We start from the raw sequence: 57,671 nt of genomic DNA on the forward strand, positions 1-57,671 counted from the left end.
TGATTTTTTTCTTAACCAACAACCATAACCCCAACCCAATATCCAATGCGCCACCACCATAGACAGCGGCCTTGGCCACGGAGCCATAAATTTGTGCTTCTGCAAGAATATCAAAACCAATATGTGGCGCAAAAAACACTGAAGTTAAGCCAGTAAATATCCAGATAAAAGCGAGGCTAAAGCAGGCATAGTTATACAATGTGTTGTGCTGTAAAAACATCAGTTATACCACCGATAGTGGCTTAAAGACCATGAGCACTAATAACCCTAAAATAGCGATAAAAGCCGGGACCCCCAACAGGGTCCAACGTCGCATTAAGGCTTTAAATTCTGCAGTCACATGCCCTTTTTCGATAGACTCTTTGGCTAATCGACGTAATCGATATTGTATTTTCAATACTGGTAGCCAACAAAGACCTATAAAACCAAAAAGCCCGGCAACCGCGAAAAACCAAGGGGATTGAAAGGAATAGCCAAGCAAATGCATTAGATAGAGACCACTTACTATCTGTGTGACAACGGCCGGTGTAGTAAATAGCCAGTCTCCTAATACAACATGTTGCGTGGTCACATAAATTGCTTGAGGGTTATTAGAGCGGTTTGCCATGAACATAAAAAACGCGATACCTGCGCCCGTCCCCATCACCACAATCGCCGCTAAGATATGAATAAATTTGGCGATAAAATAAGGCTCCATCATTTCAATACCTGCTCTTTTTGATATATGCCAAACGCATTGAAGTGCGTATAAAATTCCGATAGTTTCAGCAGACTAACGCACGCGGTGGCTCCTCGGTGAGCGACGCTATCTGATAACAGTTTTTTAGCAAGAATTATCGCTGAAAAAGTGGGAATATAAGGCCCCTGACCATTAGGCGCATACAGTCGCCAAGTCAATGTCTGAGGCTGGGCGCTTAAATCTCGTCCCTTAATCGATACCTCCATTGCGCCAATATCGCTGCCAAATTTTAAAAAGCAGTTGCTCAAAACATCGAGCCGCTTGGCCAAAGGAGCCCAATTTTTGACTATTTTCCACTTTGCAATGGCGGCCATTGCGACCATTCCCCAGTGTAATAAAGGTAATTCCAACCCAGCTTGAAAACTAACTCGCTCGGAAACACCATACCGATCGGGAAATAAGGCCAGATCTGGCACATCTACATTGGCTAACAAACGGCGCTTTGCAATACCGCCAAAGTCATGGCTTTTAGCATCCATCCAACCATAGGCGGGTTGCCAGCGACCTTGTCTAAATACCGAAAAAGGATGCCCGGTGTAGGTTAGAATGGCCTCAATTGTTGCGGTGCCTCTTTGGGCTTTGTTACCGGGTGCGATGGCGATATCAATACTGTCTATATTTTCAAACAAAGGTAAAAAGTGCTCGATCACCGCCGAAGATAACCCCGGCACCGAACTGGCACCACTTACGACTAACACACCACTTTCCCGCGCCAATTTATCTAAACTGCCAATATTACATACAAACTGTCGGTCATCAGCCAAATCAATATAATGGGCACCTGCGTCAATGCAGGCCTTCGGTACTGCGTAGCTTTGGCCTTGATAAGGCCCCCCTGTGTGGATCACCATAAACGGCTTTTGTGCTTTTAATTGCTGTGAAAATGCGCTTGCATGCAAATCTATCTGCCAAGCTTCAAGTGTTGCTTTAGCGGATTGTTTCAGTAGCTCCACATAGTGTTCTGCTTTTGCTAGATTTCTTCCTGCTATTACCAAGGTAATATCGTGACTAGCTAAAGATTTAGCTATTCGCTGACCAAAATTACCATAGCCGCCTAATATGATTACCTTTTTTGACATTGCCTATCCTTACTTCTAACACCACAGCATCAAGATTGCAGGTTTTAAGCCCATAAAGGCAAAAGAATCTATTACAAATCAACAACCTTTACAGACCGCTATAATACCTAAAATCACAGACACAAAAAAGCGATGGGGTTGACGCGGTTTCAACTTTTTAAGATGAAGAAAAATCCATTCATTTCACATTGCAAAGTGTGCGATCACAACTAGACTTGCCTTGAATTCTATCAGGACAAGGAGTTATTTAATGACGCTTAAAACAACAGGAAAGGTGATAGCTGTCCTTTCTCTTGCCACACTTACCGCTTGTATGAGCACATCTCAATCACCTTATTTAAAAAGTTCTCTATCTCAGGGAGTTGGTCCATTAGAGGTTAGAGCCCCTTATGCAAACTACGTCAATTACTATGGCTATGTTGACGCTACGGTCAAACCAGAAGGCGTGTATAAAGGGAAAGATACATACTATTTGTACGCTTGGGTACCTGCCGCTGTTGACGAAATTGGTATCTCAATGCAATCGCCCGTTGAGTCAAAACCAACTGACAAAGACTTTGTGCACACAAACTTTGCTCCGGGAATGAAAAAAGACCAAGCTAAGTACTTTGATACTTACATCGTTTTTGATCGCATGAATATCATCGATAGCAAAAAAATAGCGCAAGGCGGTAAAGTATTGCAGCCATTGGGATACAACGATGACACACAAGAGCTACCAGCAAATCCCAGTGGCGCTTATTACAACTCGCTATTGAGACAAACAACCAATTTAAACAACCCGACCGAATCTTTAGTCAGAGGGGTTTATCGTATTTCATTCACTTCTTTCCGCTCTCAAGTAGAGGGCTCGTTTGAAGCCACCATTGGTACCAATGTACCCGGTGTGAAAATTGCGGCTTCATTGGAAGAACTTCATAAGCTGGTTAATGACGGTAAGTTATAAAAATACATCAAGGTGATGCAGTGCATCACCTTAACCCTCCCCACCAGTAACCAGCCTACAGGATCCTGCGACCAATAGCTTATTTTATAAGCTGCACACACTTGCACCAACTAGGGGTACAAACTAGGCTAATTAATAGGCCAAATTTGTATTTTCACACACATAGAAGAGGCCATTTAATAAGAATTTACAAGGAACTCGTTATGAAAAAGTACCAGTGCTTTTTATTTTTAGTTACATTGCTACATACCCCAATTGGCGCGGCACAATCAGATGATGAAACCGCAATCCGCGCTGCTATCAACAAATATTTCGCTGCCTTTTCTGAGGCCAAAGCACAAAACTTACAGGACGTATTTCTACCTGAGATGCAAATGATAGGTAATGTCAGAGGCAAACCTTGGATACTACAAGGTGACAAACTGGCAGAGGGATTAAAGACCCGTGCGCCGGAGACCTTAAAAACAAGAGTCTATTTTATCGACATCACCCATGATGCAGCGATGGCCAAGGTCAACAATGTCAATGTAGAAACGGGCACAGCCTATACCGATTACTTATTTTTCCTTAAAGTACAAAACGAGTGGAAAATAGCACACAAAGGTTATACCCGTTTCAAACAAACAGTCACACCTGAATTACCCTAAGCTCGAACAAGCGCGCTGACTCCATAAGCTCAGCGCACTGAAGGAAATTTAAAGCACAGCCGTTAAAATTGCATTTATGCTTGGATACCACATCATCATCCCAGCGGCAGAAACACCAATAAAAGTGATCAAAACACCAAAACAAGCTACCCCAGCTACACACCATTTAACACCCACATGTTGGTGGCGTTTACCCCATAAAATTATTTCATACATGGCCATTGGCAACAGATAACAGGCGAATGAAATAAATATATCAACAGGACCATCAAGTGTTAGCGTATTACCATTCATCCCTTGATTGACTAAATACCACCCCATCAGATACAGACGAAACGTCCAAACCCCATTTACCAATAAGAAACTATGTACCGCCATACGTTGATGTGCACCGAAACGCTTTTCGATGGCATAACGCCAAGCAAAGTAAATGGTAATAGGGATCAAAATCCCATTGAGCGTGACCCCCAATGACCCTATATCGCTTAGTCGGTGACCTGCACCCCATGTTAGATATAACCCGGTCAACGCTCCTGACAGGCCAAGTAAAAAGAATACGCGACCATTGTAGCGGTGAAAACGAGGGTAGCGCTTGCGCGCATTCGGGATCAGTTGAAATAAACCACTTAATGCCATTAAAGCTGCTGGTAATACATGCGCAAAAAATATCGCTGATTGAAAATTAATATTGCTATTGAGTCCTTGCGCTGGAGATATCGCTCCCGCTTTTTCAATACTCCCCATAACCAATGGCAGCGCATATAAACTCAAGATATAGATGGCAAATGCCCACTGGCCTGCCAATGCCACCACCATCCAGCTTTTAGCCGCACCGTAGAGCGTTTTTTCAGCCGTCAATGTGGGTATTTTGAATCGTGATAAAGTCGAAGAAATCATCTTAGCCCCTTTTTGTAATCTATTGATTTATTTACTAAGGTGGCAAAAATAAAGCGACTAGTCGCACCGAATTCGAAATTCGGCGCATGATTTTTTGCAATCTTTACTTACAAAAGCAAAATTGAGGTATGGAGGCCAGTTGAGTACGATTGACATGTTGACTTTTTACCTGCGCTCGAGCTTTAGGACCACAACATGACACAGCCACACATTCATGTCATTTTGCTAGCTGTTAGCCTTATATTGCTATTTGCTCAGCTCGGTGTGCGTAATAAAAAGACACTCCATATTTTATTTGCAATCTTCTGTGGCTCAGTTGCAATGACCGCAGCCAAACGTATTACTGGCGCAGACTTTGGTCCCTATCAATACCTTATCGGCATGCTTGCCTGTGCAACTTGTAATTGCTTTTGGTTGATCGCAAGAGCGCTCTTTCGAGAAAAAAATCCGATTGCATGGCAGCACATCGCCGTTGCAATTACGATTGCTGTACTGGTCGTGTTTCAGCAAGGTTACCTCTTTGTCACGGCACACTGGACCCTGCACTCCCGCTGGCTTAGCTTGTTGGTCAGCTCGTTGGGAGAGGTCACCCTTTTACTGTCGTCAGGCATATTGATGCTCTCTTGCTGGGAAGCCTGTAGAGGGTTTAATCGTGCATCTCGCAGGGATAAACAACAGCGCATTGTGTTTTTGAGCATTTTTGGTAGCGCTATTTTGATCAGTAAAACAGCGCAAAATGTGCTTAATGGTAACCCAGAGCAACTGGCTTTGATCACATCGCTGCTCACCATAGGTATCTTAATTTGCTTGCAAGCACTGCTTATTTGGCGCAGCACATTGCGTAAACAAGCACAAGAGGACACTACCGCGCCTCACCCACACGGCTTAAAACCACTGGCTCCCAGCGCTGAAGCGACTAACTCCCTTGCAAAGCAAATTCACAACCTTATCATCGAGCAACAAGGCTACCTGCAAACAAATTTAAAAGTGGCAGACATTGCAAGGAAACTCGATGTCTCTGAGTACAAGATCAGTAAAATATTACGAGAACATATGGGCGCCCGTAATTTTAACCACTATATCAATGAGCTACGTATTCAACATGCCATGCAGTTACTAAGCGATGCCGATAAACAACATTGGTCGGTACTTGTCGTTGGACTTGAAAGCGGTTTTGCCTCAGTCGGTCCATTTACTCGCGCCTTTAAAGCCTATACAGGCTCAACACCAAATCAATATCGACAAACGCTACCACCAGCGGCACTGGCATCTACCTGATCTTCTCCTGTCTTAAAAAACAAAATAAAAAATTCTAAACCGCAGACAAATCCCCCAAGCAAAAAATGAATAATTTCATATAAATTAATGAGGTAAGAGTATTACTTAACAAATCACAGACGATGCTTCCACTCAATATTTTTGTCATATTTTTGGAACCAACTTGCCACTTTTTCTTAGCTTATTTGTCTTTTTTGCTCTCTATAGTAGCGTCACTAAAACCGATATATGAGAAAGGATTATGAAAACAAAATTACTGCCATTGGCGCTGTTATGTAGCACAACCACCCTATTAACGGGTTGTTTTGATTCAGATGACAACGAAGTTAAAGCCAAAGTTCCAAATCAAGAAGTGGTGATTGGCACAGCCATCGAGTTGCGTCTGATGGAAACCACAGACCTACATGCCAATGTGCTTAATTTTAACTATTTTACAGATGCGCAAGACAACAAAGTCGGCCTAGTAAAAACCGCAGCCTTAATCCATAAAGCAAGAAACGAAGCGCAAAACTCTGTACTTGTAGACAATGGTGACCTTATCCAAGGTAGCCCCCTAGGTGATTACATTGCGAAAATAAAAAACCTGCAAGACGGTGAAATCCACCCTGTTTATAAAGCGATGAACACCTTGGACTATGACGTTGCCAATATTGGTAATCATGAATTCAATTTCGGTTTAGAGTTTTTACAAGAAGCCATAGATGACGCGAACTTCCCCTATATTTCTGCCAATGTTTTTAAAGACGATGGCGACGATGACGACAGCAATGACGAACCACTGTTCTCTCCATATCTGATTCAAGAAAAAGCATTTGTAGATACTGACGGCAACACCCACACCATCAAAGTCGGTTATATCGGATTTGTACCTCCGCAAATCATGCAGTGGGATAAGGCTAACCTTGAAGGTAAAGTTATTGCCAAAGACATCATCGCCATGGCAAACAAATACGTGCCACAAATGAAGTCAGAAGGCGCAGATATCATCATTGCCATTCCACATTCAGGGATCGATACCTCCGCACAAACTGAAAAACAAGAAAATGCCAGCTACCACCTGTCTAAGGTCGCAGGTATTGATGCCATCATGTTCGGCCATTCTCATACCAATTTTCCAGGTCCACGCTATGAAGGCATGGAAGACAAAGGCATCGACACCAAAAAAGGAACTGTTAATGGTGTTGCCGCCGTTATGCCAGGCTTTTGGGGCAACCACCTAGGTATCATCGACGTTACTCTCACCTATCAAGCCGAAGGCTGGGCAGTAACAGAATCGCAATCGACACTCATGCCGATATATGAACAAGATGCAGACAGAAACATCACTTCTTTGGCTGACAACGATGCCGACATTGAAGCTGCTGTGCATCATGACCACGAAGAAACTCGTACTTGGGTAAATGAACCTTTTGCAAAAATTACCAACCAAGTAAATAGCTTCTTTGCTCTAGTCAACGATGACCCTTCAATCCAAATCGTGACCGATGCACAGACCTGGTACGCGCAAGAGAAAATGCAAGGCACAGAGCATGATGGACTGCCAATCCTTTCGGCAGGCGCACCTTTTAGAGCTGGACGTGGTGGTGCCGACGACTATACCTATATCGCAGCAGGTGATATTGCCTACCGTAACGTGGCAGATCTCTACATCTATCCAAATACCTTAACAATCTTAAAGTTGACAGGTGCAGAGGTGCAAGAGTGGCTGGAAATGTCAGCTGGGCAATTTAACCAAATCGACCCAGAAGCAACGGAAATGCAATCCTTAATCAATGTTGATTTCCCATCTTATAACTACGACGTGATCGACGGAGTAACATACCAAATAGATATCACTCAGCCTGCGCGCTACAACAGTCAAGGCGAAAAAGTATCAGATGGGCAGCGTATCAAAGCACTATCATTTCAAGGAAAGCCCATTTCCGACAAACAGGTGTTTTTAGTCGTCACCAATAACTATCGCGCTTCAGGTGGTGGTAACTTCCCGGGCATCAGCGCTGATAAAATCATCCTCCCATCACCTGATGAGAACCGCCAAGTTGTTGCCAATTATATCACCCACCAAAGCGGTGCTAATGAAGGGAAAGGTTTAGATCCTTCTGCCGATTTGAATTGGTCATTTACTGCCATTGAAAACGCACAAATTCAGTTCACTACGTCAAACAGTGAGCACGCTAAAACATACAGTGAACAATTCAACCATATTCAGCCGCTTGATAAAACCAATGAAGCCGGCTTTGCACTGTATCAATTGAACTTATCTCAACTTAACAACCAATAACACCCAAATACCCATACGGGGTGCACAAAAGAGTGCACCTCACCTCCTTTGCAGCTATTTAGGAAGTTGGCTGTAACAATAAACCAAACCAACGGGAATTGAAAAATGACTGTAAATAAACTGACTTTATCAGTCTTGCTCAGTGCGGGTTTACTTGCCCATTCAACCTTTACAACCGCCGCAGCCTACGACTGGAATAACACAGCGCCAGTTAAAGTACCGAGTGCAGCAAATAATAATGGCAAGACCGTCTATTTTGACGTATCACACGGCGGTGTTGAAGGCAATGCTGACTGGGTCATTGACGGCGCTTTTTCGGACTTTGCAGACGCGCTTGTTCAACAAGGCTATACCGTCAAAGAATACCGCGGTGTTGACCTAAACAATGATGGTCGCATCCGCTTTTATGATGATCGTACTAATGGCGCACAAACAAATGAAGCAATCATTACCTTTGATGCAATCAAAGACGCCGATGTGTTTGTACTGGCGGAAACCAATAGACCATTCACATTGGCTGAGCAAGCTGCGCTTGAGCAATATGTCGCCAGTGGCAAAGGCATATTTTTTGTTGCCGATCACTATGATGCCGATCGCAATTTAAATACTTGGGATGCAACTGAAGTATTCAACGGCTACAACCGCTCAGATCTGAGTAAATATAACATGGGTGGCGCATATGGCGACTGGCGCAACCCCAAATCGGCTCATGCTGGATGGCTAGTTGAAAACTTTGGGATCCGCTTCCGTTTTAATGGTGTTGATTACAAACAAGGTGTGAGTGGTGTAGAACCTAGCACTCAAACTGAAGGGATCACACAAGGTGTTGACCCGATCTTGATGGCAGCTGGTGCAACCCTCGCAATTGTTGACCCACAAAAAGCCAAGGGACTGGTTTACTTCTCAGAGTCAGATACACCAGTCAAATGGCGACATGCCAAAGATGACGGATTATATTTTGGCGGAAAAGCTGAAGGCCCCTACGTTGCTATCGCCAAATCTGGTGCCGGTAAAGCCGCTTTCATCGGTGATTCATCTCCGATAGAAGATGCGACACCAAAATACCGTCGCCAAGACAACGGCAACACTAAAAAAACCTATCCTGGTTGGACAGATCCCGGTCATGCTTCTGTACTCGCTGTTAATATCATAAACTGGCTTGCATCCCCTGAAAGTTATCAATACTTCGATGGTCAAAATGGCCATGCCAGCGGGTTTGCTACACCGACCCCCATGGCATCTCAAGAAATGTCAGATCCCAACAATGGTCAACCGTGGGGCACGCCAGCTAGCGGTTTTAATCCATGGGACACAGATACCTACAAAAACAATTCGTTTAATGCTCCATATGGAGACGGTCAAACAAATCCTGATCCTGACCCGGATCCAAACCCTACACCGGGTAATGCTGTATCTGTCAGCGATGCGTTAGCGGCACAGCAGAATACACCTCTGGTCGTGATCGGTAAGGTTACTGCGGCGGTCAATGGTATTTACGGATTGCAACTAAGCGACCTCAACAATCCCGCAACACACATTTTTGTTAAGCTGGAAAGCAACCAAAGAGCCGACTTTAACCCACAGCTAAACCCTGCAATTTTAAATCAAAATATTATTGTGACAGGAAAGCGCAACAGCTATATGGGTGAACCAGGCATTCGCTATGTCACTGAATTGCAAATAGCGCCGTCATACATGTCAGTTGAACAAGCATTGGCCACTGCACAAGGTGAGTCTATCGAGTTAACTGGTCGAGTAAAGTCTGCTTTAAATAATATTTATGCATTGATTTTAGAAGACATTAATGATCCAAGCTTTACCATCAATATCAAATTAGAAAGCAGCCAGCGCGCGCAGTTTAGTCCTGTGTTGAACCCGGATGTGCTCAATGCAACTTTAGTGATCAAAGGGGTACGTGACAGCTATATGAGTCAGCCCGGGGTACGCCAAGTTTCGAGTATTACTCTGACTTCAGATGACAATAGCACTAACCCAGATCAAGGCAGCGATCTCAGTGTCTCTGATGTGTTAGCAATGAGCAATGGTCAACCTGTGGTTGTATCTGGCACTATCACAGCAGCAATTAATAATAAATATGCACTGGAACTGACAGACTCAAACAATACTGGTAATAAACTTTATATTAAGCTTGAGTCTTCACAGCGCGATACATACAGCCCTTTACTCAATCCTGAATTAATCGGTAAACGCTTGAGAGTCGAAGGCATTAAAAATGACTATATGAGCCACCCAGGTGTGCGCAGTGTGAGCAAGTTAACGCTGTTAAATTAATCATATCGTGACGAGGTTCGGGCAACATTGGCCCGAACCTTTTGTTTTACTGTCTTATTGCTTTAATAGGTGTCGATGAAAAGTTCACATATTGATTCAATACCGCCTGACCATCGCTATTTTGGGTGAAAGTGAGGTAGATATTACTGTCCTCAAAAAAGAAGCTATTTGGCGACATCGCATATAACTCTTGATACCCCCATCCCTGCTGTAGGAAATACAAGTCACCTTGATAATAAGCGACCGTATAGACAGCCCCATTTTGCAGGCGATAATCACCCGCAAACGCGCGAAGTTGTTCATCGGAGAGAGAAACTTCTTTAAAGCTCGGCATATTTATATCTAGCGCTTTTGCTGCCAAGCGCTGGCTAAGAACTGGTGGCGAAATATTGGTGTTGTTTGACAACACAGCAACATAAAGTGCCTCTTCAGGCACATATAGCGCATCAGAAACAAAGCCATTGATCCCGCCATTGTGCGTGATCACTTGGTAATCGCCCAAGGTGGCCACAGCAATGCCATATCCATAATTCGAAATGCGACCATCATTTAATGTTACCGGTGCCAGCATTTGCTGGTAGCTTTGCTCACTGATTAATTGTTCATTTGCAAGCGCATAAAACCAAGTATTTAAGTCAAACACATTGGAAGAAAGCGCACCTGCAGCATGAGGCCAACTCGTGTCAACATGGACGGGAGTAATATAACCATTTGATGTAGCATCATAGCCTGACACGTGATTTTTGATGACTTTGCGTCCAGCATAATGGCTATTTTTCATATCTAGTTTTTGAAAGATATGCTCATCTATAAACTCCGCATAGGACTGTCCGCTGGCCACCTCTATGATCTTGCCTAGCAATAGATAGCCTGTATTTGAATAAGCCATATCATCGCCGGGCTGGAATTTCATCGGGTGCTGAGCAATCCTTGTAAGTATCTCATCCAAGGTTGCTGGAGCTGTTGCTTCTTTTAGCATCAACTCTCTATCCTCGGTGTAATTGGCAATGCCTGACGTATGCGTTAATAAGTGCTCGATAGTGACCACATGCCCGTCAGTAGGAAAGTTGGGCACATATTTATGAATATCATCCGTTACAGACAACTTCCCACGCTCTTGCAAAATCATAATCGCCGCGGCGGTAAACTGCTTGGTGATTGAGCCAATTTTAAAAACACTTTTGGCTTTTAGGGGTACATTCAACTCTAAGTTGGCACGGCCAATGGCTTTTTTAAAAATCACGTCACCGTCTTTACTGATCAAAGCAGCAGCCCCAGGTTCACTGTGGCTAAGTTCACTGCGCAGTACTTTACGATATTCCTTTTGATAAGATTTGGAATCACTAGCCATCGCATCTGCGGTGCCTAGTGACAAAGTTGCCGCTATTACTGTAACAATTAAAGAAGGTTTCATCTCAATTTCCTTGTGGTTTGGTTTACGCCTATTATTCAAGCATCTAGGCTCTCCTTTTGTTGTCGAAAAAGTGTTCTTTGTTGTTACAAAGTATATAAAACTGTCGGGATATTCTTGGCATTAAGCCTGCTTAGTTATTTACACTCGCGATATGCAAAGGACACGCAAACGATGAATGTAAACGACGCAACATACTCACTTTACAACTATTCGAGCACCGCAACGGCAAAAACAGCAAAGCTCGATCAGAACAATGCCACCGACACAGAGCAGGTACTGATAAGCGAAGGCGGCAAAACTGCGGAAACTAAATGGCATTCCATTGCCAATAAATATGATGTGCACAATATCTCAGAGGCAGAAGCAGGCGCTATGTCACGAGATTTATTCGAAGCCGGCTTTATTAATACCACCCAAATGATGATCTTAATGGCCCCCTCATCTATGAACGAGACACCACTAAAAAAACATGACATGCTCAATGATATGAAATATACGTTTCAGATATCAGCTTCATTGGGGGGGCATTCCCGCGCTTCTAAAGAGCATTACCTCAGTGCCATTAATGTGTTGGAACGCCTTAAAGACTCGCAGACACCCATCTAGTTACTTTTTATCACTTTCATAGTAATTGCCCGTCGCCCTTGCCAATGCTTTATATACAAAAGGAATTTCAATATCAGGGTAACGCTCAAATAGTGACTCACGCATGTAAAAGGTAAACTGCTTAGCACTTTCTATTGGCAGCTCACTGGGGCGTTTACCGTGAATTATTTGAATGGCCATTTCGCTGGCTACATGGCCTTGCTCGACTGGCGACGCACTAAACGCTATTTGTCCTCCATCATTAACATAGGAAGAAGAAAACCCAAGTACAGGCACATTGGCGGTGTTTTCCTGTGTCCACTTGATCACTTCTTTAACTGCTACACGATCTTTCCCTTTGCTATTACATGGATCTTTCCCTTCGGCATCTTTGGCTGGGACCAGTGTTTTGTAGCCATTTAATAAAATTAAATCAGATTGCTGATTGGCCAATAACACCGCTTCTTGCCATTGTTTGTAACTACAAACTTTGATGATATCTAGGTTAATTTCTGGCGCCCAAGTATATTGCTTGATCAACTCAATATTTAACTTACTGGTTGTCGAGTTATCGGTAATGAAAACCACGTCTACCGGATTAGAATCGGCGATATTAATGCTATCGGGAAAAAATATTTTTAAGATACTTTCTTTGACAATCGGCAGCGGCCGTCGCTCTAAAATTCCCGTTACATTATCTGCTTGATCAAAACCATACGCCTCAGGTTTGGCGTTTACGCCAGAAAATACGACGTTTATCTTGGGGTGATTTAAATAGTGTTTGGTCACATATTTTTGCGCGTTGTCATCAACTGCGATGATCACATGCGGCTCCCAGCTATCAATCAACTTTTGAGCACGTGTGCCCGCGCGCGATTTAAACCCGCTGCCAGAATGACGCTTGGTATCCATATAATGATATCGTACCGAAAATGCCTCATCTTTTAGGACTTGGGCTATCCCGATATTAACCCTATCAGTCCAAGAGTAACCAATGTGATAACTGTGCAGAACCAGCACTCTGGGTTTGTTTTGTACCGCAATAAGGGTGTAAGCAATAAATCCGAATATAAATAGTAACGGGATCAATCGATTTAAGTGATTAACCATGATGGGCTCCTTGTCTTATAACATGTTTAACCAGCGAAAAAACGGCAGTGTGCAATAGATGGCCACGATGCGAAACAGCACCGACAGCGCGTTAAATTTAAGAAAAGAGGCATGGTTGTAAAGTTTTGCTTTTTTCTGAACGACTCCCTGAAACATCACAAAATACGAGGCTTGATAGGGAAAAAGCCAACACTCTGCAAGCATGAGAATGATAAAGGCCACCACCCAAGGATCAATACCATGTGACTCTGCCAAAGGAATAAAAATAGCCGCAGTGAGCATACCGGCAGCATTTATCGGTAAAAATAATCGCAGCGCAAAAACAATGCCTATTAATATCAGTACAAAAAACTCAAAATCTTGGGCCATAAACACACCAACAAGATTTAGTCGTTCACTGAGTAACACATCAATTTGTGTATAGTTGAGGATATGCACCATGCCAATCATTGAACCAAGCAAAATCAAAAAACGCCAATCAATGTCATTTTTAATTTGCTTGTTGCTGATCATACCCAGAGCTAAAAAGACAAATAATACCGTTAAACTCACCCATGATAGCTGGATTTTATGAAATGAAGCTGTGACCACAGCCAACAGAAAAAACAATACGCCACACAAGGCAAACCACTCTAAACTCGTTATTGGGCCTAGCATAGCCAGTTGATCTTTTATGTCTTGCTTCGATATTTTAGGTTTTTCACTGTGTTTAAACATAAAATGTGAACACACCAAAAATAGTGTCAACATCACCAAGCCCGCTACAGATGCCGCGGTAAACCAATTCATCCATTGAAATTCTTCTCGGCGCTGCACAGGCAGTAAGCTAAACACCAATAAGTTAAGTGATTTACTGGTCATAAATATGGCTGAAAAAATACTCACGCCAGCAAACATAGATAGGCTTAAACGCGTTGCTGCCGCACTGCCATTTTTGAATCCCAGACTTTTACTCATATCGACCAACATGGGTGACAATAGCCCCACTCGGCCATTGGAGCTTGGGATCATGGGCGTCAAGAAAATCCCCAGTAGCAACAAACTAAAATTGTAACTGAAGGTCGAGTTTGGGCAGCGTTGCAAAATCCATAATACAACGCGGTATGTTGCGCCTGATGCGACCAACACCGAGCCCAAACCAAAAATGCTCAAGGCCATAAAAAAACTCCCCGACGCATAGCCTGACAACGCGACCTCGCTGGGCACCACGCCCAAACTTAAGCAAATAATGAGAGTAAACAAACCTGCGGCGTACATAGGAATGAGTTGAAATACCCACATAATTAAAGTCACACTAAATGCGGCGATAAATTGCTTTTGCCGCCAATTAAGCAGTGCATCTCCTCCTTGCTCGCCAAAATACAAGATACAAGCGGGCGTCAGAACAACCAAAAGCCAACCCAGCGCCTTGAACCAGTCTTTATATTGAGTATCAACTTCAGGGACTTCTAGCAGCTCTTGCTGTGCATCCAGCGCCGCAGGCGTGTGCACTTGCTCTAGTAACACTTTGCGAAACATGTCCTTAGAGGCGGTGTGTTCAGGCGCAATTTCATGGGCTTTATCACTTGGAATGGCCAAAAATATCGAGGACTCTAAAACAACGACCTCACTGAGATAGCCATTCACGCCAAGTAGCGCTTCTTTACCTACTACCCCCTCACTCAAGGTTTGGCACTCTCCTGTGGAGCTCGTCAGCTGCACACTACCAGTTAGTAGTACATAATATTGCTCAGCCGACTCCCCTTGTTGAAACAGTTTTTCATCAGGGGCAACTTGATACTTTTGTATATAAGGCAATAATCTCGCGAGCTGCTGTCGGCTCCAATCTTCGAACTCTTCTGTTTGGCTAAGGCGCTCAATATCTCGCTGTAATACAGGTAAATCACGACTGGCCTCCCCATCCGAGTGGACGCCGTCAAGCGCACTGTGTTTATTTGCTAATAATTGTTCATTCATAATATGGTTCCGAGCTTGTCGCTACTTAAATCGAATTGAAATCAACCTAGTTTCAAATAGGTAATAAAAAACAAGGCACAACTTAAAAAGGGCCAATAAAACAGTCTGGGTAATAAGTTATCTTTGTGGTGGATGAAATACATACGCTCTGTACGTGACAACAACACACTATTAATGGTCACTAGCGCTAAGGCTAAATAGGCGAGAAAATAGTAACTCTCGTAATAATTGATCCCCGCATCGTTTAACTCGCCTCTGAGTGTGCTGTGCCACAGCATGGTTGAAAACATCAAAGCTGAGGAACCTGTGATCACCGCCATGGGGTTGAATCCAAACACATCCGCCTGGCTTTGATTTGCCGTGGATAAAATCAATAACAAAAATAAAATGATAAACACCATCATCATCGGCGCAACATGGGTGATTAATGGATTGATAAAAGCGCGCTTGATAGACACATTGAAGTACAGCTCAGCGAGGTTATATCTATCGATGTAATTGCTTATACCAAAGTCCGTTTCATAATGACTTTTGCGCAAACTGAAATAACTATTTGCGATATCCCACCCAGCCAATTTAGCGGCGGTGTTGAGGCCTGGTTTAGCAGAGTGGTAAACCAAGGGGTAAGCATTTAAATCGGGCTCCAAAACAATGTTATTTGCCATGTTTAGGTGCTTTAAGCGCAATGAAACCGTACCACTGTCAAATGGGTAATAACTGTGGTCAATTGCCAATGGCAAGACGACTTTAAAATACCAGCCAAGGGTTTCGGTGTTATGTGTTATGTCCCGATAGTGATGCTCACCGAAGCGATAAAATAACTTGCCATCTACAGCATCGGCAAACACCACGCCCTTTTGCTCATCTTCAATAAGACCGTCAAGATCATACTTTTGCCAAATGTACCCACTGATCACCAGCTCATTGAGGTTTTGGTATTCAATGGAGCGCACCAATATACCTGTTTTCACAAACTGGGCAGGGTGCTGTTTTATTTGATCGCTGTATCTCAGGTATCTCGCCCGCGCTTTTGATACATCTTGCTCATCGGTGAGCTTAAGTGAGTCGCTCTGGTGCTCGTATAAATGAACACTTGCCTCTTTGGCGATCAGTGCAAGGCCCACCATAAAACTCATGGAAATCGCCCCGACAAACAGCCAACTAGATGGCAACCAACTCGGTGTTGTAATGCGATGTCTAGTCTTAAAATACAGACCTATAATGCAGTTGATCACAAATAGTGTTGAAACCAATACCAAGTTAACGTACATGCGATGCAATTCTTTGGCGTTATATCCCAGTTCATTGGTCATAAACACCACATGCAATTGCCAGTTGGTGTGGGCAATGAGTTTAGAGAACACTTTTGCTTTACCACTTTGCAATTGAAATGTTTTTGCTTGTGCCTCTCGCTGCAACAACCGCTCTGTAAAACAAGCCCCACCGCGCAGATAACAGGCTAAAATCACATCTTTTTTACTGGCATACTGGCTCACACCGCCATTAGTTAGCACCACTTCTTGTTTAGCCAGTTGTTCATTCGGGTGATAAATCAGATTGCCTTGCTCAGACACCACAAAACCATATCCAGTTTTCCAAAAGTGCCGCGCACGCATAATGGATTTAAGCTCGGTCAGGGAGTAGTTGAGAGAGATCACACCCGCAATTTGAGAGCGACTCGCATCGGTAAAAAATGGGATAGAGTAGCCGATAATGTATGCACCACTGGTGCTGCTGAATTTAGGCTCTTGCCAAATTGCACGCCCTTGCTCTACGGCTTTGGTATACCACTGAGTTTTTTTACTGCCTATTTGCGTGTAATCATAGTTTTTGGGTTTAATTTGAATTTGGTTGTTAGACTGAAATGCATACCAAGACTTCAATTCATATTGATCACTGGCAATTGCATCCGGTGTATTGAGTATATGCTTGTCCAGCGATACGCCAACAGCAAAAATCTGTCCTTCTTGGCGGTGTTTGTTGCTCTGCAATGTCTGAGTCAATATGCGTTTAACTTTTGTATCTAACGCTAAACTCATATGCTGCTGGCTGAAATTCTCTTCACTTAGCTGAGATTTTATGGTGTCGCCAACCTCGATAAGGTATGCAATTTGTCGCTCAATATGCTTAGCTGCATAGAGGGTCTCTTCGTACGCCAACGTGTTTTTTTGTTCAAACACCTGGGTTTTATTTTGGAAGTACTGAGGGACCAAATAAATAAGCAAGAGCAGTAACAACAGTCCAACATAGCGATTGCATCGGATCAAATAATCAAGCATACACTGTTACACCTGCTTAATAGCCAAAGTGATAATTTAAACCCAGTGACACAATGGCGAGATCTGCCCCTTGCTCAGTGCCATCGCTCAGGATATTAGACTTGGCTGGTGTAACGGTGGGACTAACTCCGGCATTAAAACCATAGCGGCCATGAGCCTCATTATTGATTGCAGAGTAAATAAGCGACGTGCTTAACTGCTTGGAGAAACGATATATAACCCCGATGCTCACACCTTTTGCGCCATCGTTGCCTGCGTCGCTTTCTCCCGCTCGCCACAATTGCGCTTTATAGGTGAAATGATCGTGTTGCCATTGCGCATTGAATAAAAAAGCATCTCGGGAATAGCTAGAGGCAAGGCGAGAATCCGTGATGGATTCATACATCCAGCTAAATTTGCCCTTTTGCAGTCGATATTGCAGCGCAACTTTTTTGCCAGACAACTCAATATCAGCGAAGCGCTGCCGCTCATAGCCCGTAACAAACGTAAAAGCACCTTTGTTTTGGCGCAGTGCGAATGACACATTGTCTCGCTCACCGACTTCAACATCTTCAGTTGCCAGCTGATTTTCTGAGTAACTAGCTGATATGGATAAATCTTTGAGCAGGGCTCTATCATAGACAACCACTTGCTTGGCCCGTACGTTGAAAAGCTTCGATGCTTTTTCGCCGCTGGCCGCACCAATGACTTGATTGTAATCTGCCACAGTGCCAGAAAATATATCGAGCTTTCCTGTCATCGATTTATAAGCAGTATCAATTTTACCAATTCGGAACCGCCCAGCATCACGGTGCTTTAGCCCCACATAGGTATTACGCAAAGACCAAAATTCACTGTCTTCATCACCTGAGGCCTTAATGCCAAATTCAATTTTATACAGCCCTTGCCATTGCTCATCGACCGTTTGTTTGCCTTTTACACCTAACCTAGAACCATGCGTCGCAATAAACTGTCGGCGGGTATCCTCAGCCGTACTTTGTTCTCCCAAATCGGCTGTATTAAAGGACAAACGAGCACGGCCATATACCTGAGGGGCATGGTCATTTTTAGCCTGAAGTGACGAAGTCGTCGCATGAGTCAGTGAAGGCACCAAAAAACATCCAGATGCACAGAGTGGAAATAGAGAGCTTAATTTCATTTTGATACTCAGATTGGTTGCTATAAACACATCCAGTATCTGTATGTTGAGCGCACAATAATTGGGGCTCTGAAGGTTAAATAGCGCGAATATTACGATTCACTCATTAATGCTAAAAGCCAAGTACAACGCCCAAATACACACTTTTCACAAAAAAGAGGCCCATTCATCACCCCTTTTTTCTGCGCCCAACGTTATACATATAAACACACATTCCTCAGAAACAAGGTGAACTATATGATGCATAAAAACCACGCCGCTGCGCCCTCGAACACAGATGTTGATATGAACCCTATGCTCGATATCGTTTTCATTCTGCTGATCTTTTTTATTGTGACAGCCAGCTTTCAAAAAGCACATGTTCTTGATATTGATAGGCCAAACAAGGCAAACGTTCCACTCTCGCAAACTTTGACTCCCCAATTTAGCATCGATCAGCGAAACCGTATTTTCTTGAATCAAAAACAGGTAGACCCTGACGCCATCGCAGTGAACATCGCTCGATTGGCAGCCCAAGGGGAGATAGCTTCGATTAGCTTAAAAGCACACGCAATGAGCGAGCACAACACGCTGGTTACAGTGTTAAATGCGATTAAGTCACAAACTGATGCACCCGTTGCTTTGGGTAGTTAGTAGAGAAAGGCGAAGGGAAGAAGCCATGATGTCGCATCACATTACACCATGGCAGCCAATACTAAGGGTTAATATGGTGAAGCTGGGTGTTGACTAACTTGCCTTCAAAATCACGGTGTGCATCAATTCGCGCAAAGAATGCCTGAGCATTTGGTGTAACCGGGATCACAACTGAATAAAACGCAAAGTTAAGACCTGCAACAACCTGTTGCTGTGCAGCCAGAATCATGTAATTAACACCTTCCAGTGATTCTATCTGTTGTGCGGCACGCAGCTCCGCTTCACTGAAGTCATCACGTAAGGCAACTGAATCAAACGAGCCAATCGGCGGCACTAATACAGGCTCACTGAATGTGCGATCCGATAGCTGAGTAAAATGTTCACCTTGTTGATTGACTACAATCAGCTCTAGACGATTTACTTTAGGTACGTTTGGTGCCACAACCGGTGACACAAAGCAATAAAACGCATAGTTGGTGCCATTTACAATCTGAGATTGTCCAGCTAAAGGTTTAATATCCACACCTTCACGCTTATTAATATGTTCAAATGCATTGATGTATTCTTTGTCAAAATCCTGCGCCAATACGATTGGGCCAAAACCACCTAAAATACGATTTGCTTCAGACATTGTCTTATCCTTTTATGTCATTGAGAAAGAGATACTCCATACCTCGGAGTTGCTTGAGATGCGACTAGTCTAGGCTTAATTGGGCGGCCTGTTGGTATCACTTTAGTATCACTTTGGTATCAGATTAAATGCCGTAAATTTGTGCAACATTTTTGACATCTTTGTACACTAATCCGCACACCCAACTTCACCTCAGTTATTGGCGTAAATCACCGCGCGTTGCTAGTCTTAACATCCCTTTTTCAAGGAGTCAGATTATGGATGGCAGGGTAAAACTGGATTGTAAAATTCTAAAACAGCTACGCCGTGACTTGGGGTTAAGTCAGGAAAAGCTCGCATGTGCATGTCAAGAGAAAGCACTCTGTGTTTCCATTGCAACCCTTAAACGCGCTGAATGCGGCTGCAAAGTATACCACCGAACTGCACGGGAACTGGCTCGCTTCTATCAAATCCCGGTAAAAGATTTATTGAGCGATCAACCCATTTAAACTACAGCACTCAACTGCGAAATAAAGTCGTTTTTGTTCTAAATAGAGCCACAGTATGAATGCGCTGATGTTTTAGGCCTGTATTCGTTAGTAAACAGCGACTAAAAACGCATGATGAATTTATAGATTCCCCCTGAGCACAAGCGTCGTATTGCTGAATCGATTTGTAACAAATTTGCTATTTTCAATGACAATGCTTTCCCCTACTCTAAAACGGTAAATGCAAATGGAGAACGCGATGAAAGAATTACAAAAGTTAGTCAGTGGCTTGAATAAATCTGGTGCACTGAACGGCTTTTTAGGTGGTGTCGCCGGAGGCGGGGTCAGCAGCCTATTAAGTGGTAAAAAAAGTAAAAAAACCGGCAAAAAAGCGGTTAAATATGGTGCCTTAGCAGCTGTTGGTGGGCTCGCTTGGAAAGCATACAAACAGTACAGCGAACAAACTCAATCCGCATCACAACAACGCGACAGCCAAGCATATGAACAAGCGATGGCAAAACGTTCACACTCTCATCGGACATTTGATTTTCAACCTGCAAGTATGCCCGAACAAAGCTTCGAACAAGTTGTCGAAGATGATACGGGTTCAGGGCAACTGTTACTCATGCGGGCAATGATTGCTGCCGCATATGCCGACGGCCATATCGATGAGACTGAACGGCAAAAAATATTTGCGCAAGTCGAAACCATGACCTTAAGCGTACAAGAGAAGGCCATGTTGTTTGATGAGTTAAGAGCACCTATGAGCCTTAACGAATTAGTGGCAGCGGTGCCAAACGCACAAACGGGTATTGAAGTATATGCAGCAAGTGCGAGCGCCATTGACCTTAAACAGGCAGTCTCTTTACAGTATTTGCAAGCGCTAGCCAATCAGCTTTGTTTGCCTCGCGAGTTGGTCAATAGCATCCATCAACAACTTGATACGCTATAGTGGAAAACAATCATATTGATTATTTTCCAAGGAATTAGCTAAGCAGGCGTGACTCTTTTAAACTTGAATTTGCTCAACAAAGTACACAAAAGAGCACGCCTAAGTGTGGATGGCTTACCCTTTCTAAGTTAGTTAAAACTGAGCAGATAAACTCGGGTCATTCCACTATAAACACAGAGGGAATAACCTTTTATAACCTGCAACAACACACTTATGGCTTTTTAACCACTTTGGGCTTTTTACGGTTTGGGTAACAGGTGGTGCACATAGGACATACAGTGCCATCACACCCTCTGGCGGTACAAAACTCGCGACCATAGTAAATAAATTGCAGATGAAGGTCATTCCAATACTGTTTTGCAAATAGTCGCTTTAGGTCTTTTTCAGTCTGCGCCACGTTTTTACCACTGGTTAAACCCCAGCGCTGTGCCAAACGGTGAATGTGGGTATCAACAGGAAAAGCGGGCACGCCAAATGCCTGCGACATCACAACACCTGCGGTTTTGTGTCCAACGCCCGGTAGGGTTTCCAAAGCATCCATATCTTCAGGCACAATCCCGTCATATTCAGCGACTAAAATTTCTGACAACTTTTTAATCGCTTTGGATTTTTGTGGTGATAAACCACATGGGCGGATAATCGCTTTTATATCCTCAACCGACTGTTTTGCCATATCAAATGGATTATCAGCCAGTTGCCACAGTGCCGGTGTTACCTGATTGACACGTTCATCGGTACATTGCGCTGATAATAAAACCGCAACCAATAATGTATACGGATCTTTGTGATCAAGGGGGATTGGAGGCTCAGGGTAACGAGATTGAAGCTCTGTCAATATATATGCTACACGCTCAGCTTTTAATAGATTTTTTTCAGACACACTTGCTAGCCTAGGTTACTTTCTCATTGCAGTGCGCCTAATTTACACTGACGCCACAGCTGCGTCAGCATAAAACATCAATTTCTCGATTTTACTTCACATTGTACATTTGACTAAGCACCGAGATATTGCCCTAAAGCAATGAAAAAAGGCACACCAAGTAGCACATTAAACGGAAAAGTGATCCCCAGTGACGCTGTGATAGACATCCCAGCATTGGCCTCAGGTAAGCTCTCTTTCATTGCAGCTGGCACCGCGATATAAGAGGCACTGGCACCAAGCACCGCCATTAGCGCAAGTCCACCGGCACTGAGCCCTAACATCACGCCAAGACCTGTCCCTGCTAGGCCACCTAACATTGGCATTAAAATCGCGAAGCTAATTAAAAATATACTGTTCTTTTTTAATGTGCCCAATTGCTCACCCGCAACTAGGCCCATCTTTAATAAGAATAGAGCCAGAACACCGGAAAATAACTCGACAAAAAAAGGTGTGAGTTTTTGCACGCTCTCACCACCGACAAAGCCGATGATTAAGCTCCCTACCATTAACAAAATACTCTGGTTGGCTATCAGTTCTTTTTTCACAAACGCGCGATTGATAACCTTTATATTCCCTTTAGCAAGTACTAAACCAACCACAATTGCAGGCATTTCAAGTAACACCACAAACAGCGGGAAATAGGCTTCATAGGCAATATTCGCGGCTTCTAAAAGCGCCACAGCCACAGCATAAGTTGCTACGCTGACCGAGCCATAATGCGCCGCAATCGCACCGGCGTTGATCTTATCTAGTTGACCAAAATAACGTAATAGCGGGTACGCCACCAACGGCAATAGTAGTCCAAACGCCACAACGGCAAGAGACATTGTCAGCAGTGCGGGGTCAATATGTTGCTGCAGTGCTATTCCACCTTTAAGGCCAATAGCCACCATCAAAAAGAGGCTTAATGTCTTATACAGACCCTCTGGGAACGAGAGTTTTGCACCTAATAATTGGGCTAGGATACCCAGTATAAAAAAAGCAACAACCGCGTCTATCATGGATTACTTAACCTCAGCCAAACGAGAAGAATGAGAGGTGCTTTGCGATTTTTGAGTTTTGTTAGGTGAAGATTTTAACACGCTAAAAATTGACAACGTAAAGAGAAGTACGGCCAATAAAATAAACCCAATGCCGCCATGACCGAGTAAGTTACTCAAATAAGAAAACGCCAACAGACTTAAGCTCGTTATAAGGGATAACACCAAACTTTTAAATGCCATAACTCTCTCCTCTGTATTTTTGAAGATTTTACAAAAGTCACAACATAGATAAAAATAGATAGTAACTATGATAACCATAGATAAAAATCTAACTTGATAATTAAGTAGGATATATGGCTTCCAGATTACATGCCCACATCGGCACCTTTAGACAACTCGAAATTTTGCTTGCTTTGCATGAAGGCGGCAGTGTTAAAGCGGCATCCGAAAAGCTGTATTTAACCCAACCAACGGTTTCAATGCAGCTTAAAAAATTAGCCGAGGCTATCGGACTCCCTTTATATCAACAAGTAGGAAAACAGCTGAAATTTACCGATGCCGGGCTAGCAACCGTTTCTACGGCAAAACAAATATTGCAAAGTTGCGAAGAATTAGACATGCACCTTGCCAATATGCGTGGGCTCAAAGCCGGCACACTCAGATTGTCCAGCGCAACCACCGCAAAATATTTTATCCCCCATTTACTTGGGCCATTTTGCGAGCGTTATCCAGATATTGATATTCAGTTTACGGTTGCCAACAGACAGCAGGTAATAGAGCGTCTTGAACAAGGGTTGGATGACTTTTATGTGTTTAGTCATTTACCAGAGGGATTAGATTTGGAAGTGATTGAATTTATGTCCAATGATCTGGTTGCCATTGCACCAGCTTCTCATCCTTTTAGCCAACAAGAATGCGTATCGCTAGAGGCGTTTTGCAAAGAAGATTTTTTGATCCGTGAGTCTGGATCTGGGACCCGCTTTGCAACCGAAGCTTTTTTCAAAAACAAAGATGTTACACCCAATATCAAAATGACCATAGCCAGTAACGAGGCCATTATCCACTCAGTGCTGTCACGTTTAGGGGTTTCCATACTCTCGTCGCATACCCTCGCATTTGGCGAGATACATGATGTCAACGTGATCAATGTCGAGTCACTACCGATTCGCTCCAAGTGGTCTTTTTCTTGGACCAAGCGAAAAGCACTCTCCCCCATTGCCAGTGTGTTTCTCACCTATGTTGAAACCGAAGGCAGAGCCATTATGCAAAACGCGATCAGGATTTAGCACTTTTGTGCAAAAAAAACGCAGAATAAGTGAAATATAACTACTGTTATTAAGGTCTGTGTGACAGGCAACTTTGATTCGCTTGAGGGCTCAATTATGATAAATCCACTCAAATTGGCAATACTGTGTACGGTTATGGGCTTAACTGCTTGCGGCGGCAGCTCCTCGTCATCTCCAACAAATTCGCCAGCCGCAACAACACCCACCAATACATCCACTGGTTCTACAACAACCACGACGCCTGCACCTGCCAATACAGTGACTTATGAGCTGACATTTACCCGTACTTGGGAGCGCAGCAACTTTCCGACAAATTACCCCAGCGGTACTCACTTCTCACCTGTTATCGGCCTCACACACAATGAACAAGGGCGGATTTTTCAGCGAGAAACCTCGGCGAGCGCGGGGATTGCCAGCATGGCAGAAACTGGCTCAAAGACACTACTTAGAAATGAAATAAGCGATATACAAAATCTGGGTAATTCGAGTTACTTAATTGATGAATCTGGCATTTCAGGTAGCAGTAAAAGTGTTTCAATGACATTTGAGGCAAGCCAGTCTTTCCCTTATCTGAGTGTGGTTTCTATGGTTGCTCCCAGCCCTGACTGGTTTATTGGGATCGATAGCTTGTTACTTTTTAATGATAATCAGTGGGTAGATGAACAAACTATCCAACTTAAAGTGTACGATGCTGGCAGTGACAGTGGCGCGACATTTAGCGCCGCTGATTCGCCCACAGATCCACAAGCCACCATCACTTTACTCAGCAGTGAACGCACTGATACTGACTTTACAAATGGCGTTCACTTTACAAGTGGAGAGAATATTGGATTTATCAAGATCACTTTAATGCAATAGGCTCATAAGATAGCCACGGTTAGTCAACGGTGGCTATCATTTATGCACTTGCCAGCAAGTCATGTAATAGGGCTCTGAGCCACACATTTTTGTCATCGCCTTCTTTGCGGTTAAACCACAGCATCGCAATGGCGAAATCGGGCACCACAATGGGGGGCTCAAAATGACGCAGCCGGCTGTTTTTACATGCAATATCAGCCATCTTTTTTGGCACTATGGCGATTAATTTTCGACCCTGTAATAAACTCTGGATAGTCATAAAGTTACGCGTGGCCACAGTGACTCTGCGTGTGAGCCCTAGCGTTTTTAACGTGTCGTCAACGCCCGTTGTCAACTGTCCATCGGGGCTGACCAAGGCGTGCTCAACCTGTGCAAATGCCGCTGCAGATAGCCCTTCTTCACATACAACATGCCTAGGATCAGCAATACATACGTGCCGTTCAGTGTAAAGATGATGAGCACAAAAAGCGGGATCCGGCTTTGCGATACTGCCGATGACAATATCCAATTTCTCTTGCTCTGCCAAAGTGACGTAGTTACTTCGATTTACATTGATAAAGCTAATTTGTGCCTTCGGTGCCTGCTTACGGATGGCATCAAAAATCGCCGGAGCAAAGATAAATTCCGCATAATCGGTTAGCCCGATACGGCACACCCCTGCATACTCTGCCGGATTAAATGGTGTGCTCGTCAAAAGGTCGTTACTTACACTATCTAGTAGTTTGGTGATTGTTGGTGCCAAGAGATGCGCACGCTCGGTGGCCACCATTTTATGTCCTTGCCGTTCAAATAGCACATCGTTAAACAGCGAGCGCAGTCGTGAAAGACTATGACTCATAGCGGATTGGCTAACACAACTTTTGTGTGCTGCAACACTCACACTTTGGTAACGATATAAATACGCAAAGGCCACCAATAAATTCAGATCTACATTACGCCACTGTACGTCACTAAAACTCACCCAAACATCCCATATAATTCATAGAAACAATCAATACTATTAATTTGATTAATTGTAATGCATTTTTTAACCTAATGGCATGAATTAAACTCGCATCCAAAAAAGCACTCAACATGTTTACCATATTTAAACTCTTTTTCTTGCTTGGCTGGGTTAGCTTTGGCGGACCCGCTGCACATATCGGTTATTTTAGACAAACCTTTGTTGAAAAACTCAAATGGCTCGATGACCATGAGTATGGCCAAATAGTTGCTCTCAGCCAATTTTTACCAGGGCCGGGATCAAGTCAAGTGGGCTTTGCTCTTGGTTATAAACGAGGAGGCTTGCCCGGCGCTTTGGCCGCCTTTTTAGGGTTCACACTACCGTCGATATTAATCATGATTGGCTTAGCTGTGGTTGCCAGCCAAATCACCCAAAATGACCTCTTTCAGAGCGTAGTACATGGCTTGAAATTGCTTGCTGTCGTCGTGGTTGCCGACGCTGCATGGGGTATGTACAAAAACTTTTGCAAAAGCACCCTTACCGTTGGTTTGTGTATTTTAACAGCGACGGTGTTACTCATCGCACCAAGTATCTCAGTGCAAATTGGGATCTTACTACTTGCAGCTATGGTCGGTGCACATTATTTAAAACAGACGCAACCCAAACCAACAAACCAAGTTTTTAAACCGAGTTACACCCCACTTTTTTTATTCTTAGCACTTTTAATTGGTCTGCCATTTGCCGCAAAGCTCATGCCCTCGGTCGCCCTGTTTAATGATTTTTATCAAGCGGGCAGCCTAGTATTTGGTGGTGGTCATGTTGTTCTGCCTCTATTACAAAACATCGTAGGTGATCAACTCAGCCAAGATAGCTTTTTAACTGGCTATGCCGCGGCACAAGCTGTACCCGGTCCAATGTTTACTTTTGCAACATATATCGGCTATGAACTACTACCAGACAACCCGATTGCAGGCTCTCTGATTGCAACAATCGCCGTGTTTTTACCTGGCTTTTTACTGCTGTTGGCAGTGCTAAAAAACTGGCAAACACTCGCGCAAATGCCGCGCGTCGCAGGAGCTCTCAATGGCGTTAATGCCGCCGTAGTGGGACTGTTAATAGCCGCTTTGTACCAGCCGGTATTTGTCAGCGCGGTCTTCGCTCCCTATGATATTGCGCTAGTACTGGTGGGTTTTTTCTTACTGAAACAACTCAAGCTCCCCATCATTTGGTTGGTGTTAACTTTTATATTGGCCGGGATCGTGACTGGACTTGTTTAACTAATTAAACGGGAGACACGGATGTCTTCATTTGCATTTTCAGCTACTTATTATTGTACTTAAAGGCCTTAAAAGGCTTGCAATTCAATTACAAACATGAAATTGTATATTTATTTCACATAACAACATAAATAAGGAATATTTTATGAAAACAAAAATTAATAAAAAGCAACTTAAGAATTTGTCTCAACACAGCGAGGCGATTTCACCACATACCACAGCAATCATTGCAGGTGGTAGACAAGGTGATATGCCTTTGCCAACCAAACTCGCTTTTGCCTGCCCAGGTACTACGGCGTAACACCATCATCATAGCGAAGGAAACTCACCTTCGCTACTTACCCGTTTTAACGCAGTCAAAACCAACCACAACTCCCCCTCCAATTGAAACACAAAAACGCCCCTTACTACACAATAAATTTCTCATTGGGCTTTTAATTATTCCATAATACGCGTAGACTTGAATGATAACAATTATCATTCAAGTCTACGCGTATGTTTAAAGATTTTGCTACTCGAACCTGCCCCTGCTGTAATAAGCCACTCAAGCTAACCGAGCGTATCGCTTTACTGAATCGCGAGCCCTTGACTTGTAAATACTGTGCCAAGCCGCTAAGACCCAATTTTAGTATTATGCTTATTAATGTTTTTTGGCTAAGTAGCAGCGTTTCTTGGCTGGTAAAGACGCATACTGAATTGAGCTATGCTTGGGCATTGTGTGCAGCTCTACTGGCTGTCAGTGTGTTGTTACCTGGGCTAGATTTGCTCTTCTCCTTAGAAGAAGAGCACTAGCATAGCTGGTTGATCAAATCAGGATAACCAAAGCAGTTTAATCACCGCAGCAATGGTTGTTAAACTTAAAATAACACACAGTGTGTTAAATACCTTATTTGCGCCGGTGCCTTTAACGTAATCACCAGCTATTTGCCACCCGGCAAGCATGCCATTCAAAGCAAAAATACTCACACACAGCGTAGACACCACTTTGAACCAAGTTGGCGCTAGAAAATCACGCAAACTCTGGTGATCCGAAATAGGCGCATTGAACAGCAATACAAGCAACATAATGCTGTATGCAACGATCAGTGCATTGCCAATACGCTGTAATACCCACTGCTTTGTTCCCGAGCGTGCAATTCCCGTTATAGCCATATCCAAACTCCAATTACGATACTCAATACGATCCCCAAACCAATAGCAACCCGTGAAATCATGCAGCCACTGGCAAGCTCCTCAAAGTAGCCAAACTCTTGAATAATATGCTTAATTGTACCCAAGCAGTAATAGCCCAATGCTGTTAACAGGCCCCAAACAATAAACTGGATCAAGAAGTTTTCGGTAAATAAAGACGTTAATGTACTAAAGTTGTGTGTCGATTGAAGTGCGAAGATAAGCAGCGGTAATAAAACAACCAATGCCATCCAAACAATTACGCCGCTGACACGGTGTAAAATTGACGCGTACGCCGTGATAGGTAACGCCATAGTCTGAATTGCCAGATTCGTAGGCCGTTCTCTTTTCATATTAAATACCCAAATGCAAATGTACATAAATGCTAACGCAAATCATTACCAGTTACAAATGTAGTAAAATATTATCTTGTAAGGGTGGGTATGCGAAGAGAAATAGGAACCAAATTAACTTGTGTATATTAGGTTCGTATCAATGAGTTGATCATGACGACCATGAGGGGAGTGAGTTAGTGAGGATAGACACCCACCCTCACCGAGGCCATCAATGTGTTTTTTTCGGTCCAGTACGTACCAACTCTTTACCGTTCTCAAATACGTCTTGGGTAACCCAACGCCCTAGTAGCAGTTGATGTTTGTCGTCAAGTACTGCGACGAATGGGCGACCATTGCTATTGTGGGTTGCCAGTGCAATTCCCGCCACGTTTTCAAGGCCTAACCCGCCGTTTTCCACTAGCAGTAAAAATGCTTCTAATTCAGCTAAACTGCTGATTTCTTCTTGGTCGTTGATCATGGTTTTTAACTCTCTATACACTTATTCACGCTACTTTGAGATGAATTAAACTCAAAATAAACATTAATGGCTCTATTATATCTCGCAATCCATTTGCCAGCTACGTGCTCTGCAATATTACCACTATGGCGTATAGGGATTGCCGCACAGCCCCCTCTTGCCGTACACTCTGGGCATTAATGCATTTTATTTTTTGAGGTATCAATGGCTGAACCCGACAACAAACCCTCTGGCTTCTTTAGCCAGATGCTTTTTAATATTATTCTTCCAGTGATTATTTTGACGCGCTTTTCAGGAGAAGAGCACTTAGGGCCGTCACTGGGTGTCGTAGTCGCACTGGCATTCCCTGTTGGATTTGGTCTTTGGGAGCGCCAAAAAACGGGGAAGTTTAACTTTATTTCCGCCCTTGGTATTGTCTCTGTTTTATTAACTGGCGGGATTAGCCTTCTCGAGCTCGACGCCAAATATATCGCCATTAAAGAAGCCTTGATCCCTGGGGTGATAGGGGTTGCGATTGTGGTCAGTCAATATACCAAGTACCCATTGCTTAAAACCATGCTGTTTAATGAAAACGTCATGGACATTCCCAAAATTGACTCCGCGTTAAAAGAAAAAGGGAATTTAGATAAGTTACCCAAAGTGCAAATTGTTGCGTCTAATATTCTTGCTGGATCTTTTTTCCTATCATCCGTACTCAATTATGTGCTCGCTAAAATGATTGTCGTTAGTCCAGCTGGGACTGAAGCATATAACAATGAATTAGGCCGTATGACCGCATTGAGTTATCCGGTTATTGTATTACCCACCATGGTGATCTTTTTTGTTGCCCTGTACTACCTAATTAACTCGCTGAAAAAGCTCACAGGGTTGAAAATGGAAGAGATGTTTATTGAGCAATAGCGCAATACATTTCACGTTATTACGCAAAACGGGGCCTTTCAGCCCCGTTTTTTATAACAATCGGTTTTTAGGCAACCGAGTTAAATCTAACTTAAGAATTTTAGAGCGCCTTTGGTAGTTATAAAGTGACTTCTTCTTTGCTGGTAAGTCTTCTATACCCGCACAATCAAAGCCTTGTTCTAAAAACCAATGAATGCTTCGTGTTGTCAGCGCAAACAGGGCCTTATACCCTTGCCTGCGCGCCTTATTAATGACAGTGCGCAGTAAAAAGCTGCCCCGATCGGCATCTCGATATTGTGGATGAACAGCAAGGCTGGCAAATTCACCTACCTGCTCCTCCGAAAAAGGGTAAAACGCAGCACACGCAATAATCACCCCATCACGCTCTATCACAGTAAATTGCTCTATTTCCATTTCCAGCTGCTCACGAGAGCGCCTAACTAGATAACCCAGCTCCTCTAAAGGGCGAATTAAGTTAAGCACGCCATTGATATCAGCGATACTGGCGCTTCGCAGTTGCTCTGAACTCTGTGGCGCAATTTGAGTACCGATCCCATCAAGTGAAAAAAGCTCTTGCAACAAGGCACCATCTTCTCGATAACTGACTAAATGACAGCGGTGTACCCCGCCACGACATGCATCAATTGAGGCCTGTAAAAACACGGCTGCACTTTTACAAGGTGCATTACAAGTTTCTCCACGGGCCAGTAACAGCTCAGCTTCATTGGGCATTAACTCAGCAATGGCTTCACCGTGTTCGTCCAAGATACCGGCTTCATGGCAAAAACCAAGCATCTTATCCGCATCTAAACGCAGTGCGACTTGCGTTGCAATTTCCTCGGCAGTTAAATTAAAACTTTCTCCTGTTACCGAGGCCGAAATGGGGCCGAGTAAGACAATACTGTTATTATCAAGTTGGTGTCGAATACCCTCTACATCAATACGCCGCACTCGACCAGAATGGTGATAATCCACCCCTTCATCAATACCTATTGGTTGCGCAATTACAAAATTCCCACTCACCACATTAAGTGATGTTCCTGACATTGGTGTGCTACTCAGAGACATTGATAACATGGCTGTAATATCAAGCTGCATAGCCCCACTCACTTGCTTGATAATGTGGAGTGAATCTCCATCAGTGACTCGAATATGATTGTGAAATTCACTGTGAATACCCGCATTGGCCAACGCAGTATCAAACTGAGGTCTAGCACCGAACACCAACACAATTTTAATACCAAGACTGGTCAGCAACGCCACATCGTTAATAATGCTGCGATATCCAGGCTGATCAACAGCTTCACCACCTAGCATCACAACAAAAGTTTTCCCTCGGTGAGCATTTACATAAGGAGTTGATTGACGAAAACCATCTACGAGTTCGGTCGTGCGCACGAGCATTTACCTTTTATAAAAGTGCCAATAATTTAACTTACCAAAACACCCCCATCATAGAGAATTAAAATTCAAAATAAAAGAATTTTTATTCTTTTATTTTGAATTTTAATTCTCTACACACCTTTGAACCAACAACAAAACAAAAATAAAAATAAATACAAAACAAACAACTAAAAAGAAAAATCTGTATAACCAGACATTAAAAACCTTAACAACAAAGCACTTAACACAAAAACAAGTTAATTATTATTCACCATGAAACTCCGCTTTTATTGCGCTACGCAGTTCCGACCTGCATTCTTTCCTACATTTTTTAATTACTTTAGCGAGCTTCTATGGCTATCAACTAACTGTAGAGGAGAAAAATTCATGACAAACACACTATTATCCTTTGCAGGTCTCATCCGCTAAGTAGCTGCAGGCAAACTCAACGCCTGATATAGCTTCCTTTTAAGTTACCCACAGTTGCTTATTGTGAAGTATGATCTGGTGCATGACTGCTGCAAAAATTGGCCTCAAAGCAAGAAGCTGACATAAGCGTCCAAAAGTCTCGCTGGCAACATCACAGAGAAGTAGAACGAGGCAGCCCAATTAAAACGTTTAAAGGGGTTAACTTCACCTCCGTTAAAAAGTGAAGCAAACTATGCCAGATCCAACAAAGATAAACGTATTATTTGTTTGTTTGTAATCGCAACCAATGGCGAAGCGCTACTGGCTAACAAATGTGGAGAAACCACGCTAACCTCTGGGTACGCTCCGCCGGAACTAGCCCTAGTGCAAAGCGCACAGTAAACAAAGGGGGTATCCTGTGGGCTGATGTCATTTTTGTCATGGAAGAAAAGCATAAATGCCGTTTACGAGCTCAGTTTACACAGCTCTTGCTGTACATAGATATCCAGGTGCTTGACATACCAGATGATTACCAATTTATGGATGGTGCATTGGTTGAGATACTCAAAGCAACTGTTGGCGCCTATTTGAAACTCGACACCTGTTACTAACAACACAATCTATTAGTACAGGCCCAGCCTACTTACCTGAATTGCCGCCCTCTATCTCTTTACTTATATCGACGTTAGAAGCCGCTTTTCATCAAAAAAGCTGTGATAACGGGGCTCTTTTGCCAACTAATTATGACTTAAGCAGTTGAAAAATATCCTCATATACCTCTTTTTGCGAGTTCGTAGGTGCTATTCAAACGTAACTTAATTTGTTTACTGAACTTTATGCCTATCTCAACAGAGAAAATATAACTATCAAAAAACAATAAGTTAAATTTTCACCTCAAAATAATAAGCGAATAAACGCATAGTTGAATCGCTTTTTGCACGAGAGCCTCTATTACAAAAAACAGCATAAATTTAATATCTTTCATATTAATCGCGTCCGATTTCCACGTTCAAAGCCGTGTGAATTTTAATCAATTCAAAATTAATACAATGCCATTGACTCAAAACGCAAAGCACTATTACATATTTACCTGTGAACAATTTTTGTTCACTTTTAATGTGATAAAGGAAATTAAATGAATAAGAAAATGACAATGGCAGTCATGGGACTGGCTATGGGACTAGGAACTTCGCTTGCTGTTTTTGCTAGTAATGGGTATACGCATGGCTGTAATTGGCAATCACACGGTACACTAGAAAATTACTGCAGTTTTCAAGCTTATGTTTGTCAGTGGGGTTATACACCGGGTTACGACTGTCGTACCATTAAAGCGCAATGTATGAGTGATTGCGGATAACATAACAAGATTAGTAGGCTCTTTTACATAGAGTCTACTATTTTCTTTCTCGCCTTATCATTGCCATACTGAATCAGCAATATGGCTTTGTATACCTTCTTGATGAATACATATCTAATGTGCCTACGCACTTTGCTGTCACTTTCCCAAAAAACACATTTAAAAATCACAAAAGAATTCCACACAATAGACAAGTAGTAGTTTCAAAGTTGATAAATTCAGCCCCTTGCTCAATCATAAACAATATAAAATTATTAATGTAGACAGGTATTAAATCCTATATTTTTCAATCTAAAATAGTAAATCCCATGTCATCTACAGCTGAGTGAATTTTAATCAATTCAAAATTCACACTATTTATTGACTCATTCCATCAAGCGCGATTACATATTTAGCTGTGAGCAATTTTTACTCACAGTTAAAATGATAAAGGAAATACAATGAATAAAAAAATAGCAATGGCCGTCATGGGGCTCGCCATGGGGTTAGGTACTTCTCTTGCTGTCTCTGCAAGCAATGGCTATACGCATGGCTGTAACTGGCAAGACTTTGGTACATTAGAAAACTATTGTGGATACCAGTTTTATGTGTGCCAGTGGGGCGGAACACCTGGATATAACTGCCGCACGATTAAAGCACAATGTATGCGCGACTGTGCATAATTAATCATCCTGAGCGATAGTACCTGCTATCGCTCATTTTAGCCCGGTGAATAGAACAATGAATATAATAAAGTATCTGGTGATTTTTGCCCTTACCCTCGGTCTTGGCTGGTTTGGTGGGGGCTATGGTATGCAGGCGATCCAAAGCTTATTTGCAAGCCAACAAATTGAAAAAGGGGACTATAGCTCATACGGTGTAAATTCTACGACCCCCATTAAGTTATATACCACACAGTGGTGCCCATTTTGTAAAAAAACAGCACAGTATTTAGAGCAACGTAATATTGCCTTCGTAAAAGTGGATATTGAGCAAGATGCCGAAGCACTTAAAGAATTTGAGGCTCTAGGCGGTGAGGTGTTACCTCTGATCTTGGTATCTGATGGCTTGATCCGAGGTTTTAACCAAGCCGCACTAGAAGCACAATTAAAGAGCCACCAGCTGCTCTAGCCCTCACGCGAAGGGTCAGCATGCTGCAATACTAGACCCTTTTTGCGCCACCACTCAAACATACTAATTAGCACGACTTCAGCACTTATCTGTGGCTGCTATGATATTGTACTTTCTCAGGTATCGAGCCGCCACGCTATAGTTCACTAAACCAGACCGTACAATGTGAACTCATTCCTATCCGCTCGCTAAGCGCTATCGAGGAGCTTTGCTTTATACACATAATTAAAATTACTTACATTCTAGAGCGGTGCCAAATGCCATAGTTGACACAAGTTATTTGCGCAGCTCAAAGCGACTCACAGACGCAATAATACAAGGATTTTAAATTAATCGGACTTTACACAATGCAACAAAACTCACGTTTTTACTTCATTGATAATTTACGCAGTATAGCGCTATTGCTTGGGGTTATTTTCCATGCAGCAATTGCCTACGGACCTTATTTTAAAAACATATGGTTTAGTGCGGATCCTAATACCAATGTATTTTTCAACTACCTCGCAAACTGGCTACATTTGTTTCGGATGCCACTATTTTTTTTAATTGCCGGTTTTTGTAGTGCACTGCTTATTGCTCGAAAAAGTGAGCAAACCTTTATCAAATTGCGCTTTAAACGCGTCTTAATTCCTTTTTTTGTATTCTATCCAATCATCATTGCAGTGTTTCTGCATATCTTCATGTGGGGTACAGAGATAGCCAATCCCGTTCCGGCACTTTTTGGGGTAATTCAAGCCATTGAGAATCCACAGATCAGTACCATACATTTGTGGTTTTTATGGGTCTTAATGCAGCTTTGTATACTTCATTGGTGTTTAACTCGCTTGTCTGACGTTTACAACTACCTGTCGAAAGTAACTATAAACCCGCTCGTTTTGTTACTCGTGCTCGTACTGTGTAGTTTTATATCACTATTAGAGCAACCCGTCCCTTTCCACGCCCCGGACATGCTGTATCCTCAATTTTGGGCATGGGGCTTTTATGGTGCTTTTTACTTTGCAGGCGCAATTTTATATAACAATCTACAGGTGATCGCTCGAGGAGTTAAAAGCACTTTGGTTATCACTGGTATAGCGATTGTATCGCTTTGGTACTACTTCCTGTTACTGCCGGCATCGCCAACTCTCACACAAGTAATTGAAGCCGCACAACAGGGCTACTTTGCACCATCAGGTGTACAGCACTCGCTGCTAGTGGCGATGCAAGCGATTGCAATTGTCAGCTGGACCGCATTGGCGCTAATTCTTGGTTACAACTACCTAAACAAAGAGAGTAAAGTGAGTCGTTACATCTCAGAGTCATCGTACTGGGTGTATTTAGTGCATGTGCCAATTTTGCTTTATATGCAGCTTCCACTTACTAATATCGACTTACCTGCTTCCATTAAGTTTATTTTCAGTGTGAGCGGCACCTTGGTTATCTCATTGGTTAGCTATCATTATTTGATCAGAGGGCGCTTTATAGGTCATTTATTAAATGGAAAAAAGCCCCCATCATCTCGCTCCCCAAAGAGCGAAAATAACGCGTTAGCAAAATAGCCTCATTGAACGGGGGCAGAGTCCCCCACCTTGTGCGGTGTTGAAAAGGCAAATCCAACGGAATCACTTGAATTGTCATCCCATGCCAATACAGTACTGATGTCAGCGCTTATACTAACCCCTTATCAAAAGCTTTTAATACCGCCTGAGTACGATCATTAACGTCTAATTTTGCCAGGATCTGCGATACGTGATTGCGGATTGTGCCATCTGAGTTGTTTAAAGTGATTGCGATCTCTTTGTTGGGCATCCCCAAAGTCAAACATTTTAAAACCTGAAGCTCTTTTGTTGTTAGCACCATTTGTGGCACCAACTGCTTTTTTAGTAAGTAATCGGTGAGTGCTTTTTGCAATACTTGCTGCCCTGCTACCACCTGTTTAATGGCCTCAATGAGATCTTCAAGCTCAATGCTTTTTAAAACATACCCTTTTGCCCCTAAATTGACGGCATTGACTAGCGTATCACAATCTTCGAAAGTCGTGATGATCAGCACAGGAGGTGTGGGCTGAGGGAGTTTTTGCATTGCGCTTAATACCCCTAGGCCATCTAACTCAGGCATGCGCATATCTAACAGCATTACATCAAACTGGACCTCTTTAATTCGCTCCAATGCTTCAATACCGTTTTGAGCAACACCAGTGACTCTAATACACCCACTCAGATTCAGTAGACTTTCCAATCCCAGCCGAACTAAAGTTTGATCTTCAACCAATAGACATGAAATCATCACTCTTTTCCTAGCTCAAGGGGTAAAATCATAACATTCAAAAGCTGACTGTTCTCAAGGGATTGCTCAAAGTGACCACCGAATTGTGCCACTCGCTCAGTCAAGCCAACTAAACCATTACCCGCTTTGGGCAGCTTGGACTCTTTTTGGCTGTGCCATGCCTTGGCGACTAACAGCTCGGTCTCCCCTCTTACTTCTACCGAGACATGTAAAAAGAACTCTTCTGCCTGAGTATGTTTTAACGTATTACTGATCATCTCTTGGCAAAATCGTACAATGCACAGAGTTTGCTGCTGCGAAATCCTTTTTTCATCGACATCTAACACTAAGTCACATCGCAACATAGGTGTCATGGCAATAATCTCTTTTAACGCATGCGCAAGCAAAGCACTGTCATTGCGTTGCACAGAGACGATATCGCGTACCTCCGAGAGCACCTCTTGGCTAAGTTGATGGCATGTCTCGAGCGACTTTGCGACATCGTTAGGTGCAACCCGTTTCGTAAAGTCTAAGTTTATGCTCAAAGCGGTTAACTTGTGGCCAAGTGAATCGTGCAGCTCTCGAGAAATATGCTGCCGCGTTTGCGCGGCCGACATAATAGCCATCATATGCTGCGCCGCTTGGAGTTCTTTGTAGTTTTGTCGCGATTCATAGTGCATATTTAAACTTTCGACTATTCGACGGCTGACAAACCAATTCATACTGCAAAAAAAGAACCAGACAACAAAAGTTATCCAAGGGATCTCACCTTGCCAGCGTTCAAAATGATACAGGCCATATGCAAACATTATCAAAGAAACAAATAGCATGACCTTGGGAAACGAAAAGTGTGGGCTAAATACCGCAGAAAACATCACGGCATGGATAAATAACAATGTTGTAGAAGAAAGAGGCACTAATGACAATATCAGTAAAAGATAGCAAACAGCGACAAGAACTACGTGTTTATTAGGGTTTTTTATTACATAAAATAATAGCAGCAGTATGGCTACACTCACAGGTAGCTGCAGCAACAAGGATGTTGACGAATTGGCATAGTATGCACAGGCACAGGTCACCCCGAGCCATGAAGCTATAGTTGAAAAGCGCCAATCTGTTGTGTGTCTGATCTGAGAGCCCATGGTGTACTACTTTGTTTTTTAACCATTATGGCAAATGTGTCGGTTCAAAAACAGTGACAGATGTCATAGGTTAAATAGGCTATTTGTGACTAGTGGCGGTCTGATTTCGACGGTTAGCATATGTGTATTGAAAGAAATAGAGAGTCTATAATGCAATACACACCACGCTTTCACTTCATTGATAACTTGCGCAGCACTGCACTTATACTGGGCGTCATCTTTCATACAGCCCTCGCTTATGGGCCATACTTTAAAAACATTTGGCTTAGTGCCGATCCAAGTAACTCGGTATTTTTTGATGTGCTTTCAAATTGGCTGCATTTATTTCGCATGCCACTGTTTTTTGTTATCGCAGGCTTTTGTAGTGCATTAATTATCCAACAAAATAGTACTTATGCGTTTATCAAATTAAGGCTAAAACGAATACTCATCCCCTTTATTATATTCTTCCCTTTATTGGCAGCCTCGTTCGTACATGTACTCACTTGGGGTGCAGATATTGCCGATCCTGTACCCGCTATTTTTACTGTCTTTAAAGTTATTAAAACACCACTGATTAGCACCATGCATTTGTGGTTTTTGTGGTTACTAATGCAGCTTTGTTTATTACATTGGGTGATAATGCATATTTCAACCCGATGCCAATACCTGTGCAGCGTCTTCGCAAAGCCAATTATCGCGTGTTTAGCTATTGCCACACTCAGTTTTGCTGCACTGCTGGGCCAGCCTGTGCCGTTTCCCGCACCCGATAAGATCCAGCCTCAATTATGGGGGCTCGTTTTTTACGGGGCTTTTTATGTTATGGGCATAGGATTCCACCACAAACCGTACAGGCTAGAATGCAGTATCAAGACAATCATATTAACAACAATTATTGCGCTGATATCAGTAAGTCTTTACCTAACTTATTTGCCAGAACCACCAACATTAGAACAAGTAATTGAAGCTGCTAAACAAGGTTCCTTTACACCAACAGGTTGGCGACACATGCGATTAGTGGCCATTCAAGCGGTTGCCATAGTAAGTTGGACTGTACTCGTACTACAGTTAGGTTACCTCTTTTTAAATCGAGCAAACAGGTTAAGCCGATACCTTTCAGAAGCGTCGTATTGGGTTTATTTGGTCCATGTTCCGCTGCTACTTTATATCCAGTTTCCTCTCATTAACCTCGACTTGCCTGTATTTGCAAAGTTTACAATAAGCCTACTTGCCACCTTATCAAGCTCTTTATTTACCTACCACTTTCTAGTCCGAGGGCGTTTTTTAGGTCACTTATTGAATGGTAAAAAAAAGCCTGAGTATACATAAGGGGAGTAGCCCATCTGCACTTTGTTTCGGATATTACCAAGCAGCAGTCACTAGATGGCATACCCTGTGTGGATGCTGCTGCCAGCGCTTAACAATATTGGGGGACTTACTCAAACTCTTTGCCATTCTCAACAACGGTAAACTTAGAGCTATGTATTAAGTTGCCTTTGGCACGAATTTCAATGTACCAATCACCGGGAGTCGCTTCATATGGATAATCAAAGTAGTATGCAAAGCCCCAAATATACTCACCATTGTGCCCTGAAATATCCACCTTTCGATTTAATTGAGACCTTTTCTCGCCGCTAGGGAGTGTCATTTCAGGATAAGAGATCCGAACATCAAGGTTAGTTACATGTTCAGGGATAGATAAAAAAGCAATACCAATTTCAAAGCCGGTGCCCAATCTATTAGGGATGATCCAAGTTCTTTCTTTAAGCGTTTTTGATTGTTCATCTACGTTCATCACACCGCTCAGTGAACCTTCATCTTGGATAAGTTCGCCACCTATTTTTTCTATATAAGAATGGACAAACACCACAGACTCTATCTTACTTCTGCTTGACTGCGCTGCCATAGAAGCAAAATTTGATAACACAAGAATACAAAACAGTAGCGCTTTTAACATAGTTCACCTCTGTTCACTCATTTCACAATGAGCGCCACTTAACCGATAAATACAGCCGATAAACAGGCTACCTTTGGTGATTGACCTGCAAAGTTATTCAACCTTTGGGTACACTCCGTGTTCAACAATATAAACTACCAACACAACCTAAGCCAATAACAATCTCCTACATCATTTAGTAAGATAGCTCGGTATTGCTTGTCAATTAGTTCACACGTCTACTGTGCCAAACGCAACTCTTGAAGCTAAAAAGTGCATAAGAGCTCAAGTGATAAATTGTAATCAAAGTTTGAATTGTAAGAGAAGAAGGGGTGATACTTGTTTGACAAAAGGCCTGCAATGCAGGCCTCAAATGGTGATTTATGACTGTGCAACAGGCTGCTGCGCACCCTGCGCATCTGCTTGTTTGCCTAAAATACGATGCGTAATTGTACCCGCAGTCATAGAGCCAGAAACGTTCAAAGCAGTTCGTGCCATATCAATCAGTGGCTCAATAGAAATTAGTAACGCTGCAATAGTCACTGGCAGTCCCATCGCGGGCAATACTATCAATGCCGCAAACGTCGCGCCTCCACCAACACCTGCGATACCAAATGAGCTGATCGCCACAATTGCCACCAAAGATAGAATAAACGAGATATCCATCGGGTTAATGCCCATACTTGGAGCCACCATCACAGCCAGCATCGCAGGGTAGATCCCAGCACAACCATTTTGACCTATTGTCGCGCCAAATGATGCCGACAAATTAGCAATCGCAGGCGGTACATTGAGCTTATTGATTTGCGTGTCTACGTTCAAAGGGATAGTGGCGGCACTGCTGCGCGATGTAAATGCAAACGTCAGTACAGGCCAAATTTTCTGGAAAAACTGTTTAGGGCTTACACCAAATAGACCAACTAGCAGACCATGTACGACAAACATCAAAAAGATCGCCAAGTAAGACGCCACGATAAAACCAAGCAAATTAGTGATATCCGCAAGGCTTGATGTTGCCACGACCTTCGCCATTAACGCCGCTACACCGTATGGTGTAAGTGAGATCACCATTTTCACTAATCTCATAACCACAGCTTGTAATGTTTCAACGAAAGTTCGGATCGGCGCTTCTAATTCTTCGCGCTCGGCCATCACTTTGCGTGCCGCTACGCCTGTTAAAATACCAAAAATCACAACCGCGATAATTGAAGTAGAGCGCTCCCATGCCAAATCTTGAAAAATATTGGTTGGAATGAAGCTCAACAACATTTGTGGAATTGAGAGCTCGCTAACCGTTTCACTTCGAGATGCCAAAACCGCAATCCGCGATGTTTCTCGCGCCCCTTCAGTTAAACCTTCTGCGCTCAACCCAAATAATTGCGTAATAAAGATACCAATAAGCGCCGCGATCATTGTCGTGACAACTAATACAGAAATAGTGATGCCGCTTATTTTGCCAAGTGCACCTGATTTTTCGAGTTTTACTACAGCAGCTATCATCGACACCAGTACCAATGGCATGATGATCATTTTAAGCAATGCGACATAACCGCTGCCAACAACATTAGTCCAATTTAGGGTTTCTTCTATGGCCTTATGCCCTTCCCCCAACGAAAACTGCAAAGCGAAACCAAAAATACTGCCCAATGAGAGGCCAATTAAAACAAGTCGAGAAAGCGTTGCGCCTTTTTTCTGAGTTTGGAATAGGAGAACGAGAATTGCAGCAAAAACAGCAAGGCTCACCATAGCGATGAAGGACATATATTTACCTTTGAGTGCTCAATAAGAGAGAAAACCTAAAAGAAGATAGTTCGGAATTTTTTCCTAGCGCGCACAGTAATAAATTATTGCATTACTGAAAAGAATGATTCGGAATGAGATATATTTTCGAGTTATTGAATTGCTGCTTTTTTGACTAAAACGAAGCGGGTACAAAGTGGCAGTGTATATTTTAAATGGCATCCATGAAGCCTTGATGCCAATTTGATTGCCTATAAAGCATCTAGATCATTTTGCAGCGCCTCTAGCTGATCCAAAATCGCTAAGAATTTCTCGCCAAATGGCGTCACCTTATACTCGACTCGCGGCGGCAGCTCGTTGAACACCTGTTTATCTAAAATTCCAAACTCGACGTTGCGCTTAAGGCATTGATTGAGCACTTTGGTTGATAGCCCTTCGACTTGTCGCACCATTTCCCCAGGTCGATTGACCCCGGCTTTTAGTAATTGATAGACGGTTAAAGACCACTTACAGCCATAAATAGTCTCGACCATTCTCGCACTCGATTGCGGTGCTAACTTTCTTGAAATTTTTTTCTCTTGTAAAGTCATAAAGATGTACCAAAAAGTACCTACCTAACCAAATTGTACTTACTATTCAGGGGCTTTTGTTAAAATTAATATTATCACGACTTTCAAAAACAAGAGACGTGATTATGACTTTTTCCAGTAACGGCACAGCCCTTATCATTGGCGGTTCAAGCGGCATGGGCTTTGAAACCGCCAAACAACTCCTGCAAGCAGGTGTCAAAGTTGAAGTACTCGGCAACAATACCAATAAGCTAAACACCGCGGTTGGTGAACTTAGCACATTTGGTGACGTTAAAGGCCTGCAAATCGACCTATATGATATCAAGGCAGTCGAGCAACTAGCACATAGCATCGCCAGCACGGACATACACTATGGCTACCTCGTCAATGCAGCAGGTTATTTTTCGCCTACTCCTTTTGTAGAACATACCATTGCAGACTACGATAAATACCATAACCTCAACAAAGCGACTTTTATCCTGACTCAGGCTGTAGTAAAAAACATGCAACGTTTTGGTGGGGGCAACATTGTCAATATTGGCTCTATGTGGGCAAAACAAGCAATAAAAGCAACGCCTTCTTCAGCATACTCCATGGCAAAAGCGGGATTACACGCCCTGACACAACATTTGGCCATGGAGCTTGGCGAAACCAATATACGCGTCAATGCGGTTGCCCCTGCGGTAGTCCAAACCCCCATTTACGAGTCGTTTATAGCACCTGAAGATATGCAACAAGTGCTCGCATCATTCAATGATTTTCACCCAATTGGACGAGTTGGCGAACCTCTGGATATTGCCCATAGCATCTTATTTTTATTATCCGACGAGGCGAGCTGGATAACGGGCACAATTGTGGATGTCGATGGCGGAGTGATGGCCGGTAGAAATTAGGCAAGATTACTCACTAGGATCCAATCAAGACGAGAATATTATGCTAAATATGAATTTTACTGAACAAGTCATTGTCCATACTGTCGATCAACCTTGGTTAGCCAGCCCAGCCAAAGGAGTCTGGCGCAAACCTCTGGAACGTGAGGACAAAGAGTCAGGGCACACCACCAGCGTTGTAAAATACGACGCAGGTTCAAAGTTTCAGCCACACCCACACCCGATGGGAGAAGAGATATTTGTACTAGAGGGCGTGTTCTCTGACGAGTATGGAGATTACCCGGCTGGCACCTATTTGCGCAATCCACCAAATAGTGTGCATGCCCCTTTTAGCCAACATGGTTGCGTTATTTTTGTAAAACTCAACCAATTTGATCAACAGGACACACAAACAGTGCGGATCAATACCAGAGAAACTACGTGGCAAAAGGGGCAAGGCAATTTACAGGTTATGCCACTACACAGTTTTGCGCATAAACATACAGCCTTAGTTAAGTGGCCCGCCAACGAGCAATTTGTGCCACACAAACACTTTGGCGGAGAGGAAATTTTTGTTTTAGAGGGCGAATTTATTGACCAGCATGGCAAATACCCAGCAGGTACATGGCTGCGCAGCCCACACATGAGTGAACATACACCCCATGTCGAGCAACCAACACTAATTTTGGTGAAAGTGGGACATCTGGGGACGATTGAACGGTGACATGACGTTGTTGTGAGACCTGTTGCTTGGTTATAATTCGCGTACATAACGATACTTATCGCCGCTTACTCGGAGCTCAACCATGAAAAAACTCTCTAAAGTACAAGAAAAACAACAAGCGCTTGTACTAGACGTCGCAGACCGACTCGAAGCACAAGCCCGCGAGGAAATCCCCGGTATGTTGCAATGCTGGTTTGATATGGAGTTTCATCTCTTTCCAAGCTCTTTACTATTGTGCTTTCAGTTTGACAGCGAACAAGCCCTAGAAGCTGCAAAACCAGAGCTACTTAAATGGCAAAAGCGCCTCAGTGCAGCCATGGTTAAAAAGGGCGTGATCTTAAAAGATATGCGTAAACACTTAGTGTTTACCATGAATGGACCTGAGGATTAAGTCTGGTTAATTCAACCGTTCAAGCGGCTGAAAAAATGCCGCCAGACGCAAACGCCAGCCTTATACATCTACGCTCAACAAACGATGAATATCGAGAAAAGTTGAGCCAATTATTCACGCTCAATGTCGCCAAAAGCCAAACTGATTTAGTCTGTCGTTGATTCAAGGAATAAGATTTAACAACAGCGTTTTAAAGCCATTTTTACGCATGGGTAGCGAGATAAAAAAATCCTATGCGAAGTATTACAACACCTCGTCTTCCCAACAAAAAAACCTAAATAGTCTGGCAGGGCCTTAATTGGCCTCTCGCCTTTTTATGCTCCGCAACAAGCTGAAAAACAGTGTAAAACCACCAACAAGACAAACATTCAAACCATTGATTTTTAAAATTATAATTTTGATAAGTTCTATTTTTAGTAGTTTATAAATTATCGATAAGACTCGACATCTCATGTTTCCTAAAGTGGACACCGACTTATAAAGGAAAACACAATTATGCTTACAACCTCCCTCCTAATGACATCCACATTAATTGGCACAGCAGGCTTAGGTGATTTAGACACACTCCCACAACAAGCGATAGAACCTATAATGATTACACTGCCAAAGGGTGAATATACGCTGCGTGACACAGAAGGCAAATATCTAAACCGTACTGTACAAATAGCGCCATTTTCACTCGGTAAATATGAAGTCACCGTTGCTGAGTTCAACCAGTTCATTCAAGCGACAAACTATACAATGCCGGATAAGTGCTATCACAAAACAGCCAATGGTCTCACTTTTGAAGCCAAAGGCAACTGGCAAGCCAACGATAAGTCTACCGGGTTTTATCACCCTGTTACGTGCATTACATGGCATGCCGCCCATGCATACACACAATGGCTCGCAAAAGTAACCGGCAAACCCTACCGATTGCCCACCTCGGTGGAGTGGGCATACGCCGCCAAAGCAAAACAATCCAGTGATTACTATTTTGGCGATAAAGACAGAAACCCACAGGCCTGTGACTTCGAAAATGTGCGAGATTTAAGCTCCGAAGGCGAGCGACAATTTCACACTAATAGCAGCAATGGCCGCCTCAAGTGGGACTGCATCGATAACACTGGCTATACCAGCGTGGTGGGTACATTCAAGCCAAATCAGTTTGGTCTCCATGACATGTTGTCAAACCTAAATGAAATGACGCTCAGCTGCCCTGAAGATTGGGGAGCCACTGAGACAAGCGAGCAAAATTGTCACACCAAAATCAGTGTAGGTGGAGATTGGAAATACGGGATAAAACCCTATTTTCACCGTTCAAACATGCCAACAGATTTCTCCGGGGCAGTCGAGGGCTTCCGTATTGCTTTATCAGGCTTAGCACCACCTATCGAACAACAAACTTTAAGAACCGCCGTATTTAAAGCCAGCCTTGAGGCTGCCCAACACGCTGCTCGCACTCAAAATAAGCTTGCAAGTGAAATTCCCGATGCAGTACAACAACTAAAAATCAAACAAAATGGGTTATTAACTCACTTAAGCTGGCAAAAAAGCCCTGATCCTGAGGTCTCAAGCTATCGTGTTTATCGCAGCTACTCCAGTCGGGGTGCATTGAAGCTCATTGCAAACAACGTATTAGATCCCTACTTCACTGACGCGAATAGTGACGTTTTTACATATCGCTATGCTGTAGTTGCAGTTAAGCACTTTATGCAAAGTGACTATAGCAATCAAGTTTACGCTTCGCGGGTACATACTCATATACTACCAGGGCGTATTGAGGCCGAGAATACGGTTGGAAAAAACCGTAATACGGTAGAAATAACCAATGACTTAGATGGACGTTACCACATCGGTGGTTGGCGTGGTGTACTCCCAGAACAAAGCGGTCGTTATAAAATAAAAGTCTCAAAAGCGGGACTATACAAGGTCCACTCCCGGGTTGCCTCTAAAGAAAGTAACCAAGGGTTTACGCTCTCTGTAAATGGCAAACAATATCCGTTCCCAATTACCGACACGGGTGGTTTTCAGCATTGGCAGACACAAGAAGGAACCGCGATTTTCTTAGAAAAAGGCGAACATCACCTCGACCTTGCAGTCACTGAAGGAAATTGGCGCCTAAACTGGATTGACATGCATCCAATGTAAACTCCCTTTAGCAATTACAAATATTGGCTATGCCTCGCCTTAAAACTAGGTGAGGCAAACTGTTCAATATGGCTTTGATAAATATGCAAGTGATCACTGACTTGTTCACTTTCTAATTTAAGTAACAGTAATGCCATGGGGACACTTACCCAATAGTTACTTTCTTGTCTAGCCACTTCAAATGCCCGTTCCACATAATGCCATGCTTCCGCTGACCCCATTGCAACTTGCTTTTTTGCGATCAGCTTTGCGCGTAATACGTCATCGTTCAGCGCCGCAGTAAATGCGACTAGCCCTTGCCAATTTTTCTCCGTGATCAGTAGGTTGCTTGCAAGATCCGCAACGGCATAATATACCCAGCGATTCTCTTCGCTCACAGGTCGTAAAATTGCACGTTGTAAATGAGTGAGCTTTTCACTCGCGACCTTGGCAAAAATTGCTTGATGATAATCTCTGAGCATCAGGTGGCTCTCATCCAATCCAAACTGTGTGACTACTTGGCTTACTAGTGCAAGATAACGATATTTATCAGTTGATTGTTGATGACGCGCAGCCAGTTTCGATAGTTGATAATAGCTCGCAAGCTCTAACTGAGTGCGCCCTGCCAATTTTGCTAATTGCGCAGCATCAATTAAATACATTTTTAGTATCCGATACTCCTCTGTTAGAGACAGCGATTGTACGAGTAACTGTTTAGTTTCACTTTGTAAACCCGCTAATTTAAGCTTTTCAAACTGTTTATCTGCGAGGTTTAATGATTGTACGGCCAATGCATTTTGCCCTTGGCCATACAAAAGCTGTCCTTTTAGTAGGTTGAACAATGCCTGATGGAACTGCTCCTTATCCCTCAACTGATTTTGATACTGGTGAAGCAAGGTACTGGCTCTGTCATATTCCAATCTCTCAATTAACTGAGAGATAAGCACATATGCGATACTTAAATTATCCGAAGATGCCGCATTCATTAAGGTAAGCTCAGCTGTTACTTGATTCTCTGATACCAACTCAAAATAGCGTGAGTGTGAAAGCCGCTCTATTTGACCGTGAACACGATTTGCTAATAACGCAACGTCGTCTGCAATAACAAAGCTTTGCCACTGTCTACTCTCACCACTTAATGTATAGTCAAGTAGATAGCTGACTCCCCCTGCCATACTCAGTTTTGTAATTTCCCCGTGCACAGTAAGCATACGAGTTCCCTCGTGCGGCTTTAAAGTATGGCTTTGCCGTGAAGTCAAAGTATTGACTTTTTTCAACGGGCTTAGCTCAACATCCAATTGTGTACTTAACGCTTCATTTAGTTGCTGTACAATTTGAGATTCTACCTCTGAGTGCGGTGTTGCGGTTATTGGTGAAAGGGCAAGAGCATATTTTGAAGTCGCTTTTTGCAAGCTCGATTGCTGCGCACCTAGATACGCAATTCCACATGTGAAAATAAACAACAGTGCACTGACTACCCAAAAGCGACTGCCGCTATGTTGTATGGGTGTTTTATTTACAGATAGCTGCGCACGAGCCTGAGTGAGGGAGAGTTGCCACTTGTAACCTCTTTTAGGGAATGTCTGAATTGCGTCACTGCCTAACACTGCACGTAACTGACTAATGGTTTGAAAAACTACTTGCTCGGTGACGTCCTTATCTTGCCAAAGTACTTGCAAAATGGCCTCTTTGCTCCAGATTTTTTCCGGTTCATTTAAAAGCAGTATCAATAAGTTTAATTGTGTTTCTGTCAATGCGACGACATCACCGTGCCGATATAGGGTGCTAGTACTGGGGTTAAATTCAAAGTCACGAAAATAAAGCATCTTGTAGTGTAAGCTAAGCAATAAATATTAGAGGCCAATCAAAAGTCCCTAAAATAACAACACCCTACATAAATTACAAATAAGAATTCAACAACAACTTATCCTGAATAGGGTGACTTCGAATATGCAGTTAACTTGTGTTTCGAGTGTAGATAGCAGGTACATATGTGCCTGCTATCTACAACCAGTACTAGTATGGAGTACAAATCAATCGAACACCATTGAGTGCTATATCGCCACCACTACCTTAACTGTCCTCTACACGGTTAATAATGCCGGATAAAGCCTGACATGCCGGACAAGTATATTTACTTGTCTAATTACCCCAAAATGTATTATTTTCAGCGGAAAATAAACGCACCAGAAGTGAAAAAGTAAAGTTAATAAAGCATCAAAATCACAGCAAACCATCAATACGGTCAGCCAACTTTTTTCGCGTTTCTAGATGTTTTGCAAGTAGCTTTTGAAACTCTGGCAAGGGTTGTAATGACTGCAATAAATGATTATTTTTTAGCGTCCACCACTGAGAATTAAGTGACTCCACCCAACCCATTTCAAGCGCGTTTGCCAAGTGGTTTAAAGCACGCTGATGATTTCCTTGCAATGCATTTACTTCAGCCAAAGAAAACTGCGTTTGTACCTTATCAAAAACTTCACCTTGCCCCAGTAAATTATCTACTTTTCTTAACAGTTGCAGCCCACGTTTAGTGTCGTGCAGCTGTATAAGAGTGGCAGCATACAAGATGATTGACTGGTAGTTGTCTGTACTCACTTCAACCCGCCCTAGCGTGTCGTGCTGCCAACTTGGATAAACTTGTAGCAAAGTGTTTTTTGCCGCTTCAAATTGCGCGGCTCTATATTGTGCGCGAGCCAGTTTTAATCTCGCAGCGACACTATAAGGAAGTCGAAACACTCGATTTCGTATATTCGCTAAGATCTGCGCCTCGTTTTTATTTTCGCTCAGAGCAATCATGTCCAACGAATGTATAAAGTGGCCATGTAAAGGCTCCATTCGATTCAACAGTACTCGAGCGGCCTGCTCTGCGCCGACGCTAAGGTAAGCGAGCACCTGTTGTTCACACACTTCAATACTTGAACAAACATCAAAAAGTGCTGGAGTCTGCCTATGCCAATTTGCCATCGCCAAAATAGACGTCTGAGTATGCCGATTCACCTTAGCAGCATCCAATAACTGAGTACCCGAGTCAGGATCCAGCTCTAGGGCTTGCTGATATATAAGCTGTGCCGAGTTTTGTTTCCCCATGGATTTTAACAAAAAGCTCATCGCTCGCTTTAGGGGCGCTGACAGTGGGTTTAATATTATCGCCTGCTCCAAGTGGGCTAAAGCCTCTGATTGTTTACCCAAGCGATTGAGCAATTTGCTATACCAAAGATGTGTTGTAGCATTGTTTTCAATCTCCAGCGATAAACTCAGCGCATCTTGAGCATGGCGATAAAGTGCAAAGTTGCCTGTCGCCGCAGCTTTGTCTGATAACAGCATCCCCTGCGTGGCCAGTGCTAAAGGCGAATTGGGCTTCAGTGCTAATGCCTTTTCAATATGTGGAAGCGCAGCATGGATTGCCTCCATCTCACCCCAACTACCAAATGTGTGTAAAAAAGCATAACTAATGGCTAGGCCTATATGTGCATCTGCGTAATCCGGCTCTAACGCCAGACTATGCTCAAAATAGGTGACCGCCTTGTTCAATGAATCAGGCGTCCTTTGACGCCAATGATATTGCCCCATTAGATACCACTCATACGCTTGCGCATCGATGTCTTGTCGCTGTTTTTCATGGGTACTCTTGGTATTGTCTATAACACCAGATAAGGAAGCGCTCACTTCATCTTGAAGCTGAAAACTAGTATCGGATTGACCAGTATAGATTTTTGACCACAATAGCTGACCATCATGAGTGCCTATTATCCTTACATGAATACGCGTTTGTTCACCCATTTTTTGTATATGGCCATCTAGGATCGCGTCAACTTGTAGCGCCTTACCTATCTCCGTGGCACTGTCATTATCTCGATATAAAAATGATGAATAACGTGAAATCACCTTAAGCGACTTTACCTGAGACAATTGATTGATAATGGCGTCAGATAACCCTTCCGCGAAATATTGGCTATCTTGCAATGGGCTTAAGTCTTCAAACGGTAATACCGCTATAGAATGGACATTTACCGACTGAGGCTCGGCTTTTTCATCCGGCTGAGTGAAATACCAAATCAAAAATAAGATTGGCAGTACACAACATATTGCCACGAACTTTTGCTGTGTAGCGCTCTCCATACTCGATACATAAGGTGTCTCAACCTTCTTCACCTCAGCAATGAGTAGATAGCCTTCATTCGGTATGGTTTTTATAAAAATGGGATTGCGCGCACTGTCATCAAGCGCTTTGCGAATTTTGCTGATAGTCACCGACAAAATGTCAGCCGCAACAAATTTGCCAGCCCAAACTTGTTCGAATATTGTCTCTTTGGTGACAACCTTTCCGGCCTCTTGGATCAATAGCAAAAGTACTTGCATACTCTTATTGTCGAGCATACGCGTTTCTGATTTGTTTTTGATGCTGTTGGTCTTCGGGCATACCAGCCAGCGACCGAGCTGATACTGTTGACTGTGCATCATCCCCTAATCCCACTCGGTAAATATATTTCTAGTTGCAAGCAGCGGTCCTCATTGACACCCCATTGTTTAATTTTTGCCATGTAGAATGAACACAATTGGCAATACTTTGGGCCATAGACATTGTGCAGACTGCATATATAAATATCAAAAATAAACGCTTAAGCGTAGTGTCTAACGCTGACTCGCCTCAAAACCAAAGTCTCAACGAGTGTTAAAATCCGCGGAACTCGGATATTTCGACATAACCATAAAACCATATACCATTGAAAGTATTGGATATATTTTTATTTAGCAAACACTATTTGTAACTTTAGAAGATTTAAGGTGTTTTAAGTTGCTCAAATTCTCTTGTCTTGTAGCGTTTGAGCAAATGACGTTAAATCAAGAGGCTTGTTATGGGCAATTCAATAAATCTAAAAAAAACCATGTTATTGGCCGCACTGCTAAGTTTGAGCAGCACAACAATGGCAAACAGTGTTTCGCAATCTGATCACTTTGCACCAGTCGCCACACAAAAAGAACTTCAAGGGCGATTTTGGGACATCTCAGAGCTCGATAAAGCTTTTATAAGCTCCGCACCACAAGATATGAAAGATGGCACCCCAGTTGGAGAGTTGGCCTTACATAGCAAAAACCAAAATGTGGTAATGCAATTCGCACAAGAGGTGGCAAACAAAAAACATGGTGACTACACCAGTATGTTGATTTCACATCAAGGAAAACTGGTTTTTGAATCTTACTTTTTGCGCGGTAGGATCAATTTACCTCATGACCAAGCATCCGCAGTGAAAGGCTACACCAGCTTGTTATTGGGCAGAGCCATTCAGCTTGGTTATTTAACCATGGCGGACTTACATAAACCCTTAGTCAGTTTTTTGCCTCAGTTAGATGCAAAAAAGTTCACCCAAGGCGCAAAAAATATCACATTGCATAAAGCACTGATTATGAGCGGTGGTCTGCAAATTCCAGAAGATAAAACCAAGGAGCTATCTCGCAATCAAAATGAATTCTCATTAAAAACGTTGAAAAAGCTAAAAGGTCAGGGCTTTATCCAAGAGCTACTAGAACACAGTCAACCAATTACTTCTGAGTCTCAACGTTATCGCTACGGTAATTACAACCCAACCTTGGTCATGCAAGTCATAGATGCCGTAGTACCAGGTGGTGCTGAGCAATTTATAAAAAAAGAATTGTTTAACAAGTTAGGCATTACAAACTTTACTTGGGCAAACGCAATAAGTGGATTACCTGAGGGTGGCTGGCGGGCATCAATGACATCAAGAGATATGCTCAAGCTCGCCCAGCTCGTTAAAAATAACGGTAAATGGCAAGGGGAGCAGTTGATTTCCCAGCACTATCTAAATAAGGCGATGCAAAAGCTCATTCGCCCTGTCTCAGACTGGATCCCCAAACATTACTCCTATGGTTACTTCTGGTACCAGACCGATATCAATGTGAAAGGTAAAAACTACAACGCCAATATCGCATGGGGCGGTGGTGGTCAGCGTCTGATAATTATCAAAGAGTTAGATTTAACGGTCGTGATCACAGGATACGATAGAGAAGACACAATTTTTGACCAAGTAGCCCAAAGAGTTGTACCGGCATTTATTTAACCCTTACGTACTTATCAAGCGCCTCTCGTGTGGCGCTTTGAAAAGTCCATTGTGCAGCGCTATAGTCCTCTGGCATCGTTGATATTTGGATGTGGTCACCATACAGGCGTCCTCAAGCTCATTTAACAGCCCTGCGCTGCGGTGTTGATTACCTTTATGTACAGCGCATATTTTGCATTAGAAGTTTCTCTTTTACCTAATTCAGATTATCAATCACATTTGCTATTTTATGCTCCACCCCCAATAGCGCTGCACGTAGGCTAAATCGTACTGCCTCAATTTATCAAACTTCAGAATACCTGAAATAAAAACATGTTTAATGTAAACGTCATGTTGACCTTTGGACTATTAAGAAATATCGTGTAATTCATAACCCGATCAGGCTATGAAATCGGCGCCGTTTAGCAGTCGTGAGCATGATTTGCTCACCCTTGTTTCTATTTTGGTACAGAGTTGTTAATGCAGAGTATTCTATTGGTGCATATCAACCCCCACATCGCAATAAAGCAAGGCAGAAAACGAGAGCAATCGCGGTGACTCAAAGCAAATTAATATAATCGCAGTTATATCTCAAAAGCTTATGGCAAAAAGTTAGGATGTACTCGTAAAGCAATTGGTAACTATCAGCAGGGTATAAATTCAATAAAATTTAAACCTCTTTTGAGCTACCGCACTGCAAACTAGATACTAAGTCTTTACTTAATCATGTAAGGCCCTATAGAAATGCTCTAACTAGGCCTGAGTTACAGGATGACGAAGAATGAACAAAATATTACCTCATATTTTTTTAAGTAAATTAAAAACTTCAATTGCTTGGATAGTTAACAATGCCCTCCTACTGCGCAAAAACGGTAAGGTAAAATCTATCAGACAAACACTGACTGATATTACTTTTACAGATACATATGCTGTGATGATGCCAGCCAGATCTGCACACTTTATTTCCAAACTTACCCGTCCAATTCTGAGCGACGAGTATGCATGAAAAAACCAACGCCTCTCGAAACTTTAAGTAAGCTGAAATATGTTATGACATCAGTGGTAGCTTGATAAACAAAACGTAAAGGATAAACAGCAATGAACTCCCCTTTTAGAACTATTCGAAAACTACAAACCCTTGGCTTAAATCGCTGTGACTTAGTATCTGATGGTGTAAGAACGAATAGCCCATCAAAAGTAAGCTCAATTGACGTTCAGCCAATCTACTCTCAATTCAAAGAAGGGCAGCAACTCACCATCAGTGCTTGTATCTCGATATCAGGAGGCAACACAGCTTACAAGGCACCAAGAACAGCTCAATTGCAATTTGGCAATATCCCTATTGCAATTGATAAGCTTAAATAAGGATAAGTAATGAAGCTTTCAAATTTAATCTTGCTAAGTATCGCCTCTTTGGCTTTTTTTTATATTCAATTATGGGACCAACGCCTAGTGACGCCGATATATGTTAGCCTATTAACTGCATGTATAGGCTATGGCATATATATAAGAGAGATAAATGTAATTCACATAGCAGGGTTTATTTTAGCTTTAACTGGGATTGAAATTATCATTTTCGAGTCTGGTATTATTAACTACGTCACCGTTACCGAAAATGCACTGCTTCAAGGTAGCATTATTTATGGTGTACAAATCTTTTTTACTGTTACCACAGCTCTTGTACTAATTTTCAGAGTGCAATTGTCACGACTTTTGTCCAATTCGAAACACATCAAACTTACTAATTTCGACGGTGTTTTTCATTGGCTCTTCATCTATATGGCAATTGTAAACTTGTTAACTCTGCTAGAGAATATTGCTTGGTCCTATTTCAATATGAAGTCTTGGACATTGATTTATGACAATTTTGAAGGGTTGATTTACATTGCATGGGCACTCTGCTGTGGCGCTCTGCTTACCATGTTAATTTGTGCCCCAAGGTTAAGTCCCCCTCACGAACGTAAGCTTTCTTAACCAGAACACATATACTTAAAAATGACAAAAAACCAGATCTTCATCTGGTTTTTTATTGCCGCCGAACAGCTGCTTTCGTTATCCTCTACACTTTCACATTGCGACACGCCTCGGGTAAACGCATCCCTTAGCTTGCAATTGATTATTGTGCGCTTAACCAATAAGGGCAACTGGGCGACTGTCGATAGTGCTTGATTAAACTGCGCCGTGAGTCATGAAACTGCCATTGCATTTTATCGGTATATGTTTGATATAAGCTGGCTTCTTGCTCAGGCTCAAAGAGCAAAACCTTGATCAACTCTACCGCAGTAACCCCGGAAGTTAGCGCTCGGATCACACCTTGAGACGACGCAGGATCCAGCACCATTGCGGCATCACCCAATATAAAAAAACCTGCACCTGCTAGTCTTTGCGCACACCGCCACGTCACATTGCTTGCCCTGACTTTTGTGGTGCTATTGAGGGTTTTACTATAAGTTTTCTCAGGCTTTTTATTTAAGTTTGTATGCCAATTTAGCCGTGTTACACAATACATCTTTCGCTCTACCTCAGCAGTCCATGTCCAGCCATTTTCATCAAACTCAAACCTTGGTAATTGTGCAACTTGCTCACCTTCCGATGACAGTGAACCATACTCACTCGTTGATACCAAAGGGGGCGAAAAAGGCTCAACTTCAATATTGAGCTGATTGGCCAACCAGTGTCTACCTCCCGCCGCATCCAACGTGAATTTAGCCCGAATTTGCAACCCGCCCACAGTGCGAACACCTGCGACACGCTCTCCTTTTCGTACCACTGAGTGAGCTCTATCCGCTATCAGCTTGGCACCTCTTTGCACTGCGAGCTTTTGTAGTTCAGCATCAAATTCTGCTCCCATAATTTGATACCCTCGCCAATCCCCTTCATCGTCACTACCCAGTTTATGGTAGGTTAAATCTGTCGAGCTACCAGACCAAATGCCTAAATACCGAATAAACTCACCGTTTGATAAAAGTGACCCTGCACCCAAGTGTTGGAGCACAGGCTCCACACCAGGATGAAGGGATTCGCCATGTCGATAGCGGGGAAATACGCGAGGCTCGACAAGGATCACACTTAAATTAGACTTTAATGCACAAAGTGCCGCAGCTAACCCAGCAGGCCCTGAACCGACAATCACTAAATCACACTCGTAATTTGGCATTAGTACTCCTCTAATACCAAATTAACAGGTTGAGACACCCAGTCTTGATCGAAAATTTTAATATAAATTTCACGAGCACTGATTTGAAATTCGACCTGATTAACAAGTTCATAGCGCTCTCGGGTGATCGGATTAGCCTCTACATCAACGGCATTTTGACCGACAATGGCAAAACGATATATATAACCAATACCCTCTAAGTTATTACTCGCTTTGGGAAGTACCGTACTGTGCCAATTTTGCCATGATGGTACTTTTTCTGCGTTAACCATCCACAATTGGTTGTTCGTAACTGTCTGGCGACGCAATGAGTCAAAACACGCACGTAACACATCCATACGCTGGATCATTTCTTCAGCAGGGACTTTATCCAAGCCATTGAAGCCTATTTTATTCGCCAGTGCATTGCTAACGTAATCTGAGCGATTTCTATGTGCACAGTTTACGTAATTCTGACCATTTTCAGACTCAATAAATGGCCCATGCTCACCATCCCAACCTAAGTTTGCAGACACTTCCTGACTCAGTACCCGAGGGTGAGCGGGGTGATAACCAAGCTCTTTATCCAGCAGCGGTTGTGCAGTTGGAGACCAAGAAATATTGAACGTCCTAGACGAGTCAGGTGCGGCGGCAGGCCAGTATGAGTTCAATGCGGCACAAAGTTTTGCATCTTCTAAGAAGGGGCTTCCTAATCCATATGAAGCATAGGTATTTTGGCCTTGATCAACATGCGTCGAAATATCCCAACCTGGCGCAAATACGTCAGCTGCGGAGTCAGGTAACCAGCTCAAAGCCCTCGCAAGTGATTCGTTCTTGTTAAACGCACTCCCACTCGCAGCTGGCCCGACAATACTCGTCATAGTGCGGTTAACTCTATCCGCAGCAGGGAACACTAAATCAGCTGAGTTAGGTATTGTGAGAGACTGATTAGGCACTGTGTTGTTTTTAGTTGTTTGACCGGAAAGGGTTCTGGTAAACCTGCCATCACTAAGCGGTCGTGGACCGCCTTGAGAAAAGTGCAGCCTGTTTTGCACCGTATCCAGACTTAAACCAACCCCAGCCCCGTAAAGCTCTTCAACCCAACGTTGAATATCGAGTTGACGGATTTGCGGGAAAAAGTCGACAGCGGTCACCAAGGAAAAGGCTTTATAAGTTTGTAAATTTGATAACTCAGGAATAGAAACAGATAAATAACCATCGCAAGAATCATCTATAAAATGCGCAGCTTCGTACCCACCAACAGATCTCCCTTCTAAGTTTATAACTTGCTCTGTAAACTCTCTGGTGTTAAGTGTTTTGTTTAAGTCTTCTAGTTCAATATCACCATTGTTATTTGTGATCACTTTGTGTCGGATGTTGACATATTCCGGTGCAGCTCTTCCTGCATGGGCGGTGATAATTAGTGAACTAAAAAAGCAACTTCGCCCCTCAGGCACTTCAAAACGCGCCAATTCCATGTTGCCATTCACCTGCTGAGATGCAGTGCGCGATAGATGTGCTTGGGGTTTGGAAATGACCAATACAGAGTCCCCCGCCTGCTTCATCTCCACTAATTCATCATTGACAGAGTCGCGCGTAAATGGCGGTTTATCTAAATCGAAAATTGCTAAAGGAGGCACAAAATCAGGGTTATCACCGGGGTTTTTGTGGAGCCGTCTAAGCTTTTCATTAATATGATACTCAGTAAACTCGACTTGAGATAAATGAATACCCTGACCTTGGTCATCAAAGAGACATTCATCACCTGCAAATAGCTTATGAACGGGAAATAGGAACTCTTGACTATGATCTGTTGGGGAGTCACGGAACACAACATCTTGACTATCTGGTGAGCGACGCTCAGCAATAAACGCGCCATACCGGGCAGGCAACACAGCAATACTGCGCTCTTCTGATTCCGGGCTAGATGTAAATGAACGCGTAGGCGCATCGTAGCGCTCCGGTTCTGTACCAATACGGGCTATCCCGCACCTTGAGTAGCCAATATCGGCATGCAACTTGTGCGGACTGTTTTGAGC

General features: G+C 43.0%; 56 protein-coding genes (2 of these 56 cut by a window edge). 29 read left to right on the forward strand and 27 right to left on the reverse strand.

The genetic code is table 11. The features are described from left to right. The 3 genes in view from MHN81_RS01300 to MHN81_RS01310 are tightly spaced (at most 3 nt apart) and all read right to left on the reverse strand, a layout consistent with a single transcriptional unit that may run on beyond the window. On the reverse strand, positions 1-220 hold the 5' portion of the coding sequence (locus tag MHN81_RS01300) for a DoxX-like family protein (RefSeq protein ID WP_023399672.1). It extends 164 nt beyond the left edge of the window; the window shows 220 of its 384 coding nt (coding positions 1-220); its start codon is at positions 218-220; its stop codon lies off the left edge, out of view. 3 nt (positions 221-223) lie between these two features. Beyond that, positions 224-700, reverse strand: a complete 477-nt coding sequence (locus MHN81_RS01305) for a DUF2269 domain-containing protein (RefSeq protein WP_023399671.1) — start codon at positions 698-700, stop codon at positions 224-226. Continuing rightward, positions 697-1,818, reverse strand: coding sequence for a saccharopine dehydrogenase NADP-binding domain-containing protein (locus MHN81_RS01310; RefSeq protein WP_023399670.1), 1,122 nt, complete (start codon positions 1,816-1,818; stop codon positions 697-699). The genes MHN81_RS01305 and MHN81_RS01310 overlap by 4 nt, the downstream gene beginning before the upstream one ends. 250 nt (positions 1,819-2,068) lie before the next feature. On the opposite strand from MHN81_RS01310, the gene MHN81_RS01315 reads away from it, so the two are divergent. Beyond that, positions 2,069-2,764, forward strand: a complete 696-nt coding sequence (locus tag MHN81_RS01315) for a LipL32 family surface lipoprotein (RefSeq protein ID WP_239424837.1) — start codon at positions 2,069-2,071, stop codon at positions 2,762-2,764. Between the two features lie 203 nt (positions 2,765-2,967). Next, the gene (locus MHN81_RS01320; RefSeq protein WP_239424838.1) at positions 2,968-3,411 is read left to right on the forward strand and encodes a nuclear transport factor 2 family protein; all 444 of its coding nucleotides are present in this window, start codon (positions 2,968-2,970) and stop codon (positions 3,409-3,411) included. 48 nt (positions 3,412-3,459) lie between these two features. On the opposite strand, the gene MHN81_RS01325 is transcribed toward MHN81_RS01320, so the two are convergent. After that, positions 3,460-4,308, reverse strand: coding sequence for a DUF2306 domain-containing protein (locus MHN81_RS01325; RefSeq protein WP_239424839.1), 849 nt, complete (start codon positions 4,306-4,308; stop codon positions 3,460-3,462). 195 nt (positions 4,309-4,503) lie between these two features. On the opposite strand from MHN81_RS01325, the gene MHN81_RS01330 reads away from it, so the two are divergent. From MHN81_RS01330 to MHN81_RS01340, 3 genes are all read left to right on the forward strand, one after another. Then, positions 4,504-5,586 carry a helix-turn-helix transcriptional regulator gene (locus MHN81_RS01330; protein WP_239424840.1) on the forward strand — a complete coding sequence of 361 codons (1,083 nt, stop codon included), beginning with the start codon at positions 4,504-4,506 and terminating at the stop codon, positions 5,584-5,586. 241 nt (positions 5,587-5,827) lie between these two features. Further along, complete coding sequence (locus MHN81_RS01335) at positions 5,828-7,867, forward strand: bifunctional 2',3'-cyclic-nucleotide 2'-phosphodiesterase/3'-nucleotidase (protein ID WP_239424841.1); 2,040 nt, start codon at positions 5,828-5,830, stop codon at positions 7,865-7,867. Between the two features lie 105 nt (positions 7,868-7,972). After that, on the forward strand, positions 7,973-10,159 hold the full coding sequence (locus tag MHN81_RS01340) for a DUF6359 domain-containing protein (RefSeq protein ID WP_023399664.1): 2,187 nt from the start codon (positions 7,973-7,975) through the stop codon (positions 10,157-10,159). Between the two features lie 46 nt (positions 10,160-10,205). On the opposite strand, the gene MHN81_RS01345 is transcribed toward MHN81_RS01340, so the two are convergent. Next, on the reverse strand, positions 10,206-11,573 hold the full coding sequence (locus MHN81_RS01345) for a serine hydrolase domain-containing protein (protein ID WP_239424842.1): 1,368 nt from the start codon (positions 11,571-11,573) through the stop codon (positions 10,206-10,208). 171 nt (positions 11,574-11,744) lie between these two features. Between MHN81_RS01345 and MHN81_RS01350 the strand changes: the two genes are divergently transcribed. Further along, positions 11,745-12,179, forward strand: a complete 435-nt coding sequence (locus MHN81_RS01350) for a hypothetical protein (RefSeq protein ID WP_239424843.1) — start codon at positions 11,745-11,747, stop codon at positions 12,177-12,179. Here MHN81_RS01350 and MHN81_RS01355 read toward each other — a convergent pair whose 3' ends face one another. The 4 genes from MHN81_RS01355 to MHN81_RS01370 are packed head-to-tail and all read right to left on the reverse strand — an operon-like array spanning position 12,180 to position 18,641. Beyond that, positions 12,180-13,268, reverse strand: a complete 1,089-nt coding sequence (locus MHN81_RS01355) for an ABC transporter substrate binding protein (RefSeq protein ID WP_023399661.1) — start codon at positions 13,266-13,268, stop codon at positions 12,180-12,182. A 15-nt stretch (positions 13,269-13,283) separates the two neighbouring features. Then, positions 13,284-15,224 (reverse strand): SLC13 family permease, encoded by a 1,941-nt coding sequence (locus MHN81_RS01360; protein ID WP_239424844.1) that lies wholly within the window; start codon positions 15,222-15,224, stop codon positions 13,284-13,286. A gap of 41 nt (positions 15,225-15,265) precedes the next feature. Continuing rightward, a complete protein-coding gene (locus MHN81_RS01365; protein WP_239424845.1) occupies positions 15,266-17,503 on the reverse strand; it encodes a hypothetical protein in 2,238 nt (745 codons plus the stop codon). A 16-nt stretch (positions 17,504-17,519) separates the two neighbouring features. Further along, positions 17,520-18,641: a porin gene (locus MHN81_RS01370; RefSeq protein WP_239424846.1), complete on the reverse strand. Its 1,122-nt coding sequence runs from the start codon at positions 18,639-18,641 to the stop codon at positions 17,520-17,522. 237 nt (positions 18,642-18,878) lie between these two features. Here MHN81_RS01370 and MHN81_RS01375 point away from each other — a divergent pair, with 237 nt between their 5' ends. Continuing rightward, complete coding sequence (locus tag MHN81_RS01375) at positions 18,879-19,274, forward strand: biopolymer transporter ExbD (protein ID WP_239424847.1); 396 nt, start codon at positions 18,879-18,881, stop codon at positions 19,272-19,274. Between the two features lie 61 nt (positions 19,275-19,335). On the opposite strand, the gene MHN81_RS01380 is transcribed toward MHN81_RS01375, so the two are convergent. Continuing rightward, complete coding sequence (locus MHN81_RS01380) at positions 19,336-19,905, reverse strand: hypothetical protein (protein WP_239424848.1); 570 nt, start codon at positions 19,903-19,905, stop codon at positions 19,336-19,338. Between the two features lie 257 nt (positions 19,906-20,162). Between MHN81_RS01380 and MHN81_RS01385 the strand changes: the two genes are divergently transcribed. Continuing rightward, positions 20,163-20,393, forward strand: a complete 231-nt coding sequence (locus MHN81_RS01385; protein WP_023399655.1) for a helix-turn-helix transcriptional regulator — start codon at positions 20,163-20,165, stop codon at positions 20,391-20,393. Between the two features lie 238 nt (positions 20,394-20,631). Beyond that, positions 20,632-21,324 (forward strand): tellurite resistance TerB family protein, encoded by a 693-nt coding sequence (locus MHN81_RS01390; protein ID WP_023399654.1) that lies wholly within the window; start codon positions 20,632-20,634, stop codon positions 21,322-21,324. Between the two features lie 211 nt (positions 21,325-21,535). Here MHN81_RS01390 and nth read toward each other — a convergent pair whose 3' ends face one another. The 3 genes from nth to MHN81_RS01405 all read right to left on the reverse strand — a co-directional run bounded on the left by nth (position 21,536) and on the right by MHN81_RS01405 (position 23,469). Then, a complete protein-coding gene (gene nth / locus MHN81_RS01395) occupies positions 21,536-22,204 on the reverse strand; it encodes an endonuclease III (protein WP_239424849.1) in 669 nt (222 codons plus the stop codon). Between the two features lie 113 nt (positions 22,205-22,317). Further along, positions 22,318-23,247: a sodium-dependent bicarbonate transport family permease gene (locus tag MHN81_RS01400; protein ID WP_023399652.1), complete on the reverse strand. Its 930-nt coding sequence runs from the start codon at positions 23,245-23,247 to the stop codon at positions 22,318-22,320. 3 nt (positions 23,248-23,250) lie between these two features. Further along, positions 23,251-23,469: a hypothetical protein gene (locus MHN81_RS01405; protein WP_239424850.1), complete on the reverse strand. Its 219-nt coding sequence runs from the start codon at positions 23,467-23,469 to the stop codon at positions 23,251-23,253. Positions 23,470-23,582: 113 nt separating this feature from the next. Here MHN81_RS01405 and MHN81_RS01410 point away from each other — a divergent pair, with 113 nt between their 5' ends. Further along, on the forward strand, positions 23,583-24,515 hold the full coding sequence (locus MHN81_RS01410; protein WP_023399650.1) for a LysR family transcriptional regulator: 933 nt from the start codon (positions 23,583-23,585) through the stop codon (positions 24,513-24,515). A 96-nt stretch (positions 24,516-24,611) separates the two neighbouring features. Next, positions 24,612-25,373, forward strand: coding sequence for a spondin domain-containing protein (locus tag MHN81_RS01415; protein WP_023399649.1), 762 nt, complete (start codon positions 24,612-24,614; stop codon positions 25,371-25,373). Between the two features lie 40 nt (positions 25,374-25,413). Here the strand turns inward: MHN81_RS01415 and MHN81_RS01420 are convergent, their stop codons facing one another. Then, the gene (locus MHN81_RS01420) at positions 25,414-26,334 is read right to left on the reverse strand and encodes a LysR family transcriptional regulator (protein ID WP_023399648.1); all 921 of its coding nucleotides are present in this window, start codon (positions 26,332-26,334) and stop codon (positions 25,414-25,416) included. Positions 26,335-26,447: 113 nt separating this feature from the next. Between MHN81_RS01420 and chrA the strand changes: the two genes are divergently transcribed. From chrA to MHN81_RS01435, 3 genes are all read left to right on the forward strand, one after another. Further along, positions 26,448-27,593, forward strand: a complete 1,146-nt coding sequence (gene chrA / locus MHN81_RS01425; protein WP_239424851.1) for a chromate efflux transporter — start codon at positions 26,448-26,450, stop codon at positions 27,591-27,593. A 145-nt stretch (positions 27,594-27,738) separates the two neighbouring features. Further along, a complete protein-coding gene (locus MHN81_RS01430) occupies positions 27,739-27,894 on the forward strand; it encodes a hypothetical protein (RefSeq protein WP_023399646.1) in 156 nt (51 codons plus the stop codon). Positions 27,895-28,088: 194 nt separating this feature from the next. Further along, a complete protein-coding gene (locus MHN81_RS01435; protein WP_036976396.1) occupies positions 28,089-28,385 on the forward strand; it encodes a hypothetical protein in 297 nt (98 codons plus the stop codon). Between the two features lie 18 nt (positions 28,386-28,403). On the opposite strand, the gene sdhD is transcribed toward MHN81_RS01435, so the two are convergent. The 3 genes from sdhD to MHN81_RS01450 all read right to left on the reverse strand — a co-directional run bounded on the left by sdhD (position 28,404) and on the right by MHN81_RS01450 (position 29,576). Then, positions 28,404-28,745, reverse strand: coding sequence for a succinate dehydrogenase, hydrophobic membrane anchor protein (sdhD, locus tag MHN81_RS01440; protein WP_023399645.1), 342 nt, complete (start codon positions 28,743-28,745; stop codon positions 28,404-28,406). After that, on the reverse strand, positions 28,736-29,116 hold the full coding sequence (gene sdhC, locus MHN81_RS01445) for a succinate dehydrogenase, cytochrome b556 subunit (RefSeq protein WP_036976394.1): 381 nt from the start codon (positions 29,114-29,116) through the stop codon (positions 28,736-28,738). Before sdhC ends, sdhD begins: the two co-directional genes overlap by 10 nt. Before the next feature lie 211 nt (positions 29,117-29,327). Beyond that, positions 29,328-29,576 carry a hypothetical protein gene (locus MHN81_RS01450; protein ID WP_211011343.1) on the reverse strand — a complete coding sequence of 83 codons (249 nt, stop codon included), beginning with the start codon at positions 29,574-29,576 and terminating at the stop codon, positions 29,328-29,330. Between the two features lie 204 nt (positions 29,577-29,780). Between MHN81_RS01450 and MHN81_RS01455 the strand changes: the two genes are divergently transcribed. Beyond that, on the forward strand, positions 29,781-30,476 hold the full coding sequence (locus MHN81_RS01455; RefSeq protein WP_023399642.1) for a VC0807 family protein: 696 nt from the start codon (positions 29,781-29,783) through the stop codon (positions 30,474-30,476). A gap of 51 nt (positions 30,477-30,527) precedes the next feature. Here MHN81_RS01455 and argA read toward each other — a convergent pair whose 3' ends face one another. Continuing rightward, positions 30,528-31,874 (reverse strand): amino-acid N-acetyltransferase, encoded by a 1,347-nt coding sequence (gene argA, locus MHN81_RS01460; protein WP_239424852.1) that lies wholly within the window; start codon positions 31,872-31,874, stop codon positions 30,528-30,530. Between the two features lie 725 nt (positions 31,875-32,599). Between argA and MHN81_RS01465 the strand changes: the two genes are divergently transcribed. From MHN81_RS01465 to MHN81_RS01485, 5 genes are all read left to right on the forward strand, one after another. Then, complete coding sequence (locus MHN81_RS01465; protein WP_239424853.1) at positions 32,600-32,878, forward strand: phosphotyrosine protein phosphatase; 279 nt, start codon at positions 32,600-32,602, stop codon at positions 32,876-32,878. 524 nt (positions 32,879-33,402) lie between these two features. Then, positions 33,403-33,624 (forward strand): hypothetical protein, encoded by a 222-nt coding sequence (locus tag MHN81_RS01470; RefSeq protein ID WP_023400882.1) that lies wholly within the window; start codon positions 33,403-33,405, stop codon positions 33,622-33,624. A 440-nt stretch (positions 33,625-34,064) separates the two neighbouring features. Then, positions 34,065-34,286, forward strand: coding sequence for a hypothetical protein (locus MHN81_RS01475; protein ID WP_023400881.1), 222 nt, complete (start codon positions 34,065-34,067; stop codon positions 34,284-34,286). 58 nt (positions 34,287-34,344) lie between these two features. Next, positions 34,345-34,734, forward strand: a complete 390-nt coding sequence (locus MHN81_RS01480) for a glutaredoxin family protein (RefSeq protein ID WP_023400880.1) — start codon at positions 34,345-34,347, stop codon at positions 34,732-34,734. A 347-nt stretch (positions 34,735-35,081) separates the two neighbouring features. Beyond that, positions 35,082-36,272 carry an acyltransferase family protein gene (locus MHN81_RS01485; RefSeq protein WP_239424854.1) on the forward strand — a complete coding sequence of 397 codons (1,191 nt, stop codon included), beginning with the start codon at positions 35,082-35,084 and terminating at the stop codon, positions 36,270-36,272. 109 nt (positions 36,273-36,381) lie between these two features. Here MHN81_RS01485 and MHN81_RS01490 read toward each other — a convergent pair whose 3' ends face one another. Both MHN81_RS01490 and MHN81_RS01495 read right to left on the reverse strand, forming a co-directional pair. Further along, a complete protein-coding gene (locus MHN81_RS01490) occupies positions 36,382-36,999 on the reverse strand; it encodes a response regulator transcription factor (protein ID WP_239424855.1) in 618 nt (205 codons plus the stop codon). Further along, positions 36,999-38,120: a histidine kinase gene (locus MHN81_RS01495; RefSeq protein WP_239424856.1), complete on the reverse strand. Its 1,122-nt coding sequence runs from the start codon at positions 38,118-38,120 to the stop codon at positions 36,999-37,001. The genes MHN81_RS01490 and MHN81_RS01495 overlap by 1 nt, the downstream gene beginning before the upstream one ends. A 150-nt stretch (positions 38,121-38,270) precedes the next feature. On the opposite strand from MHN81_RS01495, the gene MHN81_RS01500 reads away from it, so the two are divergent. Further along, positions 38,271-39,428 carry an acyltransferase family protein gene (locus MHN81_RS01500; protein WP_239424857.1) on the forward strand — a complete coding sequence of 386 codons (1,158 nt, stop codon included), beginning with the start codon at positions 38,271-38,273 and terminating at the stop codon, positions 39,426-39,428. A 106-nt stretch (positions 39,429-39,534) separates the two neighbouring features. On the opposite strand, the gene MHN81_RS01505 is transcribed toward MHN81_RS01500, so the two are convergent. The 3 genes from MHN81_RS01505 to MHN81_RS01515 form a co-directional block, all read right to left on the reverse strand. Further along, the gene (locus tag MHN81_RS01505) at positions 39,535-40,056 is read right to left on the reverse strand and encodes a DUF3859 domain-containing protein (RefSeq protein ID WP_023400878.1); all 522 of its coding nucleotides are present in this window, start codon (positions 40,054-40,056) and stop codon (positions 39,535-39,537) included. 360 nt (positions 40,057-40,416) lie between these two features. Next, complete coding sequence (locus MHN81_RS01510; RefSeq protein WP_239424858.1) at positions 40,417-41,796, reverse strand: L-cystine transporter; 1,380 nt, start codon at positions 41,794-41,796, stop codon at positions 40,417-40,419. 230 nt (positions 41,797-42,026) lie between these two features. Then, positions 42,027-42,365, reverse strand: coding sequence for a helix-turn-helix domain-containing protein (locus tag MHN81_RS01515; RefSeq protein WP_023400876.1), 339 nt, complete (start codon positions 42,363-42,365; stop codon positions 42,027-42,029). Between the two features lie 104 nt (positions 42,366-42,469). On the opposite strand from MHN81_RS01515, the gene MHN81_RS01520 reads away from it, so the two are divergent. The 4 genes from MHN81_RS01520 (at position 42,470) to MHN81_RS01535 (ending at position 46,458) form a co-directional block, all read left to right on the forward strand. Further along, positions 42,470-43,237 carry an SDR family oxidoreductase gene (locus tag MHN81_RS01520; RefSeq protein ID WP_023400875.1) on the forward strand — a complete coding sequence of 256 codons (768 nt, stop codon included), beginning with the start codon at positions 42,470-42,472 and terminating at the stop codon, positions 43,235-43,237. A 40-nt stretch (positions 43,238-43,277) separates the two neighbouring features. Further along, complete coding sequence (locus tag MHN81_RS01525; protein ID WP_239424859.1) at positions 43,278-43,937, forward strand: cupin domain-containing protein; 660 nt, start codon at positions 43,278-43,280, stop codon at positions 43,935-43,937. Positions 43,938-44,019: 82 nt separating this feature from the next. After that, positions 44,020-44,328: a hypothetical protein gene (locus MHN81_RS01530; RefSeq protein WP_239424860.1), complete on the forward strand. Its 309-nt coding sequence runs from the start codon at positions 44,020-44,022 to the stop codon at positions 44,326-44,328. Between the two features lie 495 nt (positions 44,329-44,823). Then, the gene (locus MHN81_RS01535; protein ID WP_239424861.1) at positions 44,824-46,458 is read left to right on the forward strand and encodes an SUMF1/EgtB/PvdO family nonheme iron enzyme; all 1,635 of its coding nucleotides are present in this window, start codon (positions 44,824-44,826) and stop codon (positions 46,456-46,458) included. Between the two features lie 14 nt (positions 46,459-46,472). Here the strand turns inward: MHN81_RS01535 and MHN81_RS01540 are convergent, their stop codons facing one another. Together MHN81_RS01540 and MHN81_RS01545 are read right to left on the reverse strand one after the other, a co-directional pair. Further along, entirely contained in the window at positions 46,473-48,263 is a 1,791-nt protein-coding gene (locus tag MHN81_RS01540) for a winged helix-turn-helix domain-containing protein (protein WP_239424862.1), read from the reverse strand. Positions 48,264-48,660: 397 nt separating this feature from the next. After that, the gene (locus MHN81_RS01545; protein WP_239424863.1) at positions 48,661-50,901 is read right to left on the reverse strand and encodes a winged helix-turn-helix domain-containing protein; all 2,241 of its coding nucleotides are present in this window, start codon (positions 50,899-50,901) and stop codon (positions 48,661-48,663) included. Positions 50,902-51,296: 395 nt separating this feature from the next. Between MHN81_RS01545 and MHN81_RS01550 the strand changes: the two genes are divergently transcribed. The 4 genes from MHN81_RS01550 (at position 51,297) to MHN81_RS01565 (ending at position 54,470) form a co-directional block, all read left to right on the forward strand. Next, positions 51,297-52,517: a serine hydrolase domain-containing protein gene (locus MHN81_RS01550; RefSeq protein WP_239424864.1), complete on the forward strand. Its 1,221-nt coding sequence runs from the start codon at positions 51,297-51,299 to the stop codon at positions 52,515-52,517. Positions 52,518-53,277: 760 nt separating this feature from the next. After that, on the forward strand, positions 53,278-53,502 hold the full coding sequence (locus MHN81_RS01555; protein WP_239424865.1) for a hypothetical protein: 225 nt from the start codon (positions 53,278-53,280) through the stop codon (positions 53,500-53,502). A 92-nt stretch (positions 53,503-53,594) separates the two neighbouring features. Then, positions 53,595-53,861, forward strand: coding sequence for a hypothetical protein (locus tag MHN81_RS01560; protein WP_239424866.1), 267 nt, complete (start codon positions 53,595-53,597; stop codon positions 53,859-53,861). A gap of 9 nt (positions 53,862-53,870) precedes the next feature. Beyond that, the gene (locus MHN81_RS01565) at positions 53,871-54,470 is read left to right on the forward strand and encodes a hypothetical protein (protein WP_023400866.1); all 600 of its coding nucleotides are present in this window, start codon (positions 53,871-53,873) and stop codon (positions 54,468-54,470) included. A gap of 142 nt (positions 54,471-54,612) precedes the next feature. On the opposite strand, the gene MHN81_RS01570 is transcribed toward MHN81_RS01565, so the two are convergent. Then, positions 54,613-55,653 (reverse strand): tryptophan 7-halogenase, encoded by a 1,041-nt coding sequence (locus MHN81_RS01570; protein ID WP_239424867.1) that lies wholly within the window; start codon positions 55,651-55,653, stop codon positions 54,613-54,615. Beyond that, on the reverse strand, positions 55,653-57,671 hold the 3' portion of the coding sequence (locus MHN81_RS01575) for a hypothetical protein (RefSeq protein ID WP_239424868.1). Its footprint extends 408 nt past the window's final position; only the last 2,019 of its 2,427 coding nucleotides appear in the window; its start codon lies beyond the right edge, outside the window; the stop codon is at positions 55,653-55,655. Before MHN81_RS01575 ends, MHN81_RS01570 begins: the two co-directional genes overlap by 1 nt.

It is taken from the genome of Pseudoalteromonas sp. Of7M-16 (assembly GCF_022347805.1).
GTDB classification, from domain to species: Bacteria; Pseudomonadota; Gammaproteobacteria; order Enterobacterales; family Alteromonadaceae; genus Pseudoalteromonas; species Pseudoalteromonas luteoviolacea_F.

Coding starts and splice junctions, on each gene's coding strand:
- MHN81_RS01415 (WP_023399649.1), top strand. CDS start 24,612: ATGATAAATCCACTCAAATTGGCAATACTGTGTACGGTTATGGGCTTA.
- MHN81_RS01390 (WP_023399654.1), top strand. CDS start 20,632: ATGAAAGAATTACAAAAGTTAGTCAGTGGCTTGAATAAATCTGGTGCA.
- MHN81_RS01455 (WP_023399642.1), top strand. CDS start 29,781: ATGGCTGAACCCGACAACAAACCCTCTGGCTTCTTTAGCCAGATGCTT.
- sdhC (WP_036976394.1), bottom strand. CDS start 29,116: ATGAAAAGAGAACGGCCTACGAATCTGGCAATTCAGACTATGGCGTTA.
- MHN81_RS01500 (WP_239424857.1), top strand. CDS start 38,271: ATGCAATACACACCACGCTTTCACTTCATTGATAACTTGCGCAGCACT.
- MHN81_RS01380 (WP_239424848.1), bottom strand. CDS start 19,905: ATGTCTGAAGCAAATCGTATTTTAGGTGGTTTTGGCCCAATCGTATTG.
- sdhD (WP_023399645.1), bottom strand. CDS start 28,745: ATGGCTATAACGGGAATTGCACGCTCGGGAACAAAGCAGTGGGTATTA.
- MHN81_RS01315 (WP_239424837.1), top strand. CDS start 2,069: ATGACGCTTAAAACAACAGGAAAGGTGATAGCTGTCCTTTCTCTTGCC.
- MHN81_RS01545 (WP_239424863.1), bottom strand. CDS start 50,901: ATGATGCACAGTCAACAGTATCAGCTCGGTCGCTGGCTGGTATGCCCG.
- MHN81_RS01515 (WP_023400876.1), bottom strand. CDS start 42,365: ATGACTTTACAAGAGAAAAAAATTTCAAGAAAGTTAGCACCGCAATCG.
- MHN81_RS01555 (WP_239424865.1), top strand. CDS start 53,278: ATGAACAAAATATTACCTCATATTTTTTTAAGTAAATTAAAAACTTCA.
- MHN81_RS01340 (WP_023399664.1), top strand. CDS start 7,973: ATGACTGTAAATAAACTGACTTTATCAGTCTTGCTCAGTGCGGGTTTA.
- chrA (WP_239424851.1), top strand. CDS start 26,448: ATGTTTACCATATTTAAACTCTTTTTCTTGCTTGGCTGGGTTAGCTTT.
- MHN81_RS01305 (WP_023399671.1), bottom strand. CDS start 700: ATGATGGAGCCTTATTTTATCGCCAAATTTATTCATATCTTAGCGGCG.
- MHN81_RS01540 (WP_239424862.1), bottom strand. CDS start 48,263: ATGCTTTATTTTCGTGACTTTGAATTTAACCCCAGTACTAGCACCCTA.
- MHN81_RS01560 (WP_239424866.1), top strand. CDS start 53,595: ATGAACTCCCCTTTTAGAACTATTCGAAAACTACAAACCCTTGGCTTA.
- MHN81_RS01430 (WP_023399646.1), top strand. CDS start 27,739: ATGAAAACAAAAATTAATAAAAAGCAACTTAAGAATTTGTCTCAACAC.
- MHN81_RS01355 (WP_023399661.1), bottom strand. CDS start 13,268: ATGGTTAATCACTTAAATCGATTGATCCCGTTACTATTTATATTCGGA.
- MHN81_RS01475 (WP_023400881.1), top strand. CDS start 34,065: ATGAATAAAAAAATAGCAATGGCCGTCATGGGGCTCGCCATGGGGTTA.
- MHN81_RS01310 (WP_023399670.1), bottom strand. CDS start 1,818: ATGTCAAAAAAGGTAATCATATTAGGCGGCTATGGTAATTTTGGTCAG.
- MHN81_RS01370 (WP_239424846.1), bottom strand. CDS start 18,641: ATGAAATTAAGCTCTCTATTTCCACTCTGTGCATCTGGATGTTTTTTG.
- MHN81_RS01530 (WP_239424860.1), top strand. CDS start 44,020: ATGAAAAAACTCTCTAAAGTACAAGAAAAACAACAAGCGCTTGTACTA.
- MHN81_RS01505 (WP_023400878.1), bottom strand. CDS start 40,056: ATGTTAAAAGCGCTACTGTTTTGTATTCTTGTGTTATCAAATTTTGCT.
- MHN81_RS01365 (WP_239424845.1), bottom strand. CDS start 17,503: ATGCTTGATTATTTGATCCGATGCAATCGCTATGTTGGACTGTTGTTA.
- MHN81_RS01535 (WP_239424861.1), top strand. CDS start 44,824: ATGCTTACAACCTCCCTCCTAATGACATCCACATTAATTGGCACAGCA.
- MHN81_RS01490 (WP_239424855.1), bottom strand. CDS start 36,999: ATGATTTCATGTCTATTGGTTGAAGATCAAACTTTAGTTCGGCTGGGA.
- MHN81_RS01385 (WP_023399655.1), top strand. CDS start 20,163: ATGGATGGCAGGGTAAAACTGGATTGTAAAATTCTAAAACAGCTACGC.
- MHN81_RS01480 (WP_023400880.1), top strand. CDS start 34,345: ATGAATATAATAAAGTATCTGGTGATTTTTGCCCTTACCCTCGGTCTT.
- MHN81_RS01335 (WP_239424841.1), top strand. CDS start 5,828: ATGAAAACAAAATTACTGCCATTGGCGCTGTTATGTAGCACAACCACC.
- MHN81_RS01325 (WP_239424839.1), bottom strand. CDS start 4,308: ATGATTTCTTCGACTTTATCACGATTCAAAATACCCACATTGACGGCT.
- MHN81_RS01400 (WP_023399652.1), bottom strand. CDS start 23,247: ATGATAGACGCGGTTGTTGCTTTTTTTATACTGGGTATCCTAGCCCAA.
- MHN81_RS01565 (WP_023400866.1), top strand. CDS start 53,871: ATGAAGCTTTCAAATTTAATCTTGCTAAGTATCGCCTCTTTGGCTTTT.
- MHN81_RS01320 (WP_239424838.1), top strand. CDS start 2,968: ATGAAAAAGTACCAGTGCTTTTTATTTTTAGTTACATTGCTACATACC.
- MHN81_RS01350 (WP_239424843.1), top strand. CDS start 11,745: ATGAATGTAAACGACGCAACATACTCACTTTACAACTATTCGAGCACC.
- MHN81_RS01410 (WP_023399650.1), top strand. CDS start 23,583: ATGGCTTCCAGATTACATGCCCACATCGGCACCTTTAGACAACTCGAA.
- MHN81_RS01470 (WP_023400882.1), top strand. CDS start 33,403: ATGAATAAGAAAATGACAATGGCAGTCATGGGACTGGCTATGGGACTA.
- MHN81_RS01360 (WP_239424844.1), bottom strand. CDS start 15,224: ATGAATGAACAATTATTAGCAAATAAACACAGTGCGCTTGACGGCGTC.
- MHN81_RS01510 (WP_239424858.1), bottom strand. CDS start 41,796: ATGTCCTTCATCGCTATGGTGAGCCTTGCTGTTTTTGCTGCAATTCTC.
- MHN81_RS01450 (WP_211011343.1), bottom strand. CDS start 29,576: ATGATCAACGACCAAGAAGAAATCAGCAGTTTAGCTGAATTAGAAGCA.
- MHN81_RS01520 (WP_023400875.1), top strand. CDS start 42,470: ATGACTTTTTCCAGTAACGGCACAGCCCTTATCATTGGCGGTTCAAGC.
- MHN81_RS01405 (WP_239424850.1), bottom strand. CDS start 23,469: ATGGCATTTAAAAGTTTGGTGTTATCCCTTATAACGAGCTTAAGTCTG.
- MHN81_RS01495 (WP_239424856.1), bottom strand. CDS start 38,120: ATGGGCTCTCAGATCAGACACACAACAGATTGGCGCTTTTCAACTATA.
- MHN81_RS01485 (WP_239424854.1), top strand. CDS start 35,082: ATGCAACAAAACTCACGTTTTTACTTCATTGATAATTTACGCAGTATA.
- MHN81_RS01345 (WP_239424842.1), bottom strand. CDS start 11,573: ATGAAACCTTCTTTAATTGTTACAGTAATAGCGGCAACTTTGTCACTA.
- MHN81_RS01375 (WP_239424847.1), top strand. CDS start 18,879: ATGATGCATAAAAACCACGCCGCTGCGCCCTCGAACACAGATGTTGAT.
- MHN81_RS01330 (WP_239424840.1), top strand. CDS start 4,504: ATGACACAGCCACACATTCATGTCATTTTGCTAGCTGTTAGCCTTATA.
- MHN81_RS01550 (WP_239424864.1), top strand. CDS start 51,297: ATGGGCAATTCAATAAATCTAAAAAAAACCATGTTATTGGCCGCACTG.
- MHN81_RS01465 (WP_239424853.1), top strand. CDS start 32,600: ATGTGGAGAAACCACGCTAACCTCTGGGTACGCTCCGCCGGAACTAGC.
- MHN81_RS01435 (WP_036976396.1), top strand. CDS start 28,089: ATGTTTAAAGATTTTGCTACTCGAACCTGCCCCTGCTGTAATAAGCCA.
- MHN81_RS01570 (WP_239424867.1), bottom strand. CDS start 55,653: ATGCCAAATTACGAGTGTGATTTAGTGATTGTCGGTTCAGGGCCTGCT.
- MHN81_RS01525 (WP_239424859.1), top strand. CDS start 43,278: ATGCTAAATATGAATTTTACTGAACAAGTCATTGTCCATACTGTCGAT.